General features: G+C 48.3%; 49 protein-coding genes and 4 tRNA genes (2 of these 53 running past the window's edge). 5 read left to right on the top strand and 48 right to left on the bottom strand.

Features of this window, described 5'->3' with window-relative positions:
• The 19 genes from DWX68_RS03915 to DWX68_RS03820 all read right to left on the bottom strand — a co-directional run.
• Positions 1-114, bottom strand: partial view of an alpha-hydroxy-acid oxidizing protein gene (locus DWX68_RS03915; RefSeq protein ID WP_118628653.1) — the start only. 903 nt of this gene lie to the left of the window's left edge; only the first 114 of its 1,017 coding nucleotides appear in the window; it begins with the start codon at positions 112-114; its stop codon lies beyond the left edge, outside the window.
• A 148-nt stretch (positions 115-262) separates the two neighbouring features.
• A complete protein-coding gene (locus DWX68_RS03910; protein WP_347475159.1) occupies positions 263-1,645 on the bottom strand; it encodes an MATE family efflux transporter in 1,383 nt (460 codons plus the stop codon).
• An 85-nt stretch (positions 1,646-1,730) separates the two neighbouring features.
• Positions 1,731-2,078, bottom strand: coding sequence for a hypothetical protein (locus tag DWX68_RS03905; protein WP_118628651.1), 348 nt, complete (start codon positions 2,076-2,078; stop codon positions 1,731-1,733).
• A 48-nt stretch (positions 2,079-2,126) separates the two neighbouring features.
• A complete protein-coding gene (locus DWX68_RS03900; protein ID WP_118628715.1) occupies positions 2,127-3,263 on the bottom strand; it encodes a Fic family protein in 1,137 nt (378 codons plus the stop codon).
• Positions 3,264-3,605: 342 nt separating this feature from the next.
• Positions 3,606-4,508, bottom strand: coding sequence for a phosphatidylglycerol lysyltransferase domain-containing protein (locus DWX68_RS03890; RefSeq protein WP_118628650.1), 903 nt, complete (start codon positions 4,506-4,508; stop codon positions 3,606-3,608).
• Positions 4,509-4,683: 175 nt separating this feature from the next.
• The gene (gene recN, locus DWX68_RS03885) at positions 4,684-6,351 is read right to left on the bottom strand and encodes a DNA repair protein RecN (RefSeq protein ID WP_118628649.1); all 1,668 of its coding nucleotides are present in this window, start codon (positions 6,349-6,351) and stop codon (positions 4,684-4,686) included.
• Between the two features lie 59 nt (positions 6,352-6,410).
• A complete protein-coding gene (gene argR, locus DWX68_RS03880; RefSeq protein ID WP_022359930.1) occupies positions 6,411-6,860 on the bottom strand; it encodes an arginine repressor in 450 nt (149 codons plus the stop codon).
• Positions 6,861-6,874: 14 nt separating this feature from the next.
• Positions 6,875-7,744: an NAD(+)/NADH kinase gene (locus tag DWX68_RS03875; protein ID WP_118628648.1), complete on the bottom strand. Its 870-nt coding sequence runs from the start codon at positions 7,742-7,744 to the stop codon at positions 6,875-6,877.
• On the bottom strand, positions 7,741-8,589 hold the full coding sequence (locus DWX68_RS03870) for a TlyA family RNA methyltransferase (RefSeq protein WP_107000291.1): 849 nt from the start codon (positions 8,587-8,589) through the stop codon (positions 7,741-7,743). The genes DWX68_RS03875 and DWX68_RS03870 overlap by 4 nt, the downstream gene beginning before the upstream one ends.
• A 42-nt stretch (positions 8,590-8,631) precedes the next feature.
• Positions 8,632-10,512, bottom strand: a complete 1,881-nt coding sequence (dxs, locus tag DWX68_RS03865; RefSeq protein ID WP_118293819.1) for a 1-deoxy-D-xylulose-5-phosphate synthase — start codon at positions 10,510-10,512, stop codon at positions 8,632-8,634.
• A 61-nt stretch (positions 10,513-10,573) separates the two neighbouring features.
• Positions 10,574-11,464 carry a polyprenyl synthetase family protein gene (locus DWX68_RS03860; RefSeq protein WP_118628714.1) on the bottom strand — a complete coding sequence of 297 codons (891 nt, stop codon included), beginning with the start codon at positions 11,462-11,464 and terminating at the stop codon, positions 10,574-10,576.
• A gap of 5 nt (positions 11,465-11,469) precedes the next feature.
• A complete protein-coding gene (xseB, locus tag DWX68_RS03855) occupies positions 11,470-11,679 on the bottom strand; it encodes an exodeoxyribonuclease VII small subunit (RefSeq protein WP_107000293.1) in 210 nt (69 codons plus the stop codon).
• 109 nt (positions 11,680-11,788) lie between these two features.
• Positions 11,789-13,000 carry an exodeoxyribonuclease VII large subunit gene (gene xseA, locus DWX68_RS03850; RefSeq protein WP_118522080.1) on the bottom strand — a complete coding sequence of 404 codons (1,212 nt, stop codon included), beginning with the start codon at positions 12,998-13,000 and terminating at the stop codon, positions 11,789-11,791.
• Between the two features lie 3 nt (positions 13,001-13,003).
• Entirely contained in the window at positions 13,004-13,447 is a 444-nt protein-coding gene (gene nusB, locus DWX68_RS03845) for a transcription antitermination factor NusB (RefSeq protein WP_107000295.1), read from the bottom strand.
• Between the two features lie 429 nt (positions 13,448-13,876).
• The gene (gene guaB / locus DWX68_RS03840) at positions 13,877-15,331 is read right to left on the bottom strand and encodes an IMP dehydrogenase (protein ID WP_022359938.1); all 1,455 of its coding nucleotides are present in this window, start codon (positions 15,329-15,331) and stop codon (positions 13,877-13,879) included.
• A gap of 381 nt (positions 15,332-15,712) precedes the next feature.
• Entirely contained in the window at positions 15,713-17,338 is a 1,626-nt protein-coding gene (gene groL, locus DWX68_RS03835; RefSeq protein WP_022359939.1) for a chaperonin GroEL, read from the bottom strand.
• 74 nt (positions 17,339-17,412) lie between these two features.
• On the bottom strand, positions 17,413-17,697 hold the full coding sequence (locus tag DWX68_RS03830; RefSeq protein WP_022359940.1) for a co-chaperone GroES: 285 nt from the start codon (positions 17,695-17,697) through the stop codon (positions 17,413-17,415).
• 184 nt (positions 17,698-17,881) lie between these two features.
• On the bottom strand, positions 17,882-18,238 hold the full coding sequence (locus DWX68_RS03825) for an Hpt domain-containing protein (protein ID WP_107000297.1): 357 nt from the start codon (positions 18,236-18,238) through the stop codon (positions 17,882-17,884).
• Positions 18,239-18,250: 12 nt separating this feature from the next.
• The gene (locus DWX68_RS03820; protein ID WP_333523619.1) at positions 18,251-20,365 is read right to left on the bottom strand and encodes a diguanylate cyclase; all 2,115 of its coding nucleotides are present in this window, start codon (positions 20,363-20,365) and stop codon (positions 18,251-18,253) included.
• 240 nt (positions 20,366-20,605) lie between these two features.
• Between DWX68_RS03820 and DWX68_RS03815 the strand changes: the two genes are divergently transcribed.
• The 3 genes from DWX68_RS03815 to DWX68_RS03805 are packed head-to-tail and all read left to right on the top strand — an operon-like array spanning position 20,606 to position 22,540.
• Positions 20,606-21,064: a hypothetical protein gene (locus DWX68_RS03815; protein ID WP_107000298.1), complete on the top strand. Its 459-nt coding sequence runs from the start codon at positions 20,606-20,608 to the stop codon at positions 21,062-21,064.
• Between the two features lie 18 nt (positions 21,065-21,082).
• Complete coding sequence (locus DWX68_RS03810) at positions 21,083-21,847, top strand: IclR family transcriptional regulator (RefSeq protein WP_107000299.1); 765 nt, start codon at positions 21,083-21,085, stop codon at positions 21,845-21,847.
• A 15-nt stretch (positions 21,848-21,862) separates the two neighbouring features.
• Complete coding sequence (locus DWX68_RS03805) at positions 21,863-22,540, top strand: choline-binding protein (RefSeq protein WP_118467961.1); 678 nt, start codon at positions 21,863-21,865, stop codon at positions 22,538-22,540.
• A gap of 102 nt (positions 22,541-22,642) precedes the next feature.
• Here the strand turns inward: DWX68_RS03805 and hgdB are convergent, their stop codons facing one another.
• The 21 genes from hgdB to DWX68_RS03700 all read right to left on the bottom strand — a co-directional run bounded on the left by hgdB (position 22,643) and on the right by DWX68_RS03700 (position 40,838).
• The gene (gene hgdB / locus DWX68_RS03800) at positions 22,643-23,794 is read right to left on the bottom strand and encodes a (R)-2-hydroxyglutaryl-CoA dehydratase subunit beta (protein ID WP_107000301.1); all 1,152 of its coding nucleotides are present in this window, start codon (positions 23,792-23,794) and stop codon (positions 22,643-22,645) included.
• A 2-nt stretch (positions 23,795-23,796) separates the two neighbouring features.
• The gene (gene hgdA, locus DWX68_RS03795) at positions 23,797-25,236 is read right to left on the bottom strand and encodes a (R)-2-hydroxyglutaryl-CoA dehydratase subunit alpha (RefSeq protein WP_107000302.1); all 1,440 of its coding nucleotides are present in this window, start codon (positions 25,234-25,236) and stop codon (positions 23,797-23,799) included.
• A gap of 34 nt (positions 25,237-25,270) precedes the next feature.
• A complete protein-coding gene (hgdC, locus tag DWX68_RS03790) occupies positions 25,271-26,065 on the bottom strand; it encodes a (R)-2-hydroxyglutaryl-CoA dehydratase activase HgdC (RefSeq protein ID WP_107000303.1) in 795 nt (264 codons plus the stop codon).
• A gap of 436 nt (positions 26,066-26,501) precedes the next feature.
• Positions 26,502-28,268: a carboxyl transferase domain-containing protein gene (locus DWX68_RS03785; protein ID WP_107000304.1), complete on the bottom strand. Its 1,767-nt coding sequence runs from the start codon at positions 28,266-28,268 to the stop codon at positions 26,502-26,504.
• A gap of 145 nt (positions 28,269-28,413) precedes the next feature.
• On the bottom strand, positions 28,414-29,223 hold the full coding sequence (gene gctB, locus DWX68_RS03780) for a glutaconate CoA-transferase subunit B (RefSeq protein ID WP_107000305.1): 810 nt from the start codon (positions 29,221-29,223) through the stop codon (positions 28,414-28,416).
• A 21-nt stretch (positions 29,224-29,244) separates the two neighbouring features.
• Positions 29,245-30,345, bottom strand: coding sequence for a CoA-transferase (locus tag DWX68_RS03775; RefSeq protein ID WP_022359951.1), 1,101 nt, complete (start codon positions 30,343-30,345; stop codon positions 29,245-29,247).
• Between the two features lie 141 nt (positions 30,346-30,486).
• Positions 30,487-31,626: a sodium ion-translocating decarboxylase subunit beta gene (locus DWX68_RS03770; RefSeq protein WP_117796388.1), complete on the bottom strand. Its 1,140-nt coding sequence runs from the start codon at positions 31,624-31,626 to the stop codon at positions 30,487-30,489.
• An 11-nt stretch (positions 31,627-31,637) separates the two neighbouring features.
• Positions 31,638-32,084 (bottom strand): biotin/lipoyl-containing protein, encoded by a 447-nt coding sequence (locus DWX68_RS03765; RefSeq protein ID WP_117796387.1) that lies wholly within the window; start codon positions 32,082-32,084, stop codon positions 31,638-31,640.
• 183 nt (positions 32,085-32,267) lie between these two features.
• Complete coding sequence (locus DWX68_RS03760) at positions 32,268-32,660, bottom strand: biotin/lipoyl-containing protein (RefSeq protein WP_118628647.1); 393 nt, start codon at positions 32,658-32,660, stop codon at positions 32,268-32,270.
• Between the two features lie 46 nt (positions 32,661-32,706).
• Entirely contained in the window at positions 32,707-33,003 is a 297-nt protein-coding gene (locus tag DWX68_RS03755) for an OadG family protein (RefSeq protein ID WP_022359955.1), read from the bottom strand.
• Positions 33,004-33,469: 466 nt separating this feature from the next.
• Positions 33,470-35,170, bottom strand: coding sequence for a glutamine--tRNA ligase/YqeY domain fusion protein (locus tag DWX68_RS03750; protein ID WP_118524627.1), 1,701 nt, complete (start codon positions 35,168-35,170; stop codon positions 33,470-33,472).
• A 259-nt stretch (positions 35,171-35,429) separates the two neighbouring features.
• Positions 35,430-35,858: a flavodoxin gene (locus tag DWX68_RS03745; protein ID WP_118481811.1), complete on the bottom strand. Its 429-nt coding sequence runs from the start codon at positions 35,856-35,858 to the stop codon at positions 35,430-35,432.
• Positions 35,859-35,899: 41 nt separating this feature from the next.
• Entirely contained in the window at positions 35,900-36,469 is a 570-nt protein-coding gene (locus tag DWX68_RS03740; RefSeq protein ID WP_022359958.1) for a DUF3793 family protein, read from the bottom strand.
• 222 nt (positions 36,470-36,691) lie between these two features.
• Positions 36,692-37,540, bottom strand: coding sequence for a YitT family protein (locus tag DWX68_RS03735; protein ID WP_118628646.1), 849 nt, complete (start codon positions 37,538-37,540; stop codon positions 36,692-36,694).
• A 138-nt stretch (positions 37,541-37,678) separates the two neighbouring features.
• A tRNA-Lys gene (locus DWX68_RS03730) sits at positions 37,679-37,751 on the bottom strand.
• Between the two features lie 8 nt (positions 37,752-37,759).
• Positions 37,760-37,831 (bottom strand) — tRNA-Gln (locus DWX68_RS03725).
• Positions 37,832-37,857: 26 nt separating this feature from the next.
• Positions 37,858-37,931, bottom strand: a tRNA-His gene (locus DWX68_RS03720).
• A 27-nt stretch (positions 37,932-37,958) separates the two neighbouring features.
• Positions 37,959-38,032 (bottom strand) — tRNA-Arg (locus DWX68_RS03715).
• 187 nt (positions 38,033-38,219) lie between these two features.
• The gene (locus DWX68_RS03710) at positions 38,220-38,759 is read right to left on the bottom strand and encodes a transcription repressor NadR (protein WP_347475158.1); all 540 of its coding nucleotides are present in this window, start codon (positions 38,757-38,759) and stop codon (positions 38,220-38,222) included.
• Between the two features lie 47 nt (positions 38,760-38,806).
• The gene (gene nadC, locus DWX68_RS03705) at positions 38,807-39,658 is read right to left on the bottom strand and encodes a carboxylating nicotinate-nucleotide diphosphorylase (protein WP_118524040.1); all 852 of its coding nucleotides are present in this window, start codon (positions 39,656-39,658) and stop codon (positions 38,807-38,809) included.
• A complete protein-coding gene (locus DWX68_RS03700) occupies positions 39,624-40,838 on the bottom strand; it encodes an L-aspartate oxidase (RefSeq protein ID WP_118628644.1) in 1,215 nt (404 codons plus the stop codon). Before DWX68_RS03700 ends, nadC begins: the two co-directional genes overlap by 35 nt.
• 321 nt (positions 40,839-41,159) lie before the next feature.
• Between DWX68_RS03700 and DWX68_RS03695 the strand changes: the two genes are divergently transcribed.
• The gene (locus tag DWX68_RS03695) at positions 41,160-41,984 is read left to right on the top strand and encodes an EFR1 family ferrodoxin (RefSeq protein ID WP_118570084.1); all 825 of its coding nucleotides are present in this window, start codon (positions 41,160-41,162) and stop codon (positions 41,982-41,984) included.
• 144 nt (positions 41,985-42,128) lie between these two features.
• On the opposite strand, the gene DWX68_RS03690 is transcribed toward DWX68_RS03695, so the two are convergent.
• The 7 genes from DWX68_RS03690 to rsmH all read right to left on the bottom strand — a co-directional run bounded on the left by DWX68_RS03690 (position 42,129) and on the right by rsmH (position 53,785).
• A complete protein-coding gene (locus tag DWX68_RS03690) occupies positions 42,129-45,086 on the bottom strand; it encodes a hypothetical protein (protein WP_118628643.1) in 2,958 nt (985 codons plus the stop codon).
• Positions 45,087-45,377: 291 nt separating this feature from the next.
• On the bottom strand, positions 45,378-46,178 hold the full coding sequence (gene srtB, locus DWX68_RS03685; protein WP_182432132.1) for a class B sortase: 801 nt from the start codon (positions 46,176-46,178) through the stop codon (positions 45,378-45,380).
• Positions 46,179-46,377: 199 nt separating this feature from the next.
• Positions 46,378-50,601, bottom strand: coding sequence for a VWA domain-containing protein (locus tag DWX68_RS03680; RefSeq protein ID WP_182432131.1), 4,224 nt, complete (start codon positions 50,599-50,601; stop codon positions 46,378-46,380).
• Positions 50,602-50,649: 48 nt separating this feature from the next.
• Positions 50,650-51,315, bottom strand: coding sequence for a hypothetical protein (locus DWX68_RS03675; RefSeq protein ID WP_118524622.1), 666 nt, complete (start codon positions 51,313-51,315; stop codon positions 50,650-50,652).
• 255 nt (positions 51,316-51,570) lie between these two features.
• On the bottom strand, positions 51,571-52,392 hold the full coding sequence (locus tag DWX68_RS03670; RefSeq protein WP_227589521.1) for a tyrosine-type recombinase/integrase: 822 nt from the start codon (positions 52,390-52,392) through the stop codon (positions 51,571-51,573).
• 109 nt (positions 52,393-52,501) lie between these two features.
• Positions 52,502-52,705, bottom strand: coding sequence for a hypothetical protein (locus DWX68_RS03665; RefSeq protein WP_117796376.1), 204 nt, complete (start codon positions 52,703-52,705; stop codon positions 52,502-52,504).
• A gap of 21 nt (positions 52,706-52,726) precedes the next feature.
• Positions 52,727-53,785 (bottom strand): 16S rRNA (cytosine(1402)-N(4))-methyltransferase RsmH, encoded by a 1,059-nt coding sequence (gene rsmH / locus DWX68_RS03660; RefSeq protein ID WP_118628640.1) that lies wholly within the window; start codon positions 53,783-53,785, stop codon positions 52,727-52,729.
• Between the two features lie 525 nt (positions 53,786-54,310).
• On the opposite strand from rsmH, the gene DWX68_RS03655 reads away from it, so the two are divergent.
• Complete coding sequence (locus DWX68_RS03655) at positions 54,311-55,096, top strand: MerR family transcriptional regulator (protein ID WP_182432130.1); 786 nt, start codon at positions 54,311-54,313, stop codon at positions 55,094-55,096.
• A gap of 234 nt (positions 55,097-55,330) precedes the next feature.
• On the opposite strand, the gene addA is transcribed toward DWX68_RS03655, so the two are convergent.
• On the bottom strand, positions 55,331-57,671 hold the 3' portion of the coding sequence (addA, locus tag DWX68_RS03650) for a helicase-exonuclease AddAB subunit AddA (RefSeq protein WP_118628638.1). Its footprint extends 1,487 nt past the window's final position; 2,341 of the gene's 3,828 nt are visible here — the last part of the coding sequence; its start codon lies off the right edge, out of view; it ends in the stop codon at positions 55,331-55,333.

Genomic DNA, 57,671 nt, shown 5'->3' with positions numbered 1-57,671 from the left:
GGCTCCCGGACCCGGCATCTGATTTTTGCAGGCTCTTCCGTTGCATTCCGGACAGGCCTTGCAGTAATTACCCATTTTTCCTCTTGCCAGTTCTAAACATTCTGCATAATTCATTAATCTGGTTACCTCCCTGTCACTTTCATGTGTTCTCGAAATCCTTTTGTACTTGATTCTGCGAGAAATTTTTTGACAGCTGCATCATTTCCGGTAAGCAGCTGTCCACCACTCAAAACAACCATTTCACATATGATATAATAAAAATCTATCCCTTCTTCGGCCTCTTCTCAAATCCATGCACCCAATTTCCCCTTAAAAACAAAAACAGGAAAATCACGGAGCTGATGCTCCAGGTCAGTGGGTATGCCCAGAATATGACCCGGATATCCGGAATCAGACGCACTGCCAGTGTGATGTAGCTGACACGGAACAGACACCATACACAGAGCAGAACGATCATGGGCACGGCAGCATTGCCGGAACCCCGGAGTACAGCCGCGATACAGTGAGTAAATGCCAATAAACAATAAAACAACGCAATGGTTCTGGCCTGCATCACCCCATAATGTATCACATCCGGATCACGGTTGAATGCTGCAATCAGCACCGGTGCCGCCGTATATATGGTGATACCAATCAGTTCTGCAATGGAGATGGAGCAGAGGATACCGAACTTCGCACCTTTCTTTGCTCTGTCATACTGCTTTGCCCCAAGATTCTGTCCCACAAAGGTAGTTATCGCCATAGTAAAGCAGGTCACCGGCAGGAAGGCAAAACCTTCTACCTTAGAATAAGCTCCGCAGCCTGCCATGGCCATTTTACCGAATGCATTGATGTTGGACTGTACAAACACGTTGGCTATGGCAATGACTGAGTTCTGGAAACCGGAAGGTACACCATTCTGAATAATCTGCCTCAGCATATGTCTGTCAAAACGAATCCTCCTAAGCTCCAGCCGGTAATCTTCCTTCACCCGCATCAGATGCACCATACAGAGAATCGCACTGACAAACTGGGATATAGCCGTTGCCAGGGCTGCCGATCCCACTCCCATGCCAAGTCCTGTGATAAAGAAGATATCCAACACCACATTCACACAGGAGGAAATAATCAGATAGATCAGCGGATGGCGGCCGTCCCCCACCGACTGCAGGATTCCAACGAAAATATTGTACATGACTACACCCAGGGAACCTGCAAAATAGGTTTGAAAATATACAATCGATTCCGGAAGTACATCTGCCGGTGTTCCCATCAGTACCAGAACCTTCGGTGCCAGATACATTCCCGCAGCCGTCAGTGTGATTCCGGCCACCAGACCGAAGGCTGTGGTTGTATGAATCGCTCTCTGGAGATAATCCTTGTTTTTCGCCCCATAATACCTGGCAATTACCACACCAGCTCCCATGGCAATACCGTTAATAAAACCTACCATCAGGAAAATCAGATTTCCCGACGAACTGACTGCTGCCAGCGCATTGCTGCCAAGATAATTACCTACAATCAGGGAATCCGCTGTATTATACAGCTGCTGAAACAGATTCCCCAGAAACAATGGTATGGCAAATAAAATAATCTTCTTAGAGATACTTCCCTCTGTCATCCTCGTTTTGCTTTCAGCCCCCATAAAACCCCCAAAATTAATCATATTTATGCACACAGTCGATGACTATTCATCGCCCCTCTGCACGCATATGTTCTCGATCTCATTATAGCCGACTGCCAGCAAATTCTCAATACTTCTTGCGCTGAGTGTGCAGCCCATTGTCTGTGATTAACAGTGCTAATCGGAACACATCGTTTTTATGTTTCTTTATATTTTTGCTGTCAACCTGATCTCCATTTAACTTGCGTTCTTTTAAATCCTGCCACGCTTTCGCCTTAAATGGTATCAGGCAAGTCGGACTTAATACCGGAATGCCATCAACCATCTTTTGTCCGGTTTTTAGCAATTCATAATACGCTTCATTTAAAAGGATTGCCGACAAACTAGATATTTCATCATCTATCAGAAGCGGTGTGAGAACTGCATCATCTTCCAATATAATGAAATCCGGATTTCTGGAAAATATCTCTATCATATTAAGCAAAATTTCCACTCGATGAGTGGAAATTCTACAATACCTAAACTACTTCTTGAATTTATATTTTCCTTTTCCATGACCGGATACTGATTCAATAATATCTGCCTGCACCAAATTGGAAAGAAGTTTTGAAGCACCTGAACCTTTCAGCTCAAGAAGTTCCATAACTGCACTTCTTCCAAACACCTCATCAGAGCCAAACTTTTCAAAAAGTTTATGGATATGAACCGTCGTTTTCACCGAGAAGTCGCTGCCTTTTTCGGAAAGTACACTTTCAATATCCACTTTTTCATCTTGAATGTCCACTTTTTCATTTTCAATATCCACTTTTGTATCACCAATGTCCACTTTTTCTTCATTCAAAAGTCCACTTATATGAAGATTTCGATTATGAAGCTCATTTTTCTCGTTCAAAAGCAGATTTCTGAGAAACGCTTCCAGATACTCTGTTGTTTCGTGAATACCTTTTTGCAGGTTCGTATAGTTTGCACGAACAAGTGCATTTCGGAAATACCACGCATTTTCCGCAAAAATATCATTAGTTGCAGAAAACCCAAGTGTCCTTAAATATTTAATGAAGAACACTGCCGTTGTTCTCGTGTTGCCTTCCCCAAAGATATGAATTTGCCATAATCTTGAAATGAATACCGCAAGATGATGGATAATCTCGTCCATTGAAAGTCCTTTATAACTATAATCCTTCTCCTGCGAAAAATCATATTCAAGTGTGGCTCTCAATTCAGATGCACTACCGTACATAACAGTTGCCCCATCAAGAACCCATTCTTTCTTTGTAATGTTGTAATCTCTAATCTTTCCGGCGTGTTTATAAATGCCCTGAAAGAGTTTGCGGTGAATAGAGATATACTCATTCGGAGAAAATGAGAACGCTGTTTCAGAAAGAATTTCAGCAATACGGGACGAAACCTTATCTGCTTCTTCGGTACGCTCATCATCCGACAAATGCACCGGTCTTTCTTCATAGTAGCTATCAATAAGACTTTGTGCTTCTTTCATCGTGATTTTGCCTTCAATATTCTGAATGGCGGTATCAATCAGATATTTAGATGGTTTGAGTCCGTCCACCGCCTGAAGTCCGATTGCTGTACTCCAAGCATAACTTTTATAAGCTTTATTCGGTTCAGACTCCCTCAAATATTCCTTAAACGGATCTTTCTCCATATCCACTACCTCGCTTCATAGCTTATAATTCTATCTTCTGTAAGATTGAACGTGCTATCTAAAAGAGTAAGTTGTTGATTATCATTTTTAACAAAAGACATATGCATCACCTCACAGAATCTTACCTATATTTTACCAGAAAATCCAATGTTTTTATATATCGTGTTAAACTTTCAAGGTACAAATTTATATCAAAGGGGATGCGAAAAAACTCAATCGAGTTTTTTCACATCCCCTAATTTCTTCTAATTCAAATTTCTTATATGATATATCAAAATAATACCCGAACCGAATTTTTTGACATTTGCCGCACTGAATTACCTGATTCTCTAATCTTTATGATTAGCGTTCTAAAATCGTATACTTCTTCTCCAGGCGAACCGGATGCATACTCTCTTTCGTCCGCCTGAGATTTTCAAGCCCCATATCGTCTTCCCGGTTTACAAATTCCGCCTCCGGATAAACGTGCGTTAAAAATTCTTTTTCCAGGTAATTATAAAGCCCGCGTAACTCCAGATTCGCCTTTTCCACATGGGTAACAGTCATATTTCTCTCCTGATTCATCGTTCCCATCGAAAATGCTTCCAGAGTTCCTCCTATCCGGACTCCCGCCATCGCGATCCCCGCCTCGCGTCCAAAACGGATTGTCTCAAAGATCCCCTGTTCTTCGCTGTCCAGCCGGTTCAGATCATCGTCGCTCTCCTTATTCTTAGACCAACGTTCCAGAAACGTCCGTATCTCGCCCTCATCCTCCGGATTCAGGATCACAAACTCTGCCGTTTCCCCGTAATCCCGACGGAATCGCGAAATCCGGTTTTTCATTTTTGAATATTTTCTTCCGGGAAGAACACGCATTTCTTCCCCGGAATAAATATAGTCAAAGCTGTCCCGATCCTCCAGCACCTCATAGCGCTCTGGATCCGGACGAATCGCTCCAAGCGCCGCCTCATCCACCAGATACATATGCATTTTCACACCAATTTCTGTGAAATATGCCTGCAGGCGGTCAAAGTTCTCCCGCATATCCCCCAGGGCGCAGACCGGGACCATCGTTGCCTGCTCATCATAATCGATCTTCTGAAGCCACACAAGCCCCTTTTCGTCCGCATAGTATTTTGTCTCATAATAAGGTCTCCAGAGCAGATGATAGGCAAAATGGGATTCCGCACAGTCCGTCGGACGCAACGAAAAATACGGCTGCAGACCGATCAGCTTCTCCGGTGTCAATGGTTCAAATTTTATCATGCGTTGCTCTCCTCCCCTGCATCTACTTTCTCACCAAAGAAGAAGAAAAGTACAGCTGCGGCAAAACCACTTCGACGCAAACGGTCAAACTTCGACCTAATTGGTATCTGGGGATCAAAAAAATGCCGCCTTACGCGACATTTTTCTGAATCCGAATCTTATATTTAATTTATAATCACACCTCCAGCTTCCGCTTCTTTGCCAGCCTCTTCATCTCCTCCGCATTCTGCCGCACGGTCTCGGTGATCTCCGCGCCGCCCAGAAGTCTCGCAAGCTCGTCCACCATCGCCTCGCGGTCTAAGGCGCGGATGGAGGTTGCCGTCCGTCCATCGGACGCGGATTTGCGGATCTCGAAGTGCTGGTCCGCCATCGCCGCGATCTGCGGCAGGTGCGTGATGCAGATGACCTGACGGCATTTGGAGAGGATCCGCAGCTTCTCCGATACCATCTGTGCAGTCCGCCCGCTGATACCGGTGTCAATCTCATCAAAAATCAACGTTGGAACCTGATCGGTCTCCGCCAGCACCGTCTTGATTGCCAGCATGATACGCGACAGCTCACCGCCGGACGCCACCATACCGAGCGGCCGAACCGGTTCGCCCGGATTCGTGGAAATCAGGAATTCCGGCTCGTCGATACCGCCCGCCGTGAAATGATCCAGCCGCCTAAACTCCATCTCAAACTGCACATCAAGGAAATTCAGTTCCCGAAGCCCGTCTGCGATCTTCTCCACCAGCTCCCCGGCAAACTGCTTACGCGCTGCTGACAATGCCTCGGAATGTTCTTTCAGTACTGCTTCCGCCTGTTCCAGTTCTTTTTCCGCCTGTTCCCGAAGTTCATCGTAATTCTCCAGTTCCTGCAGTCGCGCTTTCTTTTCTTCCAACGCCTGAAGTACCTCCGGGATCGTCTTCCCATACTTGGTTTCCAGGCTCCGGATCAGGTCAAGCCGCTCCTGTGTCTCCCGAAATGCCGCTTCGTCAAAGGTCATATCGTCCATATATCCGGCGATCTCCCTGGAAAGATCCGAAAGAAGGGAATCTACATCGCACAGCTCGTCACGGATCCCCTTCAATCCCTCGTCAAATGCCATCGCACCATCGATCTCACGGAACGCCCGCGACACCGCATCGCCGGACACCGCGCCATATGCCTGTGAAAGACTCTCAGCGATCCGTCTGGCATTGGAAAACCGCTTAAAATCGGCTGCCACCTTTTCCTCTTCGCCATCCTTTAACGCGGCATTTTCAATCTCTTCGATCTCAAACCGGCAGAAATCCATCTCCCGCAGTCTCGTCTCCTGATCGGATGCAAATGCGGCACATTTCTGTTTTAACTGCATATACAAGCGATAGGCAGCTTCCGTATTCTGTTTGAATGGGAGAAGTTTCTCCCCGCCATACGCATCGAGGATTTCCAGATGTTTTGACGCATTCACCAGCGACTGGTGTTCATGCTGTCCGTGCAGATCGATCAGAAGACCCGTGATCTCCCGCAGCCTTGCAGCCGTTACCGTCTCGTCGTTGATGCGGCTGATGCTCCGGGTCGGTGTGATTTTCTTAGAAATGATTAAAATTCCCTCTTCATCAGGGTAAACATCGTGTTCCTTCAGCTGCTCGCGCTTTCTCTCATCATCGATGGAGAAAACCAGTTCAATGTAGGCGCTGTCACAACCCCGGCGGATCATCTCTTTCGGTGCTTTTCCGCCCAGCGCGATCTGGACCGAACCGATGATGATCGATTTTCCGGCTCCCGTCTCACCGGTCAGAATGTTGAGTCCGTCCCCGAACTCCACCTCCGCCGAATCGATCAGAGCCAGATTTTTCACTCGTAAATGATAAAGCATCCGCTTTCCGTTCCTCCTTATCAGCGGTTCCCGCAAAAAATGCGTGAACCCACCTTACCTCATCCCGCAATCAGCTTGCGGATCTTGTCCATCAGAACGATCGTATCGTCCACCGTACGGACTGCACACATGACCGTATCGTCCCCGGCGATGCAGCCGACAATCTCTGAAAAATGGATGGCGTCGAGAGCTGCCGCGACTGCCATCGCCATGCCTGACACCGTCTTGATGACAAGGATATTCTGCGCCATATCCATGGAAACGAAGCTATCGTGCAGAATACGGGTATATTTATCATTGAACGCCGTCTGAGGATGGAAAACCGCATATTTCTGTCCGCCGTTTTCTGTCTGGATCTTAGACAGCTTTAACTCCCGGATATCCCTGGAAACCGTTGCCTGCGTGACATTGTATCCCTCTTTATTCAGATATTCCGCCAGCTCTTCCTGCGTTTCAATCTCATATTTTCCAATCAATTCCACAATCTTGCTGTGACGTTCCATTTTCATGGCTCTGACTCCTTTTATATCTGTTTCATTTTGTTCCGTATATTTTCCAAAAATGGCACCTGTTTGAGCTGTATCAATGTCGTCTCGATCTCTGATTTTGCTATCTCGATTGTATCACCCGGCTCAATATCAACCACCGTATCGCCGTCAAAGCTCAGCGAAACCTTCGTCCGCCCGGTCGTCTGAATCCGCAGACTCAAATGGCTATCCGGCGGCAGAACGATGCTGCGCGAATTGAGTGAATGCGGGCAGAGAGGCGTCAATACCAGCAGTTCCGCCTCCGGCGCCACGATCGGACCGCCCGCTGACAGGTTGTATGCCGTCGAACCGGTCGGGGTCGCAACCACCATGCCGTCCGCCGAATATTCGTTAAACAGCTGTCCATTGACAGCCAGCTCAAACCGGAACGCATCAATTCCCATACGGTTCAGGACAATATCATTCAGGGCGATATCCTCCATAACAACCTTCCCGCCAGAAATCACGCACCCCTTGATCATCATCCGACTTTCCAGACGGTAGTGATCTTCCATCAGATCCCGCATGGCAGGCAGAATGTCCTCCTCATGCCCAATCTGCGTCAGATACCCCAGATGCCCCATATTGATGCCAAACAGTGGAATCTTCCGTCCCGCCAGATCACGCGCCGCCTGAATCAACGTTCCATCACCGCCCAGACAGATCACACAGTCTGTGTCCTCCGGCACGGTCCGACGATCGGTATAGCGGTATGCCGCAGCCACTTCTGCGTCCCTGCGAAGTCCATCATGGCGATCCAGACGGATGCAGCGGCAGCCCTGTTCTGCAAAAAAACTGCAAATCAGATCGGCTGCCTCCTCTACACGCGGCTTTTCGCGGTTTACAATCAGATAGAAATTTCTCATGTTTTGTCTAACTCCCTGTGAGCTTCCTCAACAACCTGTTCCGGTGAAACCGGACACTCTTTTTCCGCTTTTGCAAGTGCTTCCTCACCCGTCACAGTTTCCTCCGATGCCTGCTCCGGTTTATGCAGGTACAGGAGGTACTCGATATTTCCCTCCGGTCCCTTGATCGGGGAAAATTCCAGATTCCGGATCTCAAAACCGATCTCTGCCGCATATGCCATCACCATCTGAATGACCTCCAGATGCGTGCTCTTCTCGCGGACAACGCCCTTCTTTCCGACTTTCTCACGTCCCGCCTCGAACTGCGGCTTGATCAGTGCAACCACCTCGCCGCCCGGGCTTAAAATCTCCTTGACCGGACCTAAAACCTTCGTCAGGGAAATAAAGGAAACGTCGATCGAAGAGAAATCTACCGGCTCGCCGATATCCTCCGGTGTCACATAACGGATGTTTGTCTTCTCCATGCAGACCACACGCGGATCATTGCGAAGTTTCCACGCCAGCTGTCCATGTCCTACATCGACCGAAAACACCTTGACCGCGCCATTCTGCAGCATACAGTCGGTAAATCCGCCTGTGGACGCGCCGACATCCATACAGACCTTTTGATCCAGCGTCACTCCGAAATGCGTCATCGCCTTCTCCAGTTTCAGACCTCCGCGGCTCACATATTTTAAGGTAGATCCACGTACCTCGATCTTCGCATTTTCATCGAAGGTCGTACCCGCCTTGTCTTCTTTCTGATCTTCTACATATACAATCCCGGACATGATGATCGCTTTCGCCTTCTCACGGGATTCTGCCAGACCTCTCTTGACGAGAAGTACATCTAACCGTTCTTTCATTCTATGTTCTTCCTTCCGCTGCTGCCACTCTTTTGTTTCCCATCATGCTTCCGCGTCAGTCTGCAGCACACCTTCACGTTTCAGCTGCGCCAGAATCGAATCACTGTCAATTCCCAGCTCATTCCGGAGCACCGACACATTTCCGTGTTCGACGTAGGCATCCGGCAGCGCTATATTAACTACCTTGATCTGCGGATAATGCTTCTGTACATAATCCGTCACCCGCTCGCCGTAACCGCCGCGCAGGACATTTTCCTCCAGTGTCACGATCGTATGATGCGTTCCAGCCAGATGGTCGATCACATCGGTATCCATCGGTTTCACAAACCGCCCGTTGACCAGCGTACACGGCTGCCCGGCACTCTTTAATTTCTCCCGGATATGCTCTGCCGTGCTGACCATGCTTCCGACTGCCAGAAGCGCCGTCCCTCTCTCCTCATACAACATCTCGCTGACGCCATACTCGACCGGTGCCAGAAATTCCTTCAAGCCCCGGTAGGCCTCGCCCCTCGGATAACGGATCGCAATCGGTCCATCGTAGGAGATGGCAAACTGCAGCATCTTTTCCAGTTCCCAGCGGTTCTTCGGCGCCATCACGCTCATATTCGGCACAGAGGAGAGAAATGTCAGATCAAAAATACCCTGATGCGTCTCCCCATCGCTTCCGACCAGTCCCGCGCGATCCACGCAGAACACAACCGGAAGATTCTGGATACAGACATCGTGAATGACCTGATCATATGCCCTCTGTAAAAAGGACGAATACACCGCCACCACCGGTTTCAGACCGGCTGCCGCCATACCTGCCGCCGAGGTAACCGCGTGTTCCTCCGCGATTCCCACATCGAAAAAGCGGTCCGGATATTCTTTCGAGAACCGTTTGAGCCCCGTTCCATCCGGCATCGCCGCTGTCACCGCCACGATCTTCGGATTTTCCGCTGCCAGACGGCAGATTTCTCTGGAAAATACATCTGTATAGCCCGGATGTTCCTTTTTCCGGAGCGGTTTTCCCGTTTCAATATCAAATGGTTCAACTCCGTGAAATGCCGACGGATTCTTCTCCGCCGGACGGTATCCCTTGCCCTTTTTCGTAATCACATGGATCAGTACCGCGCGGTTGATCTTTTTCGCCTCGCTGAAAATACGGATCAACCCCTTAATATCATGTCCATCCACCGGTCCCAAATACGTGATTCCCATATTTTCAAACCACATGCCCGGAATCAGAAGCTGCTTGATGCTGTTCTTTGTCCGGAGCAGCGTGCCGACCAGATCCGAACCGATCATCGGGATACGCGATAACGTGCCCGCCACATTCTTCTTCAACAGATTGTAGCCCTCATCTGCACGAAGATTATTCAGATACCGCGACATACCGCCGACATTTTCCGAAATGGACATATTATTATCATTTAAAACAATAATAAAATTCGTCTTGAGCCGTCCCGCATTGTTGAGCGCCTCATACGCCATACCGCCGGTCAGCGCGCCGTCCCCGATGACGGAAACGATCGAATAATCCTCGCCCAGCAGATCGCGCCCCTGTGCCATACCAAGCCCCGCCGAAATCGAAGTCGAGCTGTGTCCCGTGTCGAACGCATCAAACGGGCTTTCCTTCCGCTTCGGGAAACCGCTCAAGCCCCCATACTGGCGCAGCCCATCAAAATTATCCTTCCGCCCGCTTAAAATCTTGTGCGTATAGGACTGGTGCCCTACATCCCAAATAATCTTATCCTTCGGAAGATTCAGCGCGCAGAACATTGCAATCGTCAGTTCCACCACGCCTAAATTGGACGCCAAATGACCGCCTGTCCGGCTTGTCGTCTCGATCAGAAACTCGCGGATTTCCGCCGCCAGCTCCTTGCGTTCTTCCTCGCTCAACCGTTTTACATCCTCCGGTCCTTTTATCGTATCTAATACCATTCTTTCATCCCCCAAACCGTTTTCCACATCCGCTGTCGTCCCCGGTCTTCGATTGGATTTTTTATTTTTCACGGCTGACCAGCATCTCGATCAGCTCTTCGAGGAATTCATTCTTTCCAGGCAGGGAATAGAGAATATCAACCGACGTCTCCGAAAGCTGTTTGACATCATGCTTCGATTTCTCGATTCCCTCCAATGTCACATAAGTGGTTTTATTGTTTTTCTCATCGCTCAGAACCGGTTTTCCAAGCACCTCCTGGCTGCTGGTAACGTCGAGAATATCATCCTGGATCTGGAACGCCAGACCGATCGCCGCCGCCATACGCTCTACTGTCCCGCACTCAGCTTCGCTCGCGCCCGCCATCACGGCTCCGATCACCATCGAAGCCTCCAAAAGTGCTCCCGTCTTTAAACGGTAGATAAAATCCAGCTTATCCTTCGGAATCGGCTGATTCGTCAGTTCCACATCCACCGTCTGACCGCCGATCATGCCGTAAATACCCGTTTTTTCGGATAAAATCTGGATACAACGTCCCACCTTTGCCGCATCCGGCGTCATCGCAAATGCCTTTGCCGCCGTCTCGATCGCGTAGATCAGAAGGGCATCTCCCGCCAGAACTGCCATATCATACCCATATGCAACCCAGGTCGTCTTTTTGCCACGGCGGTACTCATCATTGTCCATACACGGAAGATCGTCATGAATCAGGGAAGATGTATGAATCATCTCGATCGCCGCCATCAGCGGCTCAATCTCTTTTCCCTGACCGCCAAACAGACGGTATACCTCACGCATCAGAATCGGACGAAGGCGTTTGCCGCCTGCCTTCACGCTGTAATTCATCGCTTCAAAGATCGTTTTCTGATGCCCTTCCTCTGCCGGAAGATAAGAATATACAATCTCTTCCGCTTCTTTGACTGCCTGTGCCAGCCGTTCCTTTGCATTTTCCATCTCTGTCACGCCTCCGTCTCCTCGCCGTTTACGACCATAATCTGTTTTTCAACCTTATCTATCTTTTCACTGCAGGCGCGGACCAGACGCATTCCCGCCTCATACGACGCAAACGATTCTTCCAGCGTGCTGCGGCTGTCCTCCAGCGTCCGCATAATGCCATCCAGACGGTCAAACATTTCCTCGATCGAAAGTTCTTCCTTATTTTCTTCCATCGATCCTGCCTCCTGTTTTATCTAATATACTCTCGGAATCTTTCCTGAAAGAAAACGTGTTCTCAAATCTCTCTGTTATGATTCACACGCAACACAATGAACCACTTTTTTACCCAGGCAGGTTTTCCTGATAAACCTCCCGGATCTCCGCCTCCACGCGTCCATCCGGCAGACGGACGGTCAGCGTATCCCCAGCTTGCAATCCTGTCACTGTCTCCACACGTTTTCCATCTGTATCCGTCACGAACCCATATCCGCCGCTTATCTTTTTTAACGGGGATAGACCATCCATCCGGCTGCACACCAGTTCCAGACGATGGCGCAGATCGGACATCTTTTTCTCCATCTGGCGCGCCATCTTAACTCTCGCATCTTCCAGATACTGCCGTCTCTCATTTAACTGGCTCTGCGGACTGTGAAGCTGCAGGCGCAGACGAAACTGCTCCAGGCGATAGGCATACTGCTCCGCCTTCTGCTCCATCCGCTTCGTCATCTGCTGTGCCGCCGCAATGCACTGCTGCTCAAACAGGTGGTAATCAAAAACCGCCAGTTCTGCCGCCGCCGAAGGAGTAGGGGCACGCAGATCCGCCACATAGTCCGCGATCGTAACGTCTGTCTCATGCCCGACCGCCGAGATTACCGGCGTCCGGCACGCAAAAATCGCCCGCGCCACACTCTCCTCATTAAACGCCCACAGATCCTCAATCGAACCTCCTCCGCGCCCGACGATCAGCACATCCAGATGCAGCGCATCCAGGGTCTGGATCGCCCGCACGATACTCGGCGCTGCCCCTGCTCCCTGCACCAGTGCCGGGCAGAGGACAAGCTGCACGTAAGGGTTCCGCCGTCCCGAGATATTGATAATATCCCGGATTGCTGCGCCGGTGCTAGCCGTCACGATACCGACCGTTTTTGCATACTTTGGGATCGGCGTTTTATATTCCGGGGAAAACATCCCCATTTCTTCTAATTCATTTCTCAGTTTTTCAAAGCGCCGGAATAAATCGCCCGTGCCGTCCAGCGTGATCTCGCTGGCATAGAGCTGGTATCTTCCATCCCGCTCATACACTTCGATACTGCCCTTGACGACCACCTGCTGTCCTTCTTCCAGACGGAACGTAAGTCCCTTCCGCCTACTGGCAAACATAACTGCCTGCATCGCTCCCAGACCGTCTTTCAAGGTAAAATAAATATGACCGGACGTATGATATTTGCAGTTAGAAACCTCGCCCTTGACCGAAATCCGGTTCAGGGCAAAGTCCTGTGCGAACATATTTTTAATGTATGCATTAACCTGCGAAACCGAATATACGCCAGCCATCGCTTATACCAACTTCGCTAAAATGCCGTTGATAAATGCCGGTGAATCATCGCCGCCGAACTTCTTCGCCAGCTCGACCGCCTCATTGATCGCTACCTTCTCCGGTACATCGTCATCGTGCTTGATCTCGTATAATGCCAGGCGCAGGATCGTCAGTTCCACCTTGCCCATACGGCGGGTAGTCCATCCCTGTGCAACCCCATCGATTGCCTTGTCAAGCTCCGGAAGCACATCCAGAATCTTCTCAACCTTGCTCTTTACGTATCCGCCGTCAAAGGTGTCTAACATCGGATTATGGATGATATCGCCGATTCCGCTCGGAACATCGTCCTCCTCTTTCGGCTCTGTAAAATATACATCCACCTGCTCCTGCATCTCATCCGTCGGGTAAAAATCCGCACAGAAAAGCAGCTTAAAGCAATGTTCTCTCAGTTCTCTTCTGGTCATACTAATCCTCCTGTTACCTGTTTCTATCCGTCTGATACGCCCGATTTGCTGCCTCGGTATCGCAAATATCCCTTTCGTAATCCGCTGCAATCGTTTTCTGAATATCCACAGTCTTTCCTGCATAATTGTTATATTTCTACTATTCTAATGTATCATTATACCGTATCCCCGGTTTTTTCACAAGAGTTTGAGAAAAAGAATCCGCCAAAGTTACTGTTCACGGGTAGGCACTTTTGGAACCGAAAGTGCCGTAAGAAAACGTGGTGGCAGCAGGAATTTGCCGTATTTAAATGCGAAGCCACGGCAAATTCCGTTACTGGGCACGTATGCGTGAACAGTAACCCGCCAAAAAAGCGGCATCCCTGCTGAAGCAGAAACGCCGCTTTTATATCGTTTACAATCTTATCGATTGCTTATGCTATCCAATTTTTATTCATCCACGCTGTAGTTCGGAGCCTCTTTTGTGATGTGGATATCATGCGGATGGCTCTCTTTTAAGGATGCTGCGGAAATCTTGATGAAACGTCCGGTCTCCTGAAGAGTCGGAATATCCGATGCGCCGCAGTAACCCATACCAGCACGCAGACCGCCGAGCATCTGGAATACGGTATCTTCTACCATTCCCTTGTATGCAACACGTCCTTCTACACCCTCCGGAACGAGTTTCTTCGCATCGCTCTGGAAGTAACGATCCTTGCTGCCGTTCTCCATCGCTGCGATGGAACCCATGCCGCGGTATACTTTGTATTTTCTTCCCTGGTACAGCTCAAAAGTTCCCGGGCTCTCGTCGCATCCTGCAAACATGGAACCCATCATGCAGACGCTGCCGCCTGCTGCGATCGCCTTCGTCAGATCGCCGGAATACTTGATACCGCCGTCTGCGATGATCGGAATGCCGTACTCTTTGGCAACTGCGTAGCAGTCCATAACAGCGGTGATCTGCGGAACGCCGATACCTGCTACGACACGGGTCGTACAGATGGAACCCGGTCCGATACCAACCTTGACCGCGTCAACGCCTGCCTCGATGAGAGCTTTTGTTGCCTCTCCGGTCGCTACGTTACCTGCGATTACCTGCAGATCCGGATATGCTTCTTTGATCATTCTGACACAGTGAAGAACATTCTCAGAATGTCCATGTGCAGAGTCTAGAACAACTACGTCTACTTTTGCTTTCACCAGGGCTTCCACACGATCCAGCACGTTTGCAGTGATACCTACTGCCGCGCCGCAGAGCAGACGTCCCTGTGCATCCTTTGCAGAGAACGGATACTTGATCTGTTTCTCAATATCCTTGATAGTAATAAGACCCTTGAGGTTAAAATCCTTGTCCACGATCGGAAGCTTCTCGACACGTGCCTTGGCAAGAATCTTCTTTGCCTCCGTCAGGGTGATGCCCTCCGGAGCGGTAACCAGATGCTCAGAAGTCATGCACTCTTTAATCTTCTTGGAGAAATCTTCCTCGAACTTGAGGTCACGGTTTGTGATAATACCAACCAATTTTCTTCCCTCTGTGATCGGAACACCGGAAATCCGGAACTTGCCCATCAGCTCATCCGCATCCTTTAATGTATGCTCTGGGGATAAATAAAACGGGTCAGTGATTACACCATTCTCAGAACGTTTTACTTTATCGACCTCCTCAGCCTGCGCCTCGATCGACATGTTCTTGTGAATAATACCAATTCCACCCTGTCTTGCCATTGCAATCGCCATGCGGTGCTCTGTAACCGTATCCATGCCGGCACTCATCAGGGGGATGTTCAGCTGAATCTTCTTGGTCAGATGTGTCGTCAGGTTTACCTGATTCGGAATAACCTCAGAATAGGACGGCACAAGCAGGACATCATCAAATGTAATGCCATCGCCAATAATCTTACCCATTATATTACCCTCACTTTCGTAAATTTTAAACACTGGACATTGAAAACTGTCTGATGTTAATAATTGATTTTAGCAAGTTTTTTGAAATATGTCAACCAGAGAATAAAGGGGTTGACGATAGAATTTACTTACGCCATTTAATTAGCGTATCTTATAAATAATACCAATCAGATAAGTATTAATAATGCAGTCATCCTTAGCCTCATTTCCCTGCCAATTTTTTACCCAAAAAAGAAGGACTGCCACACCTTCGCATAGCAGTCCTTCTCTCCCCTGGCAGCTGCCTGTCAGAGATTCTTTCTATAAATTACCATTTTTATTTTCTACATTCGATACTGCATCTCTGATGTAACATCTTCCGCCATTTTCCGGCTCTCTTACTTACATCATGCCGCCCATGCCAGCGCCTGCTGCCGGACCTGCCGGTGCATCTTCTTTGATGTTGGCAACTGCGGACTCGGTTGTAAGCAGGGTAGATGCAACGCTGGTTGCGTTCTGCAGGGCACTTCTGGTTACCTTTGCCGGATCCAGGATGCCTGCTTCTACCATATCTACGTATTCCTCATTGTAAGCATCGTAACCTACGCCTACTGGGGACTCTTTTACCTTGTTGATGATAACAGAGCCTTCCAGACCTGCGTTTGCTGCGATGTGGAACAGCGGAGCTTCCAGAGCTTTCAGGACGATACGACCGCCGGTCTTCTCGTCGCCTTCCAGTCCATCTACTACCTTCTGAACTTCTGCTGCTGCGTGAACATATGCAGATCCGCCGCCTGCGATGATGCCTTCCTCAACAGCTGCCTTTGCTGCGGACAGGGCATCTTCCATACGCATCTTAGCTTCCTTCATCTCAGCCTCGGTCGCTGCACCAACACGGATAACGGCTACGCCGCCAGCCATCTTAGCCAGTCTCTCCTGCAGTTTCTCACGGTCAAAATCAGAAGTGGTTTCCTCAATCTGAGCCTTAATCTGAGCCACACGGTCTGCGATGGCTTTCTTATCGCCGCAGCCATCTACGATGATGGTGTTCTCTTTCTGAACCTTAACGGATTTCGCACGACCAAGCTGATCCATGGTGGTATCCTTTAATTCAAGTCCCAGTTCCTCGGAAATAACAGTACCGCCGGTCAGGATTGCGATATCCTTTAACATTTCTTTTCTTCTATCGCCGTAACCCGGAGCCTTCACACCAACAACGGTGAAAGTACCTCTCAGCTTATTGACAATCAGGGTGGTCAGCGCCTCGCCCTCAATGTCCTCAGCGATGATGAGCAGCTTGGAACCAGACTGTACCAGCTGTTCCAGCAGCGGCAGAATCTCCTGAATGTTGGAGATCTTCTTATCGGTAATTAAGATGTACGGATCGTCCAGAACGGCTTCCATCTTCTCCATATCAGTTGCCATGTATGCAGATACATAGCCACGGTCAAACTGCATGCCTTCTACCAGATCAAGCTCGGTCTTCATAGTCTTGGACTCTTCAATGGTAATAACACCGTCTTTGGAAACCTTCTCCATCGCGTCTGCTACCATCTGGCCTACTTCCTCATCAGCGGAAGAGATAGCAGCGACTCTTGCGATATCTGCCTGGCTCTTAACGTCCTTCTTCATGCCTTTGATTGCCTCTACGGCTGCATCTGTGGCCTTCTTCATACCCTTTCTCATGATGATCGGGTTAGCACCTGCTGCCAGGTTCTTCATACCTTCGTTGATCATCGCCTGGGCCAGAACGGTTGCGGTTGTAGTACCATCACCAGCTGCATCGTTGGTCTTGGTTGCTACTTCCTTCACCAGCTGTGCGCCCATGTTCTCAAACGGGTCTGCCAGCTCGATCTCCTTCGCAATGGTCACACCATCGTTGGTAATGAGCGGAGCACCGAAGGATTTATCCAGAACTACGTTTCTGCCTTTCGGTCCTAATGTAACTCTTACGGTATCTGCTAACTGATTTACGCCCGCTTCCAGGGCTTTTCTGGCTTCTACGCCATATTTAATTTCCTTTGCCATGGTTATCAACCTCCATAATTTTCTTGAATAAACGTTCCGATCAGCATCTGTCTTCCAGACATCCTGCCCATCGATTAACCGATAACAGCCAGAATATCATTCTGTTTTACAATGACATATTTCTCATTGTCCAGCTCAACTTCTGTGCCTGAGTATTTCGAATAGATAACTTTATCGCCAACCTTTACCTGCATCGTGATTTCTTTTCCATCTACCACTCCGCCAGGACCAACCGCGATTACCTCTGCCTGTTGCGGTTTCTCTTTTGCCTGACCCGGAAGAACGATACCTGATTTGGTCGTCTCCTCTGCAACTAACTGCTTTAATACAACTCTGTCAAATAATGGTGTTAACTTCATTATTGGCTCCTCCTTATCCATCCAAATTTATTCCATCTGATTGCTTTTCTTTCGTAATCAGATATGTATCTTCTTCTTACGAAGTATGTTATAACACGTTCTGTTAGCACCGTCAAGTGTTGAGTGCTAAAATTTTAGTAAATTTTACGGGGAGAACTGAAATATTCCATTTCTCCCCGTTCTATTAATTGCTCTCCTCAAATGCCTTAATCGCCGCAACCGTTTTCTCATAACACTCTTTTACCGATGCAAAATCTGCCTCGTATCCGGTCAGTTCTCTGCCTCTCAGTTTTTCGGTCAGCGCTGCGCTTACCTCATAGAAAGCATCAAAGCCCAGGTTCAGACAGATTCCTTTCAGGGTATGTGCCGCGCGGAATGCTTTCTCCGCATCCTTTTCTTTTAATCCATCCTCCAGATCCTGAAAGCTGGAATCGCTCAGAAACTTGATGGCAAATTTTTCCACCAGCGCCACACCTCCAAAGCGTTTCTGAACTCCTTCAAAATCCCCGCCCATTTCTTTGTAGCATTCCTGAATTGTCATGACAGCCTCCTGTTATTTCTCTTCCTCAGTTTTCATACGGCTCAGCTCCTCGCCCGCAGTTCCATACTCTTTTTCAATCGCCTGCGTCACCGCGCCGAAAAACTTCTTCTGTGAATTGTCATAATGTTCAAATTTCTTATTTTTTCGCTCCGGATCACTCATCTCACTCCGGTATGCTGCCTCCTGCAGCTCCTTTTTAATAGGATCCTGAATCTCACACAGGCACTCAAGCAGGAGCGGGTTAAATGTACCACACTCTCCGTTGCAGATCATCTGCACCGCCTCCTCATGAGAATAAGCCTTTTTATAGACGCGCTCACTTGTCAGCGCATCATACACATCCGCCAGCGCCACCACCTGCGCTGAGATCGGGATCTCCTCCCCTTTTAGACCATCTGGATATCCTTTTCCATCATAGCGCTCATGGTGCCAACGGCAGATCTGGTACGCCACTTTCATCAGCGGCTCATCCTCATACATCTGAAGATTCGCAAGCATGTCCGCACCGATCACTGTATGTTTTTCCATGATCTTACGCTCCTCCGGCGTCAGACGACCCGGTTTATTCAAAATCTTCTCGTCAATTCCGATCTTTCCGATGTCATGCAGGGATGATGCCGTGCTGATCAGCATCCGGTTCGACCAGGACAAGGGGTATTTGTCCGTCTTCTTGACGAGCTGTTCCAGAATCATCGTCGTCAATATATTAATATTGAGTACGTGCATACCGCTCTCGCCATTTCGAAATTCCACGATCTCGCTCAGAACACTGATCAGCATCCGGCTATTCTTCTCTTTCTCAAAAACCTGGTTCGTCACCATTGCCACCAGGCGGCGCTGTTTCGCATACAATTTGATCGTATTTAAGACACGCCGGTGTACAACCTCCATATCGAACGGGCGCTTGATATAATCAGAAACTCCCCACTCATACGCCTGCTTGATGACCTCGCCCGAATCTTCGCCCGAAATCATGATAACCGGGATATCCCCGATCAGGTTGTTGCGGTTCATGTATTCCAGAACCCCGAAGCCGTTCATCCCCGGCATGACGATATCGAGAAGAATCAGGGAAATCTTCGTCTCATAACGGTTCAGCATGTCGAGACATGCTGAACCATTTTCTGCCTCCAGAATCTCGAATTCGCCTTTCAGCATTTCTGAGAGAATCATACGGTTCATCTCCGAATCGTCCACGATCAAAATGCGGTAACGACTCGCATTGCGCCGCCCGGCTGCCACGATCTCCTCCGGTGTCCACTGTCCATCTTTCTCAGTCACAATCATGTTCTTGGAGGTCTTCGCCTGATACATAAATTCGTCCGCCCGGCACATCGCCTTCCCGACTGTCTCCCCGTTCGTCAGCGTACCGCCGATGCTGACTGACAATTTCAGTTGCGGATATCCTTCAACACTCATGTTGCAGATCAGATCCTGTATCCGATGCAGCTTCTCAACAAATGCCTCCAGACTGATGCCCGGCATCACAAGCAGGAATTCATCCCCGCCATAACGCACCAAGCGGTCCGTCTTACGGATACAGCTTATAATCGCCGCCGACACCGTCACCAGCACTTTATCGCCCGCCACATGCCCATATATATCATTGTAGGTCTTAAAATCATCCAGATCGAGCATCGCGATACCGGCATCCATCCGCTGCTCTTTTAACTGATCTTCAAAATATCTCCGGCTGTAGCTCCTCGTCAGTGCATCCGCATACAGCTCGCGCCTGTAGTGTGCAAATTTCTTAACGAGTGCTTCTCTTCCCTCTGCGTCAAGAAGTGTCTCATCATCCAGACAGGAAATCATCTCCACCACACAGGGAACTCCATCCACCTCCAGATACTTCGCGATGACCTGATACATCTTCAGACCGATAAATTCAAGCTTCATGCACTGTCCCTTCATCGCAAGCGCGCGCTGTGCCGCACAATTCTCACAATTCTTTCCTTTTTCCCAGAACGAATAGCATTTGCAGTCCTCGGATCGGAGTTCCCCGTTCCTCACGTCCATCTTATGGAGTAGATCTTTATCTAAAATACGTACAACCGTAAATATCCTTTCCATCTGTGCAATCATTTGTTCCAATTCCTGCGCCGTCATCTTTGTATTCAAATTCATCATTTTATTTTTATCACCACCTAGCAAATATATAATTTTATTCTACATGATTTCCGGTATGACAACAAGCATTTTTCTCATGCTTCCTGTACATAATTACCGCCCCTGTGTTACTGTTCACGCATACGTACCCCGTAACACGTGATTCACACACTTCCCGTTGTTCACAAAAGATTCCCTTTATTTTTTAGGCGTTTCGTATTACAATAAGGATATCGAATCGTATAGAGAGGAGTATCAACCATGGCAAAAAAACATTTTGGTAAATTACTGACACTGGCAGCTATCGTCGGCGCTGCAGCAGCTGGTGTTTCTTACGTCTTACAGTATAAATCATTCCACAAGGAACTGGATGAGGATTTCCACGACTTTGAAGATGATTTCGATGATTTTGACGATGCCGGCGATAAAGAAGCTTCCAAGGCTTCTGATACAGCTGCCTCCGAACGCAGCTATGTTTCCTTAAATCCGGAGAAAAAGGAAGCTCCGGCTGAGACTCCAGAGGAAACTTCTGAACATTCTGAGGAAAGCGAAAAAGCTCCGGCTGATGCAGATGTCTCTTCCGAAGAACCAGTCAAAACAGAAACCGTCCGCGCAGATGCTCCGGTTTCCGAGGACGGCGAATCTTCTTCCGAGAAAGAAGATTCCGACGCAGCCCCGGATGACAGCACAACCGTGACGGTTGAGGAAATCACAGAATAACACAGGAGGATTCTTTGCATGATACAAAGTCTTCTCCGCGCGATGGAACTTCTGGAACTTTTAAAAGAAGCCAACCACAAATATTCCATCGCAGAACTTTCCGAATCAACCGGGCTTCCGCCCAGCACAATCCACCGGATTTTGCAGACATTTTGTGAAAAAAAATACGTGATCCGCGATGAACACGCGCACACCTACCAGCTTGGTCCCGCCCTCATCTCTCTCGGTCGGGCGGCGGCTGACAATGTGCGGATTCAGGATGCGGCGCTTCCGATTCTCAAGAACCTCTCCTACTGTACCCGTGAGGATTCCTATCTGATCATCCAGGTTGGCGACAAGGGACTGGTACTTGACAAAACGGACGGTCCGAACCACCTCAAGGTCGTCGAAGAATTTGGCTATGAGATGGATCTGCACTGCGGTGCGATCCGCAAAGCGCTTCTGGCTTTCCAGAGCGACGAATACATCCGCCGCTATCTGGACACACGCTTAACCCGTCCTGAGGCATTTCCAAAGGCGGATCCCGCAGAATTGGCAGAAGAACTCCGCACCATCCGTGAGAAGGGCATTGCCGTTTCCCACGGCGAATACGTCCCGGATGCAGTCGGGATCGGTGCTCCCATTTACGGTATTGACGGACGCATTTCCGCTTCGGTCGGAATCATCGCACCGTATTCCCGTATTGAAGATGACACACATCTTCTGCACCTGCAGGATCAGGTCCGCCACAGTGCGGCAGAATTATCCTATTATATGGGACATACATTTAAGCAGGAGAAATAAAGGAGATTTCACTTTATGATTAATAAACGCTTATTTTTAGCAGGCTTAACAACCGGTCTTCTCTCCCTCTCCGTCGCTTTTCCGGCGATGGCAGGAAGCTGGAAAAATGGAGCTGGTGACAATGCTGCCCGCTGGTGGTACGACAACGGTGACAACACCTGGGCGGCAAATGGCTGGCGCTGGATCGACGGCAACCAGGACGGCGTCAGCGAATGCTACTATTTCGACGCCGAAGGCTGGCTTCTAACCTCCACCACGACACCGGACGGCTACACTGTAAACGCAGACGGCGCTTGGACGGTAAACGGCATCGCTCAGAGCCGCCAGACCGCGGCTTCCAATGAATTCGATAACGAAAGCTGGGACGATTTCCAGAACAGCTCCTCCAAAAAGACGAAAAAAACAGCCACCAGCTCCAGCAGGACGCCAGATTCCGGAAGCTCTGACTCCAGCACCGGCTCATCCGAAGATTCTTCCAGCGATGATAGCAGCAATTCCAACGGAAGCTCCGGCAGCCACAGCAATTCCGGAAGCTCCGGTCCGTCCAAAGAAACCTCTTCTACTTCCGGAGACAAAAAGCCGGATGCTCCAAAGAAGAACTCCAAACAGGAACCAGGCAGCGGCTACCGCCAGGGGTCTGTGACGGATGAGCAAATTGCAAATAATAGTTCTTCTGACTCCACTAAGGAATAAATAAATGTATGCCGCAAGGCGCACCAAACAAACGCCCCCGCAAGAAAATCTCCTGCGGGGGCGTTTCTATCTCATCATTCAGTTTCCCAAACGAATCTTCTATTATTTCTGAAGTGCAAGAACGTCAGCGAATGCCTGAATAGCAGTGCTTGCCTGACCGAAGTCTCTCATCTGCTGGTCGATACCCAGTTTGATGTGCGGAACGCCTGCATCGTTCAGAGCTTTCTTCAGGTATGGATACTCCATCTCCTCCGGATCACAGAACTGCTGCATAAACAGTACCAGACCCTGAGCGCCGCTCTCTTTAACCATGTTAGCTACGAACTCACCACGACGGTTCTTGTCAGATTCCGGATCGTACAGAAGTACTTCGTAATCGATGTTAGCGAACTGTTTAGCCAGTGCTCTAACCGGATCCAGCTCGTCTTCCGGAGCGTCTACACGGAAGGAACGTGTCTCATGTGCTACATCATCTGCAGCGATAGCGATGTTGTTCTCTTCGAAGATAGAAAGCAGCTTCGGATTATCACAGATAATACCGGAGGTAACAACCTTGGTTCCCTTCCAGTCACAGACAGGAAGTTTAGCCAGCTCTGCGTTCAGCTCGTTCAGCTTTGCAGTGTATTCCGGCTTCTCCATGAAGTAGAATGCCTTCAGAACTGCGGAACGTTTGGTTGGTGTGATAACATCACAGTGCTCGTTAGCCAGTTTTACGAACTCACGGCGAGCTGCACGGCTCTTGTTGTATACAACGATAGCATCCTGGATGTCAGAATCAGTAATCTTTCTTCCAGCGATCTCTTCCAGATCAGCTTTTACATGGTTGTACTGATCGATACAGAACTGAAGACCAAACTCTTCGAAACGGTTCTGCGGATGAGCTAAGAAGATAACTTTCATCTTGTCGCCCATAGCTACACGGAAGTTCTGGCTCATCGGACGAAGAGTATCACAGATAGTAGGTGTGATAATACCGTCTAACTGATCCATAGTTCCATCCAGCAGCATCTCCAGAGCTAACTGAGCGATGGTGCAGTAGAAAGTAGCGCAGTACTCTTTTGCACGGCTGATGGTCTTAGTGTTGGAACCCCACATACCCATCGGAACGATACCAGCGGCATATACAAGCTCTTCCGGAGCGTAGTAAGGAAGAACACCAACTACTTTTTTGCCCTGAGCTTTATATTCAGCAAGCTGCTGCTTCGGAGTTGCAGCTTTTACCTTAAATTCTTCTAATAATGCGTTAACACTCATGGTTATTTAGCCTCCTTTGCCTGCTTATTTGCTTCCATTGCCTCAACCAGACCCTCTACACGAGTCTCGTACTGAGCAGCATTGAAGTTACGCGGGTCAGCCTGATCGCCGTCGAAACCAGCACACGGGATACCCAGGTCAGCAGTAAAGCGACGCTGCATCTCAGCCATGTAACCACTCCACGGTTTACAGCTTCTGTTGTAGTGAACCAGAACGCCATCTACCTTGTTATCACGGCAGATGCCTTCACGCCAGTCAACACCCTGCTCGATGCAGACAGAGTTCGGAGCTTTGTAGTAAGCACGAGCCATCTCATCGATGTTGTTGTAAACGAAACCAAATGCCGGAGCATATACAACGGCAGTAACGTTTACACCGTGGGTCTTCAGCGGTTTGAACAGAGCCGGCAGTTTCGGCCAGCACGGAATACCCTCGAACATAACACGGTATTTCTCCGGGAACGGAGTTGTGGTCTCACCCTTCTTAACTGTCTCTTCCAGGTCTTTTGCAAGTAATTCAAAAGCATCACCAGCAGCTACAGTAGCACGTGCAGTTACAACGTCTGCCATGTGGTTGAACAGGTCAAATCCACTGTATGGAGCCGGTTTGTACTGCAGGAAATCACAGACTTTCAGCCAAGCCTTAGCGGTACGGTTAGCGTTTGCACAAGCCTGCTCGAACTTCTTCTCGTCGAACTTCTTGCCTGTCAGCTCTTCCAGCTGTTTGATCGCTTTGTCGAACTGAGCGCGAACGTATTTAACATTCTCATCATGAACTTCTACTGTATTGTTGTACGGGATATCGATCATGATCAGCGGAATGTTACACATACGAGCGATGTTCTCATACCATTTTGTCATACAGTTACAGATGTTGTTGCAGCAAAGAACGAAATCCGGCTGCGGAATACGCATCTGACGAATCGGAGAAATAGCCTCAAGACGTTTCTCTTTTTCCGGACCATCCGGGAGTTTTTCAATCTCAAGCAGGTTGTCCAGCTGCAGATACGGAGTCTGAGTCTTCGGATCCTTCTTCGGTTTTCCGTCTTCACCCATCACTACGTTGCCGTCAGCATCTTTTAATGGTTTACCTGTGCTCGGATCGATGATGTATTCACCAGTCTCCGGATCATACTTACGGGATACACGTACACCAGCTGCATATGCAAGGCTGATACGAGCGTAACCGCAGATATCGTTGTCATATCCAAGATCCTCAGCTGCCTGGCACATCAGCTCACCGTAACGGTTAGCTGCGATACCAGCTGCCTGGTTCTCCGGATACATAACGTGTAAATCAAATGCTGCTGCAAGCTCACACGGGAATTTGGAAGAAGACCATCCAACTAACTCGCCTCTTGCTTTGGCCTCACGCGCCTCTTTGTGTACGTCATCTACGACTTTACGAAGCGCAAGAACACCAGGACTAACTTGTTTTGCCATAATAATTATCCTCCATTCTTAAAAATTAACTTAGTTACTTCTGACGGCTGGCTACCTGATATGCCATCAGGGCTGCGCCAAGCGCGCCGTTATACTGTGTCAGCGGGGATGTACAAATCTTTACGCCAAGCTCAGCCTCAAGCGCATCTACTACGCCCTGGTTCTGAGCCACACCGCCTGTCATAACGACATCCGGCACTACACCGATTCGGTGGGCAAGACCCGTGACACGATGAGCCACTGAACGATGAATACCGGCAATGATATCACATTTATCCGTTCCCATCGACAACTGGCTTATAACCTCACTCTCTGCAAAAACCGTACAGGTGGAACTGATTCCTACCTGCTTCTTGGACATAGCGCCAAGACGGCCTAGATCACTTACCTCAACTTCGAGAACGCGAGCCATAACATCCAGGAATCTTCCGGTTCCGGCTGCACACTTATCGTTCATCTGGAAGTTTGTCATGACACCGTCCTCAACGCGAAGAACCTTCACGTCCTGACCGCCGATGTCAATTACGGTATGAACCTTCGGGAAAAGGAAATAAGCGCCCTTTGCATGACATGACAGCTCACTCATCTGCTTATCGGCAATTCCGTCCATCAGAGATGTACGTCCATAACCGGTAGCCAGTGTGAATGCCATATCTTCTTTCTTGAGGCCTGCATCTTCCAGAACTGCCTCGATGGCACGGCTTGGACCGCTGGTACCTGCTCCAACGTCAATCAGAGACTTACCTACGATCTCCTTGCCATCCTTCAGGATGATACATTTGGAAGCTGTAGAGCCTACGTCGATACCTAAAGTGAAAATTTCGCTCATGATGTATCTTTTTCCTTTCAATACTGACTTTCTATGCCTGATTTTTGTTTCAACGATGTTTTGGCAGATCCGTGCTATCACATCGTCTCCACCCATCATAATACCACAAAATCAACTAAAAGTCGCTGTAAAATCTTGAAAATGTTATAAAATAATTCTTAACAAAACTATTACTTATTACTTATCTGCCTGAGTATACCAATAAATCGAGCAAAGGTTCCAGTTCCTTTGCCCGATTTATCTGCAAGCATCCGGCAAAACGGTTCATTTACAGTCATACAGACAAGCCGCTTCGCCAGAGCCTCACACTATTCACACTATCAATTTGTTACTTATCACTATTTACACTATCACTGTCAGCCGCGTACTTACGCGCCTTCTCTTTTTAAAATGTTATCTTAGCGGCACCTATCACAATGCCGTTTTAATTTGATAATTATTTACCGTAGTTGATGAACTCACGAGTAGATCTCGGAGCCAGCATCTGATGCATCGGGCAGATAGCCTGAGCATTCTGATAATAAGCCTCGGTAAATGCCTGGATGTACGGACGAAGATCGGTCAGATCTACGATCTCATCAACCATACCCTGTTTTGTACAGTATTTCGGACGAGATTTGTCTGTGTACATCTGGATCATAGCGTTCATCTTGTCGATGATCGGCTGAAGCGGCTCGCCAGCTTTTTTAGCTTTAACAAGCTTTCTGGAGTACATAGCGTTTGCAGCGGTCTCACCCGGCATTACGTAGTACTCGCAAGCACCTGTACCGATAGAGAATACGTTGGTGTTGTTGCCCTGCGGACCACCCAGAACGTAGTGAGCAGCAGCACTTGCCTTACGAAGAGTAACCTCCAGAGACGGAAGCTTAGCATTCTCGATAGAGTAGATCAGGGACTGACCTAAACCAAGCAGCTCTGCCTTCTCAGCGTCATCGCCTACATCGATACCTGTGGTATCCTGCAGCCAGATAACCGGTGTCTTATCACGAGCACACAGAGTAACGAACTCGTTCATCTTAATCAGACCCTGACGGTACAGCTTACCACCGATACCTACAGAACCCTGTTTGTACTCCGGATAGTTCATGAGTAAGCCCTGTACGTTAGCGATAACACCAACCAGAAGGCCGTTAACTTTTGCAAGACCAGCAACGATCTCCGGACCGTAGCCTTTCTTATACTCGAAGAACTCACTGTTATCGAACAGACGGCCGATTACATCGTAGATGTCGTACGGACGTTTCTGGTTCATCGGGATGATGCTGTACAGATCCTCAGCCGGAAGCTGCGGAGCCTTCGGGCTGTCAACACGGAAGAACTCCAGGTTGAAGCACGGAAGGTAGTTGATGTACTTCTTGATTCCCTCGATAACGCCTAAATCATCCTCGTAAACTTCACGGAAGAATCCGGTCTCATCATAGTGGATCGGCACGGAACCCGGAGCCGGAACGTGATGTTTGCTGTTCTCGATCTGAGCGTTAACGATCTGCTCTGCTGCTTCCTCATCGATGTAACCCTTCGGGTTCATACCGGAAAGGATACCAGCGCCACCAACTGCCATGTTCGCATCTTTATGAGCGATCAGGATAGTCGGGGAAATGCTGTGGTAACCACCACCTGCCGGGTTGGTTCCGTAGATACCTACGATAACCGGAACACCAAGCTGGTTTAACTCAGCGTTGCGGAAGAACGGTGTACCACCACCACGACGGTTCGGGTATACTTTGTCCTGATTCGGGAACTCAACGCCTGAGCAGTTTAACAGGTATACTAACGGCAGATGCAGCATCTTAGCGGTATCTGCAGCACGGAGCAGGTTATCTGCCTGTCCCGGAACCCAAGCACCAGCCATCTTCTTGTTATCAGAAGCGATGATGTAAACCCATTTGCCATTTACACGGCCAAGACCATTCAGAACGTTAGTTGTCTGGAAACGGTTGTCTTCCGGATTGTAAAGGCTGTTTAACGGGCACCATGTACCTGGATCGATCAGGGCGTTGATACGCTGTGTAGCAGAAAGCTGTCCACGTGCGTTTAACTTCTCTTCGGTTGTGATACCAGCATCAAGAGCCTGCTTAATGGACTCATGGATGTCGTTCTCAACAGCCTTCAGTTCCTGCTCGTTTTCCGGATTCGGATTAACCAGAGCTTTACCAACAGTAGGCATATTCTGGAAATATCCTGGCATTGAATACATATTCATGTCTTCTTTTCTCCTTATAAAATAAAAAATAAAAATGGTTATAAATGAATTGCTTGCGGGACAGTTCGTCTCCTGTCCCGCCTGCAATCAGTAACTAATTAATCGACAGAAATGATATCTGTCTTGATTCCCTATGGAAGGCTAATTACTTAGTCTCCTTCGGAACTTTGATGAATGCCTGACCTGGGTCGATCTCTTCACGAATAACGCGGATGATCTCCGGATCCGGACCTTCCATCAGCTGAGCTCTGGAGGTATCGATCTCGAAACCAGTGTTCTCCTGAACCATTTCCGGAGAGGAGAATGGATAGTAGTAAGCCAGGTACATTCTCTTGGTCTCTTCGTCGAATTTCATGATACCAAGATCGGTAACTACCATCTGCGGTCCACGGTTGCCCGGAAGACCTGCTCTCTCACGTCCGCCAGGGCCGTCCATCCAGCCACAGCTTGTGATGTAGTCAACATGCTCCATGAATCTTCTCTTCTGATGCTGCATCATGATGATGGTGTTGCAGAAGGTAGCGATTCCGTTTGCACCGCCAGAACCTGTGAAACGTGTGGTAGGTTTAACATAATCACCCTTACCAAAGATACAGGTAGAGTTAACGTTTCCGTACGGGTCGATCTGAGCGCCACCGATGAATGCGATCATACGATCAGCATCATGTAACCACTCATTAGCCTCGAAACCTACGAAACGAACGTTTGGCCACTGTACTGCACAGTGAGCCATGAAACGGTTGTCACCTACAGAACGCGGAACCTCGATCGGAGAACAATCCATAAGACCACTCTCTACGATCGGATGGCAGCTCGGGCAAACAACACGTTTTGCCAGGGATGCACCGATTAACGGAAGACCGGTACCAACGATAACGATCTGATTTTCTTTAATATTTTTTGCGATGGCGTAAGCCTGCATTTCCTGCTTTGTATACTTTGTATAATCAGCCATTTTAGATTTTCCCTCCCTCAATTAATGTCTGGTAGAATAGCCAAGATGCGGCTCATTCTTAAGGTTCATGAGGCGAGCGCCGCCCAGTACGTTGAGCAGATCATCCTGATCCTTGCATCCATATACATACTTCTGAAGGTAATCCTTGAAGGTCTCCGGAATCTTGGTGCCGTCAGCAGCATCTTTTGCAGCCTGTGCAGCAACTTCTGCAGCTTTTGCAAGCTTCTCATCTTCCGGCTTAGCAGCAGCAGCCTTAGCAGCTTTGTCTGCAGCCTTCTGAAGCTGTGCCTTAGCATCCTCAGCGTCAAGGTACTTGGAAGCCTTGTCGTACTCTTTCAAGCCCTTATCATCATCATCATAATAGCCGTAGCACTGTGCCGGCCAAGCACCGTACGGTGCACGAACAACGGCGTCTACACACTCACCAAAGATTCTTGTCTTGGTTGGGTCACGACGGATATACTCATCACTTACGATCTCCTCGCAGGTAACGATACAACGTTTTGCAGCTACAGCGATATCTACGTCATGGAACTCATCACCATCGATGATACAGGTTCCATCCGGAGAGGCCTGCTGAACATGGATGATAGCGCAGTCAAGCTTCGGAACCGGAACAGCCAGCAGCTTCTCGCCTGGCTCAAGCGGGTTCTCGATCTCTACGCATTTCAGGTTGTCAACACCTTCCATGGTTCTTCTCTTCTCTTCGCTGATACCCCAGAACTTAACAAGTCCGGAGCCCTGCATCATACGTACCGGCAGGTACGGAAGACCCAGAGATGCAGCATGAAGCTGAAGCATCAGAACGTCCTGAGAATAATCCTCATATGTAAGCTCACCCTTCTCGATAGCTGCACGGAAACGACGAGCTACGTTGGTGTAACCAGAGTTTGCAGTATAGCAGTTGATGTAGGCTCTCACACGGCCCTCACCGATTAACGCATCCCAGTCACCACCTGCCGGGCCAGACCAGCCTACAAAACCAGTTTTACCCTGACGAAGGATCTCGTAAACTGCTGCATACGGTTTACGGTTTGTTGTAAATCCGCCGAGACAAAGTACATCGTTGTCACATACATACTTTTCTACGGCATCGTGTAAAGACATTACTTTATTAGCCACAATAAAGCCTCCTTTAAAAAAATTTTCTATAACTACCTATATAAATAAGTAAAAACGGGATCCGGTACTTCCGGCGCTGCGGTCTTTCGCAGGCCAGATGCAGCCAGATCCCGGCTGCAACAGCCAAAAATCAATATTCGATTAACCGAAAATCAGCATGAAGAAACCTGCTGCTACGGCAGAACCGATAACACCTGCTACGTTTGGTCCCATAGCGTGCATCAGAAGGAAGTTGGTCGGATTCTCTTTTGCACCAACTGTCTGAGAAACGCGGGCAGCCATCGGTACAGCAGATACACCAGCGGAACCGATTAACGGGTTGATCTTGCCGCCGGTTACAGCGCACAGCACCTTACCAAGGAGAACACCTCCGATGGTAGCGAATGCGAATGCAAGAAGACCCATGCAAACGATAGCGATGGTCTGAACACGCAGGAAGATCTCGCCGTTTGCGGTCGCACCTACGGTAGTACCAAGCATGATAGTTACGATGTTGCACAGTGCGTTCTGAGCTGTATCAGAAAGACGCTCTGTAACACCAGATTCACGAAGCAGGTTACCAAGCATCAGCATACCAAGCAGCGGAGCTACGGACGGAAGAAGCAGGGAGCAGAACAGTACTACGAATACCGGGAATACGATCTTCTCAACCTTGCTTACCTTACGGAGCTGCTTCATAACGATGGAACGCTCTTTCTTAGTGGTAAGAAGCTTCATGATCGGCGGCTGAATCAGCGGAATCAGCGCCATGTAGGAGTAAGCGGCAACGGCGATCGGAGCAACCAGATCCGGTGCCAGGTTGTTAGCTACATAGATAGCGGTCGGACCGTCTGCACCACCGATGATACCGATAGCAGCTGCCTCACCTACTGTAAACAGACCAGTTGCGTTAGCCAGCATGAATGCAATGTAGATACCGAACTGAGCAGCTGCACCAAGCAGAAGGCTCACCGGGTTTGCAATCAGCGGACCAAAGTCTGTCATGGCACCTACTGCCATGAAGATCAGACACGGGAACAAACTGGACTTAACACCGCCGTAGATGATACGCAGAACACCTGCGGTATACCACGGCTCGCTTTCCTTCATCAGGTCAGCCAACGGCAGGTTTGCCAGGAACATACCAAATGCAATCGGAAGCAGAAGAAGCGGCTCGAACTGCTTTTTAATTGCCAGGTATAATAATACAAAAGCAATGAGAATCATTACACAGCTTCTCCAGGTCAATGCTGCGAAACCCGACTGTGCAAGAAGCTCTTTTAATATTTCAAAAAAGTTCATTACCTAACCTCCTAGTTCAGAGCAACCAGAGCAGCTCCTGTATCAACAGAATCGCCAGCCTTAACAAGGATCTTGCTGACTGTACCGTCTGCCGGAGCAACGATCTCAGTCTCCATTTTCATGGCTTCCATAATAACTACTACTTCGCCAAATTTAACTGCCTGTCCTTCAGATACCTTGATGTTCAGGATTTTACCTGGCATTGGAGCTTCTACGGTAGTTGCGCCCGCCGGAGCTGCTGCCTTCGGAGCCGGAGCTGCTGCCGGTGCCGGAGCTGGAGCCGGTGCTGCTGCAACTGGAGCCGGAGCCGGTGCTGCCGGTCTCTGTACCGGTGCGGATGCCGGAAGAACCGGAGCTGCCGGAGCTGCTACACCATTACGATCCAGAGATTTGTAAGCTTCTAATTTTTCTACTTCAACTTCGTATTTCTTTCCATTGATCGTAGCAACATATTTCATAATTCTTTACGTCCTTTCGAATGTTTATCATTACTGTTCACACATGTGTGCCCAGTAATGGGATTTTGCCGATGCTTTGTATTCCAAATCGGCAAAATCTGTTGCCTGAACTGTATCATACAGAATTTTCAGTTCCGAAAATTCCTTTTTGTAAACAGTTGCTATTTATCATAGTATCGTCTATTAGTTCAGGGTAACCAGTGCTGCACCTGTGTCAACGGCGTCGCCTGCTTTGACAAGAATCTGTGCTACTGTACCGTCTGCCGGAGCAACGATTTCAGTTTCCATCTTCATAGCTTCCATCACGATGACGGTCTCACCAAACTTAACTGCCTGTCCTGCAGATACTTTGATGTTCAGGATTTTACCTGGCATCGGAGCCTCTACGGTAGTTGCACCTGCTGCCGGTGCTGCTGCCGGTGCTGCTGCTGGTGCTGCTGGTGCAGGCGCCGGTGCTGCTACTGGAGCCGGTGCTGCTGCCGGAGCCTCGCCGTAACGCGGCATTGGCTCGTATGCATCGATTCTTTCAAGTTCTACTTCGTACTGTTTTCCATTGAGGGTAGCCGTATACTTCATAACTGCTCTAACCTTCCTTTCGATTTCCTTTCATTCCTGTTTCTCATTACTTAACTTCTGTCACGCTCAAGATCTTAAACTTGTCTGTCGGCAATCCGAGGTCATCCCCGATCGTTGCCATCAGCACGGCAAGTAATTCCTTATCAGCTTCGTCCGACACAGCCGGTGCTGCTTTCTGTGCTGCGGCCGGGGCCTTAGCACCATCAGAAACAACGGAGCGGAGAATCTTGGAAATTACCATAATTGCCAGAGCCAGACAGATCAGAGCCAGGAAAACTACCGAAAGACCCAGCAGAGAAACGATAACTGACTGCCCGAAAGGCATAGTTGGTTCAGTCCACATTGTGCATTGCACCTCCTTATTTATTTTAGGTTCTGCTTTCTTTGTGAAAAATTATACTTATAAAATTCCACCAGTAAGATTCCATATTGTGGAATGCATTCCATTTTTGAAAGCAATTTATAAGGGGCTTTTCCCCTTAACTGTAACAAGTGAAGCCACAGATTGACATGATCAGCTCACTTTACTTAAATTATAACAGTAACCCCCCTGATTGTCAACCAAGCCTTTCATAAATTATGCACAAAAAGCAGGGTGTTTTATTAGCAAAAACAACCTGCTTTTTATAGGTTATTACTACATTTTTCTACATTTTTCTTAACAACCCCCGGAAGAATCGCCAAGACCTCTCAAGCATTTTGCTCATATTCTAAAATGTATTCTGAAAGTCCCGTTCTCTCCTTTTTTCATCAGAACAAAGCCGCTTTTTTCTGTATTTTTTTATACATTTTCAAGATTTGTCCTTGATTTATTTCGGAAGCTTGAAAGAGCTCTTCAGCGAAACAATCCGGTTGAAAACCGGTTTGCCCGGCTCGCTGTCGCGGCAGTCCACGCAGAAGTATCCATTGCGGACGAACTGAAAGCTCTCAAATGCTTTTGCCTCTTTCAGACCCGGCTCTAAGTAACACTCTTTCAGAACGCGTAGGGAATTCGGATTTAAGTTCAGCGTTCCATCTGCATTGAGTTTGCCCTTTTCCTCGTCTACCAGATTCTCATAGAGACGTACTTCTGCTTTCAGTGCAGTCTGTGCTGCTACCCAGTGAATCGTACCTTTTACCTTTCTTGCATTGAAGCCGGAACCACTCTTCGTCTCCGGATCGTAGGTACAGTGAACAACCGTTACATTGCCGTCTGCATCTTTCTCGCATCCGGTGCAGGTAACAAAGTACGCGTTCATCAGGCGGACCTCATTGCCCGGGAAGAGACGGAAGTATTTCTTCGGTGGTTCTTCCATAAAGTCCTCGCGTTCGATGTAAAGTTCTCTGCCGAATGGAATCTTTCTGGAACCAAGTTCCTCGTTCTCCATATTGTTTGGTGCATCCAGCTCCTCGATCTGTCCTTCCGGATAGTTGTCGATAACAAGCTTGACCGGGTCAAGAATTGCCATCACACGGGACTTCTTTAATTTCAGATCCTCGCGCAGGCAGTACTCTAACATTGCACTGTCGATGGAATTATCTGCTTTGGAGACACCTGCCAGCTCTACAAAGCGGCGGATGGATTCCGGCGTGTAACCTCTGCGGCGCAGCGCTGCGATGGTTACCAGACGCGGGTCATCCCAGCCATCTACAATCTTATCTTCTACCAGTTTCTTGATATAACGTTTTCCGGTAATGACGTTGGTCAGATACATCTTCGCAAACTCAATCTGGCGCGGCGGATTCTCAAACTCGCACTCTCTTACGACCCAGTCATAAAGCGGTCTGTGATCCTCAAATTCCAGCGTACAAATCGAATGCGTGATGTGCTCAATCGCATCCTCAATCGGATGAGCGAAATCGTACATCGGGTAAATGCACCATTTGTCCCCGGTGTTGTGATGATGCATATGGGCTACACGATAAATAACCGGATCACGCATATTGATGTTCGGGGATGCCATATCAATTTTCGCACGCAGCACCTTTTCGCCATCCGCATATTTGCCTTCTTTCATCTCCTCAAAGAGCTGTAAGTTCTCCTCGATGCTGCGGTTGCGGTACGGGCTTTCCTTACCAGGATTGTTAAAATCACCGCGGTACTCACGGATCTGATCAGCTGTCAGATCGCAGACGAATGCTTTTCCCTTTTTAATAAGAAGAACTGCACACTCATACATCTGCTGGAAATAGTTGGATGCAAAAAACAGGCGATCCTCAAAATCAGCGCCCAGCCATTTTACATCCTCGATGATCGACTCAACAAACTCTGTCTTCTCCTTCGTCGGGTTGGTGTCATCAAAACGGAGATTGAATTTTCCGTTGTATTCTTTTGCCAGTCCAGAATTCAGAATAATCGATTTAGCGTGTCCAATATGAAGATATCCGTTCGGTTCCGGAGGAAATCTCGTCTGGACATGATCGTAAACGCCTTCTGCCAGATCTTTGTCAATCTCGCGCTCGATAAAGTTCTTGGAGACAGTCTCTTCCTTCTCCTCTCCCTCTGCCAATGGTTTTTTATTTTCTTCCATATACATTCCCTCCGTTGTTTCTTTTCGTAAATTGATACTGTTGTTTGAGTCAAATCAAACAGTTTTATTTTTTATCATATCACATTTTGGAGTTTTCGAAAAGGGGATATTTGTCCACAAAAAAGGAAGCGCCGCGGGAGGACACTTCCTTTTCTGATTTTCAATTTTTAAGCATCTTTATTATGGCAATTTAAGATGTCCTGCGTTCGCAGGTAATTCTACTTCTTCTTATTATATATGTGTTTTTATGCAATTCTACTTATGCGTTTGCAAGAGCCTCGCCCAGTGCCTCGCACTCAGCACCTGCTGTCTCGTCCGGCGTTGCGTTGCAGATTACCGGCTCGCAAGCCATGGTTACGCCCAGAGTCATGCAGTCGCTCTCCCAGGTACGCATCCACTCGCCGTCGCCCCATCCGTAAGAACCGAATAATGCAATCTTTTTGCCAGAGAGAACCGGGCTAACCTCGTCGAACATCGGCTGGAACTCAGACTCCTCTAACTGTTCAGCCCCCATGGACGGGCAGCCAAATGCGATTCTGTCATACTCGCCAGCTTTGTCAGCGCCAAACTCTGCGGAAGTAAATAAATCAGCCTCGCCGCCCGCTTTCTTAACGCCCTCTGCTACGTAATTTGCCATAGCCTCTGTGTTTCCTGTTCCGCTCCAGTATACAATTGCTACCTTGCTCATTTTTATTTCCTCCTTGTGAATAATTTACTTACTTAGATTTATTATGCGGCTTTTACAAGCTGAATAATCGGTGTCCCCTGACGGTATTTCTCCCGGCACACTTCCGTGCATTCCCGGTATGAATCAAACCGCCGTTTTGCTTCCTGCGGGTCGCCATACGTCTTCCAGTAACCGCTGCAGGTATAATTTTTTCCCTGATTTTCAATGAATCCAACAACATCCTCAAGCGGATACCCCAGGAAAATGCCAATCTCATGTGGAAAATCATGTTCCAGACAAAGCCGGTTGGAAAGCTGCCTCAAAAATCCATCGACCGTCTTCTTCATCTGGTAACCAGACTTTTTTAAAAAGTGCTGTACAGATATTTTACCCAGAATGAAGCGAAGCCATTCCTCGCGGTACACCAGAATCAGAAACGCGCCCGTCCGGCTGCACTCTTTAAGCGCCCGCACCTGAAGCCCCGACGGTTCCAGTTCCCGGTTCCAGAAATCAAGCGCTTCCAGGAGTTTATCACGGTTCTGCGGCTGATAGCGGAACAAGTTCGACGGTTTGATACCACGAAGAGTCGGCGCACACACCTCTACGAATACTTCTTCAAACAACCGTTCCATCTTTCTGCCTCCTAACTGCTTCTCTTAGTTAGCCATGTCTACCCTTAGTTAGATATGGCTAACTATCTTTCAAAAAATAAAAGGCTTTTTCTGCCTTCTATTTTCCTTTTTGCAGGTTAGTCTCATCTAACTTCAATGAGACTATATCATGAATCACTTACCACGTCAAGCAAATTTTGTTCATTTTTGCTTACTGAGTTTTTTTATCAGTAACATCATTTTCTATCTTTTGGGACGATAAATAATCTCATTTACCGCATACACCGTCACAAATGCCTTCGGATCTGTTTTTAATATATACGGCATGAGCTGTGCATATTCGTTTTTATCTACGATCGTGATAATTTCCGTCTTCGGCTCATTGTCAAACGCGCCGAATCCCTGATAGATCGTCGCGCCGCTGTGAAGCGTATGCAGGATAAACTGGCGTATCTCTTCTTCTTTTTCCGAGATAATGCAAACTCTCTTTTTCAGATTCAGACCGAAAATAAAATGATCCAGCACAATTCCGTTTAAGTATGTGCCCAGAATGCCCAGCACCACCAGTTTTTTATCGCTAAAAAACACGGATGAGAGCGCCACACACATGCCTGGAAGCGCCATCGCTTTTCCCAGCTCCATATGGAAATATTTGTTTAAGAGCTTTGCCACGATGTCCAGACCGCCCGACGAGGCATTCATCCAGAACAAAAGAGCCAGACCAACGCTGACAACAAAGATATAGCAGACCGTATCCATCATCGCATCCTGGTTGATCGACACAAAATCCGGAAAAACCTGCTCAAACACCCACAGAAAAACCGGCAGAATCAGTGACGTATACACCGTCTTGACGCCGAACTCGCGTCCGATAAAGAGAAAGCCCACCACCAGAAGCGCCGCATTTAAAATAAAGGTCAGCACTGAAATCGGCAGCGGTATCACATTTCCCAAAAGCATCGCCAGACCGGAAATACTTCCCACCGATACACCGCTCGGAATCAGAAAGAAATAGACGGCTGCCGCCACGACAAAGGTCGCCGCTGTGATCATTGTGTACTCCCCGATTACGCGCATGGACTTTTTTGCCATAACTTAAAACCTCCTCATATTACAATTTCGCGCGAGCGCGCATCATTGGCACGTTAGCGCCTTTTTGTGTAATAGAGACTTCCAAGGGATTTCCCATTACACAAAAAGACACATCGCATCTGCAATGTGTCTTCGTAATGAGGCATCGGGGATTCGAACCCCGGACAACTTGATTAAAAGTCAAGTGCTCTACCGACTGAGCTAATACCCCATATTTAACTGGGCTAGTTGGATTCGGACCAACGAATGCAGGAGTCAAAGTCCTGTGCCTTACCGCTTGGCGATAGCCCATCAGCAAAAGATCCTTTTAAAAGGAAGGTGGATATAGGGATTCGAACCCTAGGCCTCCAGAGCCACAATCTGGCGCGCTAACCAACTGCGCTATATCCACCATAGGAATCTGTCGAAACAGATTCGACGAGCCTGAAGGGATTCGAACCCCCGACCCACGGCTTAGAAGGCCGTTGCTCTATCCAGCTGAGCTACAGACTCATATTCATTTTGCGATTCTGACCGTTTTATCCGGCACTGTAACCATTCCCGCACCTGACCTCTCAGCCAACTGCTTATCTGTCTCATCGACAGCAAAGATAGTATATAACATTTGAAAAAGAATGTCAACAGGAAATTTCATATTTTTTAAAATAATTTCAAAAATTCATTTCTTTTGACTTTCCCCCTATTTTTCCACCTCTTCCTGCTCGTATGACAGGAAGTCCGCCAGAAATCCCTTTTCCCGCAGCGCTGCCTCGATCTCGTCAAGAATCTCCTCCTGATCGGCAACCACGTGATGGAAATGATAGCCCGATGTCACGTTTAAAAGCGGCGTAGATCGCCCAGTCCGGATATTTTCCACAAATGCCTCAACATCGCGGCGGCTGCGGATATTTAACGGCGCCGATACCTTTCCATAGATGCGGTGGTTGACCATGACATCCAGCACCTCGCCGCCCAGATCAACAATCGTATTCAGCTCTTCGCGCGTCTGCTCGGTCGTATGGCACATTTTAAAGAGGCGTTCCGTCTGGTGCGGCACCTCCAGCACATAACCGCGGGCAGTCGCAAGGACAGGGTGTCCCTCGGTACGCAGAAGCGCGATATCCTGCACCACCACCTGACGGCTCACGCCGACTGCCCGCCCCAGCGCCCCGCCGGAAAGCGGTGTGGATGACTGTCCCAGCATTTCCAGTATTTTCTTTCTCCGCTGTACTCCTGTCATCGTTGTTTCCATCCTGTTTTCCCTGTCCTTTCTTAGTTTTTAAATTTTTATAATGCCCGCAGATGTTTGAGGCTCAGATCCAGAATTGGTGCCGAGTGCGTCAGCGCGCCGCTGGACACATAATCTACGCCTAATTTCGTGATCGTTGCGATATTTTCCTTCGTCATATTTCCGGAACACTCCGTCTCGGCGCGTCCGTCGATGATGCGGATCGCCTCCGCCATCTCGTCCGGGGTCATATTATCCAGCATGATAATATCAGCGCCCGCTTCCACTGCCTCGCGCACCATATCGAGATTTTCCGTCTCCACCTCGATCTTGCGGACAAATGGGGCATATTTCTTCGCCGCCTCAACCGCCGCCTTAACTCCGCCGGCTGCGTCGATATGGTTATCCTTGAGCATCACGCCGTCCGATAAGTTGTAACGGTGGTTGCTGCCGCCGCCAACCTTGACCGCATATTTTTCAAATATACGCATACACGGGGTCGTCTTGCGCGTATCTAAAAGCGTCGTCTTCGTTCCTTCTAAGAGCTTCGCCACCTGATTCGTATAGGTCGCAATGCCGCTCATCCGCTGTAAATAGTTGAGCGCCGTCCGCTCGCCAGAAAGAAGCACCCGGATGTCGCCGGTGATCACGCCTAAAAACTGCCCTTTTGTGACGGTATCCCCGTCTTTTACCTCAAATTTTGTCTCGGTCGCCTCGTCCAGAAGTTTAAACACGCGTTCAAACACCTGTAAACCGGCGATAATACCGTCTGCCTTGGCTAAGAGTTGTACCTCGCCCTTACGGTATTCCGGCATGACCGCGTTCGTCGAAACGTCCTCACTGTTGATATCTTCCTTTAACGCCATGCGGATATACTCATCCGCAACAAGCTGCATCGTAATTGGATTCATACTCTTCGTCCTCCCGTCCGGCGATCTTGCCTGCCGCTCTCTCTGCAAATACAAGGCTTTCCAGCAGACTGTTGCTGGCAAGCCGGTTCTTTCCGTGTACGCCGTTGCAGCTCGTCTCACCAACCGCATACAGGTGGTCCATCGTCGTCTCGGAGAAATGATCGACATAGATACCGCCCATAAAATAATGCTGCGCCGGTACGACCGGAGCCGGTTCCTTCGTGATATCGTAGCCCTCTTTTAAGCACTCCTCATAAATGTGCGGAAAATGGTTCCGGATCGTCTCCTCCGGAACTGCCTTAAACGACAGCCATACATGATCGCTGCCTTCTTTTTCCATCTCCTTCTCGATCGCCTGCGTCACCACATCACGCGGCAGAAGCTCATCGACAAAGCGCTCGCCCTTTCCATTTAACAGAACTGCCCCCTCGCCGCGGGTAGATTCTGAAATCAGGAAGCTGCGTCCCGGCTTCTTGCTGTACAGGCTGGTCGGATGAATCTGGACATAATCGAGATGCTCCAGACGCACGCCGTGTTTCTTTGCCACATCCAGTCCATCGCCCGTCAGGCTCGGGAAGTTCGTCGAATGCTTGTAAAGCCCGCCGATGCCGCCGGTCGCCAGAACCGTGTCTTTCGCATGGAGCTTTAAAATATCGCCGGCTGCATTCTTTGCCAGAATGCCGGTGCAGATACCATTTTCAACCAAAATATCTGTCATAACGGTATATTCCCGGATTTCTACATTCGGAAGTTCTTTTACACGCGTCTGCAGGGTCGTCGTGATCTCTTTTCCCGTGATGTCCTCATGGAAACAGATACGCGGCTGCGAATGCGCGCCCTCCTTTGTATATTTTAAACTGCCATCTGGATTTTTGTCAAACCCTACGCCTAATTTCAGCAGATTATTTATCACATCCCGGCTGGAACGGATCATGATATCCACACTCTCCTTGCGGTTCTCGTAGTGTCCCGCGCGCATCGTGTCCTCAAAATACGCATCATAATCTGTCTCATCCCGCAGCACGCAGATACCTCCCTGCGCCAGCATGGAATCACAGCTCTCTATATCTTCCTTGCAAATCATTAAGATCCGGTCTTCCGACGGCAGGTTTAAAGCGGTGTACAGACCGCCTACGCCACACCCGACGATGACCACATCATAATTTTCCTCCCGGACCATTTTGTTGCCTTCCTTTCTATACCATACGTTTGCACTTATCTTTTTATCCTGCAGATAGTTCAGCCTTCAAATCGCAAAATACTATCTGCCACTCTATGCTCCTATCGCAAACAGAGTTCTCTTTCAATCCAAAACTTCATTTGTGCATCCGCACCAGTATAGCACATATTTTTTCATGTGACAAGACATATGTAATGATATTTTGGTAATTCTGCAAAAACTCATGTTTCATTGACAGTCCACCATAAATCCATTAAAATACCTACTATAATAAGGTATTTCGCCGAATTAAATTTAAACATATGAAGAGAAGGTATTTTCATGAAAATCAATCACGTACACGCAGTCTATTTTAGTCCGACCGGCAACGCGAAAAAGGTTATCATCACGCTGGCGCAGGCGATCGCGGATACACTCGGTGTCCCGATGGATTCCTATGATTTCACGCTGCCGGAAAGCCGCGAAAAAGTTCATACATACGGGGCAGACGATCTGCTCGTCATCGGCACCCCGGTCTACGCGGGACGCATCCCGAACAAGATGCTTCCATTTGTACAGACCCATTTTGAGGGAAATGGAGCGCTCGCCGTTCCGGTGGCTGTCTTCGGAAACCGCAACTTCGACAATGGGCTCATCGAGCTTCGCAATGAATTAGAGGCGCACGGTTTCCACACCATTGCGGGTGCCGGTATCCCGACCGAGCACGTATTCAGCGACAAGCTGGCAACCGGACGTCCAGATGCAGATGATCTCGCACAGATCCATGCATTCGGCATCAAAGCAGCTGAAAAGATCACTTCCCTGACCGAAATCCCGGCTCCGATTGCCGTGCGCGGCGATGATCCGGTCGGACCATATTACACACCGCTCGGCACCGACGGAAAACCGGCTGTCTTCCTGAAAGCCAAACCAGTCACCGATCCGGAAAAATGTACTGGCTGCGGCATCTGTGCAACGGTCTGTCCGATGGGCTCTATCCCGGCAGATGCACCAGACACCTGCACCGGTATCTGCATTAAATGTCAGGCGTGCATCAAGATCTGCCCGGCTGGCGCGAAATACTTCGACAACGAGGCTTTTCTGTCCCACGTCGCGATGCTGGAGCAGAACTATACGCGCAGAAGTGAGGCGGAGTATTTTATTTAAAAAATATATTTTGACAAACGGCAGCTGCCAAACAGGAAGAGATACTTACTGTATCCACCTGTTTAGCAGCTGCCGTTTGATTTATATCTGTTCGATTTATACCTGTTTACAACGTTTCTGCGTCTTTATCATCACCGTTTTCTTTTAGTTTTTACGGTTCTCTTCTTCCTCCCGTCTGCCGCTCATCCATACATAAGCAGATGCGATCAGTCCGAGTGTCAGCATCAGAGCCGATGTGTTTACTCCGTCCTCTCCTGTCTTCGGAAGTCCCTGTGCAGGAATATTTTCAATCGGCACTTCCGCCGGCTGTTCCGGAAGCACCGGTTCTTCGGTGACTGTCCCCGGTCCCGCAGAGGTTGTCTTCTTTCCGCCAGAACTGGAACCGCCGCCTCCATGACCGCCGTGGCTTCCGCCACCCCCATGATCCGGGGTTGGATCTGGCTTCGGAGCTGTCTTTCCGTTGACAAAGTTTACTTTCAGAGTTTCGCCGCCTTTGATTGCGCCCATATAAACCACAGCGCTCTCCACGCCGGTGGCCGGGTTAATCACACTGCTTACCCCTTTTTCGGCTGTCATCTGCTGATACGATTCTTCATCGCAGATCACATAAATATTGGAATCCACCTTATATCCATCTGGCGCCGCCTTTTCCTGAAGGTAATAGACCACTCCCTCTAAAAGTGCATAATCAATATTCAGGGTTCCGTTGGTCGTCGAGACGGTATAATTTAACTCTTTGTTGTCCGGATCGTACTCAACCCAGCCATAATATCCATCTTTTACCAGTTTCTGGCTCTTCGTCCCATCTTCATTTTCTACCGTTTCGTAGACCGGATCCACATAAACACAGTATTTTGTCACATCCGTTGTCTTCTGATTTCCCTGTTCATCTGTCTCCGTCTTGCTGTCTATATACCAGAGATAGAACGAAGTCTGCCCCTCGCCCTCGTCGTCTCCGAGCTGGCTGCCATCCGTATCTACCTTGGTCAGGTTGAAGGTGCCATCCTGCTGTTTGAGAACCATGGAACTGTACCAGTTCCAGGCGGAATTCTGATAATTGTTATCTGCACGTTCGCCATCGATATTGGTTGCCATGGTAAATGCAACCCAGGTAGCTTCTTCCGATGAGACGCCCGATTTTAAGAGTGCATTAAAATATGCATTTGCCTTATCCCATGCACCATCCGTTTCATTTAACTTATCCGCCATATAATCGCCGATCGTCATCTCACACCCATCCGTCGCCCAATTTCCATGACTATGACCGTGACCCAGATTTTCATTTTCCAGGAATTTTTTCATATCCTCCTGGCTGCCGACATTGAAGCTGAAAATATTCTGATAAAAATTATCATACTGACTGCTGGAATGAAGCAGCATCGGATCCAGAGAAGCCAAGGAAGAATTTCCGGTCTCTCCCGCTCGCGTTAGTTCATTTGCCGCTGCTTCATTCTTGGAAAGCAGTTCCTCGATCGTCGTGTAGGAAGTTCCTCCTTTCTCGTTGTAGTATTTAAGAACTTCTTTTTCTAGTGTCGTGTTATTTTTAGAAAGATATTGATTCAAGGCATCCTGAATTTTATATTTTGATGCCCGGATTGCATCAATCTCACCGCCACGCACCCACGGAGCATAATATTTACTTCCATCCGCCTTGATCGCATAATTGTTTTTTCCACTGGACGGAATTGAGCTTACAAAATACTTTCCAGAACCTTTTGGTTTTTCTTCCACCTGTGCACTATTAAAATCGCAATAATAACAATCATATTTTTCTGAATACAGATAATATTTTTTGCCAATCTGATAAACCGGTTCTCCAACGTTAATATCGTTTTTCGTTAATTTGATATAGGACGTCGTTAAATTTCCGTCCTTATCAATTCCGTACTGGCGCTGAGACTGCGTGTCTTTCAATGCCTCATCAATCAGATTTTCAATAACTCCTGTTGTGCTGGAATTCTTTATATCATACTTGGGAGAAAGAAATCCCTTCGTATAATCATCCGGCAGTTCCTGTCCGTCAAATCCAATGACTCCTGTCTGATCCTGATTGCTCATGTCCGGTGTCGATACGATAAAGCTGTTATTTTTATACACATATGTATGTTTGGAACCGTTGGTAATATAAACATCAAATACCATTGTACATCCCGGTTCCTCATACGGACAGACTGTTCCATTTTTTATATTATAGCTATATTCAACTCCATTGAAAACCTGACGGATCGTATTTTGTCCGTAATACTGTGCATTTTCCAGCTCGTCCGCACCTTCTTTAGTCTGGAACCACTGTTCAAACTGCTTCTTTCCAGCCGCATTGATCTCTTCCATCACCTTGCTCAGCTCAATCGTCTGGTCACCCTTGGCATCTTCTTTGATATTAAAGGTTACCTTAAATTTTCCAGTTTCTTTATCATAAAAATATTCATAATCCTTCTCTTCCGGTAAAACAGGTTTTACCTCTGTCTCCTGGCTGCCGCCCGTCTGGTTTCCGGAATTATCCACATTTTCCTGTCCATTCTGAGAATTAGAATCTCCGGCTGCTCCCGACGCCGAACCTGCAGAGCCTGTACCGGAATTGGCATCCGATTCGTTCTTTTTCGAGTCGGACGGCGCACCCGGAATAATTTCTACCGTGTCAGACTGAGATGGGCGTTCGATCGAATCGTATGGATTATCCGTCTGTTCACCCGACGGATTCTGACCGTTTTCTTTCCCTGTCTGGCTGTTTCCATTTTCATTCACAGAACCCACAGTTCCGGCTTCATTTCCTTCACCAGCTCCATCTGAGCCCTCATCTCCAGAAACATCCGCTACCGTAGAACCATCCTGCACTCCAACAGTATCTTTCCCAGCAATATTCTCTGCCTGTTTTCCAGTACCAAATACTTCTTTCTCCATCCACTTATCCAGATCGACTTTCTCCTGCGTTCCCGCTGTGTCCACACTTTCTTTGACAACTGCCGCATCATCCGCATAAGCAGTCGCCGTACCGAAGGAACTAAACGACAGCATCAGCGCCAGCAATACTGCTATCGGACGGCGCATCTGATTTTTATACTTCCGTCTCCGGCTCCTTCCCCTGATTTTTCTCTCTTCCATCCCTTTACCTCCCTTGATAGATCTATTTCCAGATGCAGTAGCGTATAAACATTTCTTTCCGGTCCGTTTCCATGTTATGTCTTTCTGTCTATCCAGTTACTGCATCATGGTAACGCATTTTGTTTTTCCACATCTGGGACATTCCCCATCTTATTCTGCGTTACTGTTCACGCATACGTGCCCAGTAACGGAATTTGCCGTGGCTTCGCATTTAAATACGGCAAATTCCTGCTGCCACCACGTTTTCTTACGGCACTTTCGGTTCCAAAAGTGCCTACCCGTGAACAGTTACTATTCTGCCGATTCATACGCATATAGAATTGTCCGGGCATTGTTAAATTCATAGCTGCATGTCACAAATGAATACAAACGCACGATCGTCCCCTCGATCGGCGCGGACGCGCTCGCGCCCGCTGTCATCTGCTGAATATATGACGCAAATTCTTCTCCCGATGCAAACTCCGTTTTCCGGCGGATCGCATCCGGCGATGTGCAGACAGCCGCCAGGGCTTTTAAATGAATCTCCCGCTCCGGCGTATAAAGAATGATTTCTGAATGCTGATCGAAATAGCCCTGATCCTTGTATCTGGAAATGTCCTTAAACATACTTCCATTCTTCATGTGATGGCCGTACAGCACGTTATGCAGGGACGAAAAATCTGCCTGATCGGCATAGTCCAGAAAAATCGTGCCCGCCGTGCTCTTCTGTCCGTTCAGGTCACGGTGCAGGTAATAATCATTGTCCTTCCCCTGAACCACCGGATAATTGATCTGAGTTCCCGGAATCTGAATCCAGGCAACGACGTCCGGATTCTGGAAATCCAGCGCTGAAAAATCAATTGCTGACACATATTCTGTCTCCTTTATTGCATCCGTCTCACCTATCTCATTTTCCACTTCTGGCACTTTTTTCTCCGGCATTGTTTCTCCCGTCGTCCCTGCTTCTGACATTCCCACAACCTGGGCAGTCAACTCTTCCTGCGCCTTCTCCTGACGCATTTCATCCCATTTATGCATTACCACCCCTGCTGTACCGAACGCCAGACAGATGACAGCTATCACAGCCGCTGCTTTCCGTGTCCACTTTTGCATCGATCCCTCCATCTTTGCCCGTGAAACGTTCTGCGCCTTTATTTATTAAGCAAATTATATATTTTTATAAATGATGTATTAATTTGCATACAAAACGAAACAGATAACAGCATAGTTTTAGGACAGCGCCATTTTTTCTGGCGCCGCCCTAAAAACCTGCTCTTATAACCGGGCAATTTTTATTTTTCTATATCTTGTCTTACTCTTCCGTCTTTTTTCTGCCCGTCATTAATACATAAGCTGCTGCCATCATTCCAATTGCCAGCAGAGCCATCGGCACATCCATCCGATCCGTATCCCCGGTCTTCGGAAGTCCTTCTGCCGGTACAACCGGCTGAGGTTCTGGTACAACCGGCGTAACCGGTTCCGTCGGCTGGGCTGCCGGTCCCGACGCGGTTGTGGTCGAAGACTTTTTACTGCCAGAACTACTTCCGCCTCCGTGACCGCCGTGGCTTCCGCCTCCGTTATTGCCTGGATTCGGGGTCGGGGTAGGATCAGATCCCGGTTCCTGGCTTCCATGTTCTACCACATATGATACGGTCGGCTTCGGGAATTCTTCTGGCCGATACTCATTTCCACGGCTGTCTACCGGATACAGGACCGCCTCCTGATTGGTATAGAGCCCTTCATAGTGCTGGCTGCCGTCCCGGTCATATTTTCCATATGTTCCATCCGCCGTCTTTGGGTTTATCAGTTTTACGGTATAGGTCAGCTGCACCGGTGCAAAGTTTGAAACTGGTTCATTTATATACCAGGTAAACATCTCTGTCTCTGCCTTATTTCCCGCGTCATATACCACTTTAAAACGATAATTCTGCGGTCCCGGTTCTCCGTCTCCAAAATACCAGGTGTTGCCCTCCTGATACATAGAAAGCGCTTTTCCCCCTACTGTCAGCTGGTCTAAGTGATCGAAATCAAAGTTATAATCCTCTTTCACATAGCCCATATAATCTTTCACAACAGAACCTTTATCAACGGCATACAAAATATCATTTTCTATACTTTCAAATGAAACCTGCTTTCCATTCGCGAGGTACCGCATGAAACTCATTCCCCACTCATAGTTACTTGCCGTTCCGGGCGGCGTAATCGGCATCGCATAGCAGTGATATCCTTCCGAAGCTGCCTGTGCGTACGCCTCGTACGAAAGATATAATGCCTTATCGATCGAATTCACATAATTTCCTGCTTCCTCCACCGGTGTAATAAGCGATGCATCCGGTTCCGTTCCATATGGATAGTCGTGTGTATCCTTCTGCTCTGAAAGTCTGGCTCCTATGCCGGTCAGCCATGCATTCCAGTCCGTCGGTGCCTGATTATTTCCATACTTGGATTTCCAGTTATCCGGTCCTGCAAAATGTTTCGGAGAATCTGCCATAAATCCCCAGGCAACCGCCGTCGGATTCTCATTAAACATATAGGTAATACCATCACTGACAACTACCAGTGTCTTGCGTTCATCTGCCACTCCTGTATCCTGGTCTAACATTGATTTACCCGCTAAAATACCTGCGTGAAGATTGGTTCCACTCTTAATTTCCTGACAAATGGCTGCTTCAATCGCCTCATATTGGGTCTCCAAATCCATAAATCCATCCGTATGGGCTTCCTTGTTAAAGAGCACTACTCCCACTTTGACCTTTGCTCCCTTTTCCTGCACTTCTTTCTTGAGGTTCTGAAGCATTTCCAATGCCTGCTCTTTCAGTCCCATGCTGGTTGATTTATCTAAGACAAGCACCACATCACTTACCAGCTGCTCCTCCGCTGACGGCAAGGACAAAGCCACTTGAGACTTAAAATTTTCATCCAGCTGTTCCGCTGTCTTCGATTTAGAAGTTCCTCCCTCTGGAATCGTCGGAAGTTCTCCTCCCGGAATCGTATATGATACAGTCGGTTTCGAAAATACTTCCGTTTTTCCTTTTTCCTGATCGCTTCCAACCGGATGCAGCACTGCTTTCTGGTTCGTATAAAGTCCATCATACTCTTCGCTTCCGTCTTCATCGTACCGTCCATACGATTCTCCTGGATTGTTCTTCGGATTTACCAGTTTTACCGTATAGGTCAGCTGCACCGGTTCATTATTTTTTACCGCCTCATTCATCGTCCAGATGAAATGTTCTCCGCCTTCCTTATCCGACGGATCGTATTCCACCTTAAAACGATACTGAGCTGCATTCACGTCTTCATTTCCAAAATAAACGGTATTTCCATCTTTCCATTTGGAAAGCTCCCTGCCGCCAACAGTCAGACGGTCGATGCTCTTTAAGTCAAAATTGTAGTCATCCTTGACCCAACCCATATAATCTTCCACCATCGAGCCCCGATCGACGGCATAAAGGATGTCATTTTTGATATCTTCAAAACTTGCCGTTTTTCCGTCTGCCAGATATTTCACAAAGCTCGGTCCCCATGGATAGCTTTCACCAGCAGATGAACCAATCGGCATCGCATAGCAGTGATACTGTTCCTTCGCCGCTTCCAGATATGCCTCATAGGAAAGATAGAGTGCTTTATCAACGCTATTGGCACGTTCTTTTCCTTCACCAGGTGGGGTACATGGCGTTAAATCTCCTTGCTCATATGGATGGTCAAATTCATCGCCCTGTGCATCCATCTGCGCTTTGATTGTACCCAGGCGCTCGTTCCACTCATCCTCCGATAATGCTTTATTATTCCCATATTTAAGAATCCAGTTATCCGGTCCCGCCCAGGAATGTTCTGAACCATCATTCTCAAATCCCCAGGCAACCGCCGTCGGTTTTTCCCCAAAAATATAGGTAATGCCATCGCTTAAAAGCACCAGGCTCTTTCTTCCTGCTGCCACCTGCGTATCCTCATCCAGCATTTTCTTACCTGCAAGGATTCCAGCCGAAAGATTCGTTCCGCTGCTAATATTCTCACGGATCGCTGCCGCAATCGCATCATACTGGGTTTCCAAATCCATAAAGTCAGACTTATGCGCTTCTTTATTAAAAATAACGACTCCAACCTTTACTTTTGCGCCATTTTTCTTTGCCTGCGCCTGCAGCTCCTTAAGCATCTCTAACGCCTCATTTTCCAGCTGCACGCTGGTAGATTTATCCAGCACAAATACAATGTCATTTTCCAGTTTTTCCTCCGCTGACGGAAGGGAAAGTGTTACCTGGGATTCAAAGTTTTCGTCCAGATTGGTAGCTTTTTTAGACTTCGAAATCTGCCAGTGTGGAATTTCTTCCACTTCCACTGCCGACAAAACAGCTACGTCTGTCAGACCAAGCTCCATCGCGGAAGTTACAAATGCGGCTGCGGATGCATTCTTAATGCCTACCGTTTCATATGAATCCCCCAGAATGCGTTCAAAATTGTCTTCTTCTGCTTCGTCGCCTACAATCGCCTTATTTTTTTCATTTTCATCGTTCTCGTTCTCTTCTTCTTTTGCATCAGACGGAGATGCCATTGCAGCTGAAGTCAAAAACATCGAAAAATGAGCCGAACGTGATACCTGAACTGAATCTTCGTCCTGGGCGCTGTCATTTTCTGAATCCGATGTATCTGTTTCGGACGCATCCATGCCTGCTTTTTCATTCTCGTTCTCAGAATCCAGCTCCGATAAATCTTTCTTGTCATCCGCTGCTTCCGGTTCTTCTTTTATATCCGAGGTATCTTCTGAATCTCCTGTATTCGGTTCCTGCTCCTTCTGCTCTGCTTTGTCCTGTTTTTCTGGATCCGAGGTTTCTTCTTTTATTTGATTGTTACCTGTATCTGAAGCATTTTCCTGCTCTTTTACATCGTCCTCCAGAGCCGTATCCTCTTCTGTGATATCTTCACTTCCTGCCGGAACTGCACTTTCCGGTTCTTTTACCTCATTTTCTATCTCGGCCGGAACCGCTTCCTCTGTCTCCAGCTCAACCTGCTTTTTTACTTCACCAAATGGCGCAACCGTCATCCATACGCTGGCTCTTCCATCCACCAGAATCCGTCCGGTGCGCTCTTTTGAAGAAGAATTGGTCATCAGGAAAATAATTTCTTCATTTCCGCTGATCGTATACTGATCCATGTTCTCTTCATCCTCTAAGCGGGCATACATTTTCAAAGTAAGCCGGTCGTTTTTCTTCTCGAAATCTGGATGCAGTTCATATAGATTTCCTTCTTCAAACAGTCCCTCGTAGGTTTCTGCCTCATCGCCGGAAAACGTAAATGCATCCTCTTTTACTGTCTTCCCTTTTTTAGCAGCATCCCGGATTGCCTGCCTGAGAACTTCTTTTTCCAATGAAAATTCCTGTCTTTCATCCCCTCCTTCGGATGTGGCTGCTGCAAATGCGGCTGTATTTGCCACGCTTGTGCTCAACATACTGCTGCACAAAAGCACTGACATGAAACGCCTTGACTGACGTTCAAACCAGCCTTGACTGTAACTTTTCCCCTTTTTCTTCGCTTTTTTCATTCTTTTTGCCTCCCGTCTTATCATCAACACAGGTCCCCTTATGCGGATTTAAATACCTCCATTCTGAACCGCTTTCACGCCATGTTCCCGCAAAAATGGCTCGTACAATTCCTCTTCTGCTTTTTTCCGCGCTGCCACCGCATCCTCAAGGTTTACGAAGGTTCCAAGGTTGTACACTTTTCCCTGAAAGCCGATCGCTGCCCGCCACCGGGAATTTTCCCGCTGGTAGACGCCTCGGTAGCCGCTTGTATTGTTTGCCGTATTTTTCTGGTTGGCGATTCGTTCCAGGCAGGTTCCGCCTACAAAATGAATCGCTTTTTTCATGTTTTTCTTTCGTGTCTCCGCCTGCAGGCACCCACAGCTCTTGGTTTTCCCCGCGCACAGGCTTTCTTTGGATGCCTCAATCAGGCGTCCGCAGCTACAGACACATTTCCAATATTCGCCTGTCCGGTTGGAATTATCCGCCTCTTCAAGCACTTTCAAACGTCCGAACTGACGGCCTGTCAGATCGATCCGCCGACTGGACGGAAGCTCCTTCCGATAGCACCCGCAGCTTTTCGTATGCCCTGTTTTCAGATGGGACTCCTCCACGGTCTTTTCTTTCCCGCAGTCGCACCGGCACAACCAGTAATGGCGGCGGCTTTTTTCTGCCTGTTTTATCTCCCGGCAGACGGTCAGACGTCCATACCGGCGCCCCGTCAGATCTTCTCTCACATACTCCACCTCCCCGGATGACATAATGGGAATTATGTCATATCCGACTGTTTCATTTTTTCTTTTATTTGCAAAGCTTTTGTCGAATTTTCCAGATTTTGGATAGAATATCTGTGTTATTTCAAGTACTGTTTTTAACGCCTTTGTATGTTGAAATTCTTTCTCAGAAGTGATAAACTTAATAATAGAATCATATATTTAGATATGTATGCAGATTTTTTCCATTTCATGACATAATCCCCATTATGTTTTTCGTCAATTTTCCCTATCAATCAACAAACCTAATTCCAGCTGTCTGCGGCACGCTTCCCGACTGCTGATGATCGTATAACGGCGTGTCGTTTCTACGCTGCTGTGACCCAGATAGTCCGCCAGACGAACCAGATCGTGATCGCGCTCATAAAATATCTTGGCAAACAGATGGCGCAGATTGTGCGGATATACCTTGCTCGGAAGAACACCCGCTTCGGTGCAGACGGATTTCATGTCCGCCCACACATTCTGTCTGCGGACTGCCTGCCCGTTTTTTGTGACAAAGATGCTGCCTCTCACAATCCGCTGCTTCCGGCAGTACTGCGTCAGATACAGCATCAGCGACTGCGGCAGCAGGATCACCCGCTGTTTTCCCTTACAGTCGATCACTACTTCCCCCTGTGCCAGCGATTCCGCTGTAATATATGAAAGCTCGCTGATTCGTATGCCCGTGCTCGCGATTGTCTGCAAAATCGCACAGAGACGTTCATCGCCGCGTCCCCGTGCCGCCTTAACTAACTTCTGGTAATCGCTGCGCGTCATTTCCCGTCTCTCATCGCAGAAAATCCGCTTCTGCACCCGGAACGTGCGGACACAGTATTCCTGTCTTCCGATAAAATGAAAGTAGCTGTTCAGAGATGCCAGCATCGAATTGGCGCTGGATGTTTTATAATGGGCTTGCAGATATTCCTTAAACGATATAATTGTGTTTTTATCCCATTCTTCACCCACAAACATCAAAAACTTTCTCACATCCCGGCAGTATTTTTCGATCGTATGGCTGCTTTTTTCCTGTTCTCTCAAATAATCCCTAAATCGTTCCAATTCATTTTGTGTTTCCTGTTTCAATGCGTTTCCTCTCTTTCTCACGAAACTTTCTCGCGGATTTGTTTTTTTCGCAGCTGTTTCTTCTTTCACAACTGTGACCACTTTTCTATTTTCTGAAAAGTAATCTTATAGTATACGCACCGGAAACAGAAATCTCGCTAAAAAAACATTTTTGCTCTTTTAATCGGATTTTTGCAGAACCAGACATCACTGCGCCCGAAATTTTTTCACATGGACTCTCTTTGATCTTCACAATAAAAACAGGACAGCCGCTCCCATATTGCTCGGAACAGCTGCCCTGTTTTTTCATATATTTTCTTTTATATTCATTTTACTCGTCCGCCCGGATCGCCCAGCGCATCTTCGTCGAGCGGGCACGCGGGTTCTGTACGCACTCCTGCGCGGACGGGCGCACCACATCTTTGGAATATTCTTTATAGATACCGGCGCGATATCCCTCTTTGAGCGCCGCTTTCACCAGTTTATCCTCTCCGGAATGGAAGGTCAGGATCGCTGCCCGTCCGCCCGGTCGAAGCGTATTTGGAAGCTTCTCCATAAACTCATAGAGCACTTCAAATTCCTGGTTTACATCGATCCGGAGCGCCTGGAAAACACGCTGACAGGTCTTCTTGACTGTCTCCTTTTTCTCCTTTTCCGGAAGGAAATCCAATGTTTTTTCAATGATTTCACGGAGTTTCGTGGTCGTATCGATCCGGTTTCCACGGCGGATCTCATCCGTGATCGCTTTTGCCAGCTCCTCGCAGTACGGTTCGTCTGAATTTTCGTACAGCATGCCCGCCAGCTCCTCACGCTCGATCGTGTCAAGGCGCTCGGCGGCGCTGATGCCTTTTTCCTGATTCAGGCGCAGATCCAGCGGCCCATCTACCTTGAACGAAAAGCCTCGCTTCGGATTGTCAATCTGCATCGAAGACACTCCCAGATCGGCTAAAATAAAATCAAAACCCCCCGCTTCTTTGGCAATCTCATCGATTGTACAGAAGTTCTGGAGACGGATTGAAAGCATGTCCTCGCCATAGCCCGCTTCTTCCAGGCGTTTCCGCGTCTTGGCGGATTCCTCCGGATCAACATCGGTCGCATACATATGTCCCTGCCCTTTCAGGCAGGCCAGCATTGCCTTCGTATGTCCGCCGTATCCTAGCGTCGCATCAAATCCGACCTGCCCCGGCTGGATCTGCAAAAAGTCCAGAATCTCCTGCACCATAATGGAAATATGCATGCCCGCTGGTGTATTTCCCTTCTGAATCACGTGCTGGATCGTGTCCTGATACTTCTCCGGCTGCAGCTCTTTATATTTTTCTTCAAATTTCTTTGGATATTTTCCTTTATATCTGACACGCCGTTTGTGTGGTGTCTGATTTTCCTGATCCATAAAAGCCTCCCATATCTGCTTAGATTTTCCATTGATTTTCCCATCTGTCAAATCGAAAATCATATTGGTTCAAGCATATATGGAAGGCGTTCAAATGTCAATTCTTTCTTGATTTTTCCAGATAAAACGCAGCATCATAGGTATACAATAAAGGCGTTTTGGTTGAAATGTTTCTCCGGGCAGATGTTTGCAGATGAGCCATCAAATCTTTCTGTATATAAAATACTCATTCTCCCCAATGTCTGACGCTCCTGCCTGCCCGGATACTCCTTTTCAACGTGCATAGTATGACGAATTGTGTGGCGTTTTACATCGGCGGGATACTTGACACGGCATCCCGCTTTCAATAAAATGATTATATACCGTACATTGATGTACGATACAATCCCTTTTTAGCTAATTTATATAATTTTTACTTATTTTTCATGTAATTATACACAACTATGAGTGTAAAAAATTGCACCAGAATCCTACATGACAAATATACATGATTGCGCATCTTATGGATATCTAACAGGAGGTTTTATGACGCACGATAAAAAACGGCTGCTCTCGATCGGCGAGGCAGCCAAAGCGTTGGAAGTGACCCGGCGCATGATTTTAAATTATGAAGACAAGGGTCTTATTCTGCCGGATCAGAGAGACGGTATCAATGGAAACCGTTACTATACAGCAGACACCGTCTCGCGCATCCGGAGCATCCGCATTCTGCAGAATCTCGGTCTGTCGCTGGATGATATCTATGCCTATTATCACGGCACGACGGATCTGGAGCCGCTGATCACTCGTCTGGAAGATCTGCGTGACGAGATCAGCCGGAATATTGAGAAATTAAAAGAACATTCAAAAGGGCACAATGACTTTGAAATCCGACAGATAGAACTTCCCGCCCAGACCGTTTACTGCCAGGATCTGCATTCGACAGAACTTGAAGACAAGAAAGAGCAATTACGTGGCGTCTTCATCAAGGCGATCCGCCAATATGGTTCTGACACCACCCAGCATATGTTTTTCACCGAATACAACCTTTCGAATCCGGGCGATTTTACCTGCTGCATCGCCGTCCCGCCGGAAAGCCTGGGTGAACATCTCGTCACCCTGCCCTGCCAGAAAGCGCTCTGTATCTTTTATCACGGTGCCTATGAAGGTCTTCCGGTAATTGTGAAGCATCTTTGTGCGTATGCTAACAAATATCAGATTCCATTAAAGGGCACCGCCCGCCACCTCTATCTGGAGGGACCGCCCCAGCACAAAAATCCTGAGAACTTTCTGACGCAGGTAGCGGTTCTGATGGCGGATGATACCCTTTAACCAAAACTTATTTCTCTAATTTTATTATTTTAATTCCTCTGGGCGCAGCACGCATTGACCCACTCTATAAAGTTATCGGCCGCGGCAGCCCGCATGGACATAAACAAAGCCCTGATCCGTATAATCCGTAAAACTCCGGTACTCCGTCAGATCCTCCTGCGCCGCATATCCCGGCGTATTGACTGGAAATACGATCGGCTCCGAACGTGCCTATCTGTATCCAGAATCACTGCCTTACACTTCAATCGCCCCAAACCGGAATGAATACAGGTAGCGCTCCGCCACCCTTTTTCCTGTCATCTGTTCTAGTGCGCGGGTATAGTAGCGCACCTGTGCCTCATAGCGGCGGATCAGAATGTCTGAATTTTCCACATAATCTGTCTTATAATCCACCAGAACCAGCTTGCCATCCTCCTCAAAAAAGGCGTCGATGATACCCTGTATCAGAATCCGCTCATCCGAATCCCAGTCGCCCATTTCGCGCGCCGGAATACCGATGACGAACTGTTTTTCCCGGTACAGTTTCCCGGCTGCTGCCGCTCTCTGCATGCGTTTTCCCAATGAACTGGCTGTCAGTTTTGCCAGATCTGAGCCGCGCACCAACGCCGCCGCCTCGGCATCCATCCGCCCCTCAGCCGCCAGCTTCGCCGGAAATGCATTTAACTCCTGTCTCGACATTGCCCGCTCAAACGGCAAAAACTGCAACACACGGTGGTACGCCGTACCGCGCGTCGCGCCGCCTTTTTCTTCCTGCTCCTTCTCCATAAACACTGGCAGCGTCGGCAGAAATACCATCTCCTCCTCCTCTTCCTCCATGCCCTTTTTCTTGAGTTCAGAAACGGACATCTTGGTGTTGAGACTCAGATCGTCCAGGTATGGGTACTGGAAATGGTAGTTGCTGCTGATGATCGATTCTATTTGCCTGATATTTTCGAGCCGATTTTGCGTGTTTGGATGATTCTCGTCATTCGACAAATGGCTGTCCTCCCCCGCCAGCCACCGCAGCCACTCTCTCGATAACGTCTGGCGTATCTGCGTGCCAATCTCACGGCCGATCTGGTCGGAAAGCGTTTCCATCTGATATGAAATCCACGGATTTTTTTCCGGAATACTCATCAAAATCCAATCCAGATACGAGGAAGCCAGCGTCAGAATCGTATACGGAATCGCCCCGTGTTCGGCTGCCACTGCGCTCCACTTCGCAATCCGATCCTCCAATTTCCGGGAGGACGCCGTCAGAATCAATTTTTCCTTCGCACGCGTCAGCGCCACGTAAAGAACACGCAGTTCCTCGCCCAGCGCCTCCAGTTCCATCCGGCGTTTCATCACATTTTTCTTGAGCGTCGGTCCCTTGATGCGCTTCTCACTGTCCAGATAGTCGGTTCCGATTCCCAGATCCGCGTCAATCAGAAGTTTCCCCCGCGTATCCTGCTTGTTAAAATTTTTTCCCATTCCAGCCACAAACACGATCGGAAATTCCAGTCCCTTGCTCTTATGGATACTCATGATCCGCACCACCGTTCCCTCGGAATCTGCCACCGGCGCTTCACCAAAATCTGTATTGTATTTTTTCAGCTTCTCAATATACCGGATGAAATGGAACACACCCCGGTAGCTCGTCGCCTCATAGGCTGCCGCTTTCTCCACCAGCATATCCAGATTGCCGCGCCGTCCCGCCCCGCCCGGAAGCGCCGACACATAGCGGTAATAGCCCGTTTTGTCGTAAATCCGGTAGAGGAGTTCGTGCATCGGCAGGTAAACAGATTCCTGGCGGAATGTATCCAGGAGAGTAAAGAGTTTTTGGAGTTTTCGGCGCAGGTTATTCTTTTGAATTAATTTATTTTTTTGAAAACGAAACGCATCCGCGATCGACGAATCGTCACTTTCGTCATTCGACTTCACCGGTCCATCCTCGTTCATATACTCCACAACCGCCCGGTAAAGCCCTGCATCCCGCGACCGGTCAACGCCCGCCTTATGTTCCGCCACAATCCACGCCATCTCCTCATCAGAAACGCCGCCAAACGGCGATTTGAGCACCGACGCCAGGGGAATGTCCTGCATCGGATTGTCAATGACTGCCAAAAGATTCAGCACCGTCTCGACTTCCAGCGTATTAAAATATCCCGTCCGAGACTCTGCGACCGCCGGAATCCCCTGCGTCGCCAGCACCTCGATAAATTCTTCCGCCCATCCGCTGACGCTTCGAAGCAGAATCACAATATCCCCGTACTGCGCCCGACGGTAAGCGCCAAGCTCCTTATCCCAGATCGTGATCCCCCGTTCTTTATCCGTCATCTCACGGATCTTTCCGGCGATCATGCGCGCTTCCAGCTCTCTGGCGGTGTAATCGGCTGCCTCATCATCTAACTCGGGGGATTCCGTCTCTTTCTGCGGCTGCACCGACAAATCCACCAGCAAAAGCTCCGTCTTTAACTCATCCAGGCCATCCCGCTCTTCAAAGGCTGCGCCCGGATGCAGTGCCGCATCTTCCGTATAGGATATATTTCCCAGCTTTTCCGTCATGATACGGTAAAAAATCGCATTGATCGATTCCAGTATGTGATCCCGGCTT

This window comes from Clostridium sp. AF20-7 (assembly GCF_003479275.1).
Classification (GTDB): domain Bacteria; phylum Bacillota; class Clostridia; order Lachnospirales; family Lachnospiraceae; genus Otoolea; species Otoolea fessa.
This window is presented reverse-complemented; position numbering and strand designations above follow the sequence as displayed.

Excerpts from the sequence above, each read along its gene's own strand:
- hgdA (WP_107000302.1), bottom strand. The coding sequence starts at position 25,236 with ATGGCAAAACAAGTTAGTCCTGGTGTTCTTGCGCTTCGTAAAGTCGTA.
- groL (WP_022359939.1), bottom strand. The coding sequence starts at position 17,338 with ATGGCAAAGGAAATTAAATATGGCGTAGAAGCCAGAAAAGCCCTGGAA.
- DWX68_RS03910 (WP_347475159.1), bottom strand. The coding sequence starts at position 1,645 with ATGATTAATTTTGGGGGTTTTATGGGGGCTGAAAGCAAAACGAGGATG.
- DWX68_RS03755 (WP_022359955.1), bottom strand. The coding sequence starts at position 33,003 with ATGTGGACTGAACCAACTATGCCTTTCGGGCAGTCAGTTATCGTTTCT.
- gctB (WP_107000305.1), bottom strand. The coding sequence starts at position 29,223 with ATGGCTGATTATACAAAGTATACAAAGCAGGAAATGCAGGCTTACGCC.
- DWX68_RS03655 (WP_182432130.1), top strand. The coding sequence starts at position 54,311 with ATGACGCACGATAAAAAACGGCTGCTCTCGATCGGCGAGGCAGCCAAA.
- DWX68_RS03735 (WP_118628646.1), bottom strand. The coding sequence starts at position 37,540 with ATGGCAAAAAAGTCCATGCGCGTAATCGGGGAGTACACAATGATCACA.
- DWX68_RS03860 (WP_118628714.1), bottom strand. The coding sequence starts at position 11,464 with ATGGAAAATGCAAAGGAACGGCTGGCACAGGCAGTCAAAGAAGCGGAA.
- DWX68_RS03700 (WP_118628644.1), bottom strand. The coding sequence starts at position 40,838 with ATGGTCCGGGAGGAAAATTATGATGTGGTCATCGTCGGGTGTGGCGTA.
- argR (WP_022359930.1), bottom strand. The coding sequence starts at position 6,860 with ATGAAAATGGAACGTCACAGCAAGATTGTGGAATTGATTGGAAAATAT.
- DWX68_RS03665 (WP_117796376.1), bottom strand. The coding sequence starts at position 52,705 with ATGAAAAAACAGGGCAGCTGTTCCGAGCAATATGGGAGCGGCTGTCCT.
- srtB (WP_182432132.1), bottom strand. The coding sequence starts at position 46,178 with ATGCAAAAGTGGACACGGAAAGCAGCGGCTGTGATAGCTGTCATCTGT.
- DWX68_RS03830 (WP_022359940.1), bottom strand. The coding sequence starts at position 17,697 with ATGAAGTTAACACCATTATTTGACAGAGTTGTATTAAAGCAGTTAGTT.
- DWX68_RS03710 (WP_347475158.1), bottom strand. The coding sequence starts at position 38,759 with ATGACAGGAGTACAGCGGAGAAAGAAAATACTGGAAATGCTGGGACAG.
- DWX68_RS03870 (WP_107000291.1), bottom strand. The coding sequence starts at position 8,589 with ATGAAAGAACGGTTAGATGTACTTCTCGTCAAGAGAGGTCTGGCAGAA.
- dxs (WP_118293819.1), bottom strand. The coding sequence starts at position 10,512 with ATGGTATTAGATACGATAAAAGGACCGGAGGATGTAAAACGGTTGAGC.
- DWX68_RS03900 (WP_118628715.1), bottom strand. The coding sequence starts at position 3,263 with ATGGAGAAAGATCCGTTTAAGGAATATTTGAGGGAGTCTGAACCGAAT.
- xseA (WP_118522080.1), bottom strand. The coding sequence starts at position 13,000 with ATGGCTGGCGTATATTCGGTTTCGCAGGTTAATGCATACATTAAAAAT.
- DWX68_RS03810 (WP_107000299.1), top strand. The coding sequence starts at position 21,083 with ATGATACAAAGTCTTCTCCGCGCGATGGAACTTCTGGAACTTTTAAAA.
- DWX68_RS03745 (WP_118481811.1), bottom strand. The coding sequence starts at position 35,858 with ATGAGCAAGGTAGCAATTGTATACTGGAGCGGAACAGGAAACACAGAG.
- DWX68_RS03765 (WP_117796387.1), bottom strand. The coding sequence starts at position 32,084 with ATGAAATATGTTGCTACGATCAATGGAAAGAAATACGAAGTTGAAGTA.
- nusB (WP_107000295.1), bottom strand. The coding sequence starts at position 13,447 with ATGACCAGAAGAGAACTGAGAGAACATTGCTTTAAGCTGCTTTTCTGT.
- DWX68_RS03760 (WP_118628647.1), bottom strand. The coding sequence starts at position 32,660 with ATGAAGTATACGGCTACCCTCAATGGAAAACAGTACGAAGTAGAACTT.
- xseB (WP_107000293.1), bottom strand. The coding sequence starts at position 11,679 with ATGGAAGAAAATAAGGAAGAACTTTCGATCGAGGAAATGTTTGACCGT.
- hgdB (WP_107000301.1), bottom strand. The coding sequence starts at position 23,794 with ATGAGTGTTAACGCATTATTAGAAGAATTTAAGGTAAAAGCTGCAACT.
- DWX68_RS03820 (WP_333523619.1), bottom strand. The coding sequence starts at position 20,365 with ATGATGAATTTGAATACAAAGATGACGGCGCAGGAATTGGAACAAATG.
- DWX68_RS03785 (WP_107000304.1), bottom strand. The coding sequence starts at position 28,268 with ATGAATATGTATTCAATGCCAGGATATTTCCAGAATATGCCTACTGTT.
- nadC (WP_118524040.1), bottom strand. The coding sequence starts at position 39,658 with ATGAATCCAATTACGATGCAGCTTGTTGCGGATGAGTATATCCGCATG.
- DWX68_RS03815 (WP_107000298.1), top strand. The coding sequence starts at position 20,606 with ATGGCAAAAAAACATTTTGGTAAATTACTGACACTGGCAGCTATCGTC.
- rsmH (WP_118628640.1), bottom strand. The coding sequence starts at position 53,785 with ATGGATCAGGAAAATCAGACACCACACAAACGGCGTGTCAGATATAAA.
- DWX68_RS03770 (WP_117796388.1), bottom strand. The coding sequence starts at position 31,626 with ATGAACTTTTTTGAAATATTAAAAGAGCTTCTTGCACAGTCGGGTTTC.
- DWX68_RS03825 (WP_107000297.1), bottom strand. The coding sequence starts at position 18,238 with ATGACAATTCAGGAATGCTACAAAGAAATGGGCGGGGATTTTGAAGGA.
- recN (WP_118628649.1), bottom strand. The coding sequence starts at position 6,351 with ATGCTTTATCATTTACGAGTGAAAAATCTGGCTCTGATCGATTCGGCG.
- DWX68_RS03890 (WP_118628650.1), bottom strand. The coding sequence starts at position 4,508 with ATGATAAAATTTGAACCATTGACACCGGAGAAGCTGATCGGTCTGCAG.
- DWX68_RS03905 (WP_118628651.1), bottom strand. The coding sequence starts at position 2,078 with ATGATAGAGATATTTTCCAGAAATCCGGATTTCATTATATTGGAAGAT.
- DWX68_RS03690 (WP_118628643.1), bottom strand. The coding sequence starts at position 45,086 with ATGGAAGAGAGAAAAATCAGGGGAAGGAGCCGGAGACGGAAGTATAAA.
- DWX68_RS03750 (WP_118524627.1), bottom strand. The coding sequence starts at position 35,170 with ATGGAAGAAAATAAAAAACCATTGGCAGAGGGAGAGGAGAAGGAAGAG.
- DWX68_RS03740 (WP_022359958.1), bottom strand. The coding sequence starts at position 36,469 with ATGGAACGGTTGTTTGAAGAAGTATTCGTAGAGGTGTGTGCGCCGACT.
- DWX68_RS03875 (WP_118628648.1), bottom strand. The coding sequence starts at position 7,744 with ATGAGAAATTTCTATCTGATTGTAAACCGCGAAAAGCCGCGTGTAGAG.
- DWX68_RS03695 (WP_118570084.1), top strand. The coding sequence starts at position 41,160 with ATGAAAATCAATCACGTACACGCAGTCTATTTTAGTCCGACCGGCAAC.
- DWX68_RS03805 (WP_118467961.1), top strand. The coding sequence starts at position 21,863 with ATGATTAATAAACGCTTATTTTTAGCAGGCTTAACAACCGGTCTTCTC.
- DWX68_RS03680 (WP_182432131.1), bottom strand. The coding sequence starts at position 50,601 with ATGAAAAAAGCGAAGAAAAAGGGGAAAAGTTACAGTCAAGGCTGGTTT.
- guaB (WP_022359938.1), bottom strand. The coding sequence starts at position 15,331 with ATGGGTAAGATTATTGGCGATGGCATTACATTTGATGATGTCCTGCTT.
- hgdC (WP_107000303.1), bottom strand. The coding sequence starts at position 26,065 with ATGAGCGAAATTTTCACTTTAGGTATCGACGTAGGCTCTACAGCTTCC.